Below are 55,038 nucleotides of genomic sequence, written 5' to 3' on the forward strand. Positions count from 1 at the left end.
CGGGGACCGGGCGGGGCAGGGGCCAGTGGTGCTGGAGGGGGGTGCAGCAGGACGGGAGTTTGTTCATGCAGGCTATTGTGCCAGCCGATCAAGCGGCATGGGAGCTTGATCTACCAGGGAGCCTTGCAGCCCACCGCCGACAAGCCGACGATGGGCCGCGCAGCGGCCCCAATGCCTCGTCAGTCGAACAGTTTTTTGAAAAACGCCTGCATGTCCGCCCAGGAGCTCTCGTCCGCCGCCTTGTTGTAGGCAATGTCCGGCCCGCCATGTTCCCCATGGCTTAGCCGGTCGGCATCCGGGTTGGTGAAGCCATGCTTGGCCCCGGGGATGCTGACGAACTCGAAGCTCGCCCCGGCGGCGTCCATCTCCTTCTTGAACGCCTTCACCTGCTGCTCGGTGATCATGCTGTCGGCCGCGCCATGCTCCACCAGGATCCTGGCCTTGACACTGCCAGGCGCGGCCGGGGCCTGGGTGGCCAGCGCGCCATGGAAGCTCACCACCCCGGCCAGCGGCACGCCACGGCGGGCAGCGTCGAGCACCACCTTGCCGCCGAAGCAGTAGCCGATGGCGGCCAGCTTGGCCTCGTCGGTATAGGGCTGCAGCTTGAGCAACTCGAGGCCGGCATCGAAGCGCCGGGTCGCGGCCTTGGGATCCTTCATCGCAGCGGCCATGAAGGCCTGGGCATTCTCGGGATGCTCGGTGTTCTTGCCATCGCCGTACATGTCGATGGCCAGGGCGCTGTAGCCAAGGGCGGCAAGGTCCCGGGCACGGCGCTTGGCATAGTCGTTCAGCCCCCACCATTCATGCACCACGACGACGCCGGGGCGCTTGCCTTCGACGGCGTCGTCGTAGGCGTAATAGCCCACCAGGCGCTGGCCGTCGGCATCCTGGTAGGGGATTTCACGGGTCTGCACCGCCGCCTGGGCGAGGGCGGTGGCGCACATCAGGGCCAGGGCAAGCAAGGAACGCATGGTCGGTACTCCTTCACAGGGTGCGATTCGTTCAGCCAGGGTTCAGCCAGGGTTCAGCGGCGGTTCAGGGCACCTTCCCTACTCTAGCCCCCAGACACAGACAACGCATCCAACTGGAGTAGCCAACCCATGAAAACACTCAACACCCTGATGGTCGCCATGGCCGTTTGCGCCGCCAGCCTCACCGCCCAGGCTGCCGATGACACCTTCGCCAGCCTGACCTACGGCCAGACCAGCGACAAGGTACGCAAGTCCGGCCTGCTGCAACGCAACGCCGGCCACCTGAACAGCGACGGCATCATCGGCAAGGACGACACCTGGGGCGTGCGCCTGGGCAAGGTGAACGACCAGGGCCGCTATTACCTGACCTACGACAACGTCTCGGGCGAGCACAGCGGCCTCAAGCTGCGCCAGGAGAACCTGCTCGGCAGCTACGATGTGTTCCTGCCGGTGGGCGACACCACCCAGCTGTTCGGCGGTGGCAGCCTGGGCGTGACCAAGCTGTCCCAGGAGTCTTCCGGCTACAGTCGCGACACCGACATGGGCTATGCCGTGGGCCTGCAGGCCGGTGTGTTGCAGCAGGTCACCGACAACGCTTCGGTGGAGCTGGGTTATCGTTACCTGCGTAGCAATGCCAGCACCGAGCTGGTGGAACACGGCGGTCCGAAGGTCGGCACCCTGCGCCTGACCAGCAGCGCCCAGACCTACCTGTCGGCCAACTACCGGTTCTGACCCTCGCTGGTATGCTGTAGCGGCCCCACGGTGCTTGGTCATTTGGGGCCGCTTCGCGTCCCAGGATGACGAAGCCGCGATACGGAAGGCTTCAGGCAGCGACGCCGGCGTCGTAATTTAAGGAGAGTGGCATGAAATTGCTGGTGGTCGAGGACGAGGCGCTGCTGCGCCATCACCTGTACACGCGCCTGAGCGAGAGCGGGCATGTGGTCCAGGCGGTCGCCGAGGCCGAAGAAGCGCTTTACCAGGCCGATCAGTACCACCACGACCTGGCGGTAGTCGACCTGGGCCTGCCGGGCATGAGCGGGCTGGACCTGATCCGCCAGCTGCGCAGCCAGGGCAAGAGCTTTCCCATCCTGATCCTCACTGCACGTGGCAACTGGCAGGACAAGGTCGAAGGCCTGGCCGCCGGTGCCGACGACTACGTGGTCAAGCCCTTCCAGTTCGAGGAGCTGGAAGCCCGCCTCAATGCCCTGTTGCGCCGTTCCAGCGGCTTCACCCAGCCGACCATCGCCGCCGGCCCGCTGGTGCTGGATCTCAACCGCAAGCAGGCGACCCTGGACGACCAGCCGCTGGCGCTGACCGCCTACGAATACCGCATCCTCGAGTACCTCATGCGCCATCACCAGCAGGTGGTGGCCAAGGAGCGCCTGATGGAGCAGCTCTATCCGGACGACGAGGAGCGCGACCCCAATGTCATCGAAGTGCTGGTCGGCCGCCTGCGCCGCAAGCTGGAGGGCGACCGTGGCTTCAAGCCGATCGACACGGTGCGCGGCCTGGGCTACCTGTTCACCGAGCGCTGCCGATGATCCGTTCCCTGCGCCTGCGGCTGATGCTGGCCGCCGCGCTGCTGGCCCTGCTGTTCATGCTGGCGCTGTTGCCGGCCTTGCAGAAGGCCTTCAGCCTGGCCCTGCAAGAGTCGATCGAGCAACGCCTGGCCTCGGACGTGACCACCCTGATCTCGGCGGCGCGCATCGAGCATGGTCGCTTGCACATGCCGACGCTGTTGCCGGACGAACGCTACAACCTGCCCTATACCGGCCTCCTGGGCTACATCTTCGACCGCGAGGGCCGGCTGGTCTGGCGCTCGCGGGCCACGTCCGACCAGAACATCAACTACCGCCCACGCTACGACGGGCGTGGCAACGAGTTCGCTCGCATCCGCCAGGACGACGGCGAGGAGTTCTTCATCTATGACGTCGAGGTCCAGTTGCTCGGTGGCAAGAGCGCGGCCTTCAGCATCGTCGCCCTGCAGCCGGTGCGCGAGTACCAGCACACCCTCGACGGCCTGCGCGAGAAGCTCTACCTGGGCTTCGGTGCGGCGTTGCTGGCGCTGATGGTGTTGCTCTGGGCCGGGCTGACCTGGGGCCTGCGTTCGCTGCGGCAACTGAGCGTGGAGCTGGACGAGGTGGAGGCGGGCGTGCGCGATGGCCTGAGCCGCGAACACCCGCGCGAACTGCTGCGCCTGACCGGTTCGCTCAACCGCCTGTTGCACAGCGAGCGCGAGCAGCGCCAGCGCTATCGTGATTCCCTGGATGACCTGGCGCACAGCCTGAAAACCCCGCTGGCCGTGTTGCAGGGCGTAGGCGAGAGCATGGGCCAGGGCAGCGGCGAGCGCGAGCAGGCGCGGGTGCTGCAAAGCCAGATCGAGCGCATGAGCCAGCAGATCGACTACCAGTTGCAGCGCGCCAGCCTGCGCAAGAGTGGGCTGGTGCGCCACCGGGTGATCCTGCGGCCGCTGCTCGAGACCTTGTGCAGCACGCTGGACAAGGTCTACCGCGACAAGCGCGTGAGCGTCGAGCTCGACATTGCGCAGCAGGCGTGGGTGCCGATGGAGCAGGGGGCCTTGCTGGAGTTGCTCGGCAACCTGCTGGAGAACGCCTACCGCCTGAGCCTCGGCCGGGTGCGCGTGGGCCTGGAGACACCACCGGGGCGGTTGGTGCTGTGCATCGAGGACGACGGCCCTGGCGTGCCACCCGACCAGCGTGAACGCATCCTCCAGCGTGGCGAGCGCCTCGATCGCCAGCACCCGGGGCAGGGCATCGGCCTGGCGGTGGTCAAGGACATCATCGACAGCTACGACGCCGAGCTGAGCCTGGACGATTCCCCGCTGGGTGGGGCGGCCTTTCGCATCGTCTTCCATCTCGATTGAGCGCAGGCTCGGTCCAATACCCGTCCGCATTGGGGCTGCGAAGCGGCCCCAGCATTCTCCAAATCCAACACTGCAAGTGCGCGAATGACGCGGTAAAAGCCCACCGCCAACCGGGCGGATTCCCGCCAACCCTACCTGTTCGATTCCCGCCGGCGGGCGGAAATCCGCCAACCTCCTCCTGCGCGACTGCCCTGTCATTGGGCAGCAAAGCCCCGAAAACACGGGGCCTGCACCCATGCTGGGCATTTTGGCACCACCCTTGCTATCGACCCTGCAGACCTGCCCAGGCAGCTCGAACACAACGACAAATCCCTCCAGGTGCAGGAGGGTTCGCGCTTTAGGTGCCCCGACACCCTGGGAAGGGTGGAGCCGGCACACTTGAGGAAAATTAGCCATGACGACACGTCAGCCGCTGTACAAATCCCTGTATATCCAGGTGTTGGTCGCCATCACCATCGGTATCCTGCTCGGCCACTACGCCCCGGAAACCGGCGTCGCTCTCAAACCCCTGGGTGACGGATTCGTCAAACTGATCAAGATGGTCATCGCCCCGATCATCTTCTGCACCGTGGTCAGCGGCATCGCTGGCATGCAGAGCATGAAGTCGGTCGGCAAGACCGGCGGCTACGCGCTGCTGTACTTCGAGATCGTCTCCACCATCGCCCTGATCATCGGTCTGGTGGTCGTCAACGTGGTCAAGCCGGGCGCCGGCATGCACGTCGACGTCAGCACCCTGAACGCCAGCAGCGTCGCCGCCTATGCCGCCGCCGGCGCGCAGCAGAGCACCGTCGGCTTCCTGCTCAACATCATCCCCAACACCGTGGTGGGTGCCTTCGCCAATGGCGACATCCTGCAGGTGCTGATGTTCTCCGTGCTGTTCGGCTTCGCCCTGCACCGCCTGGGTAGCTACGGCAAGCCGGTGCTCGACCTGATCGACCGCTTCGCCCACGTCATGTTCAACATCATCAACATGATCATGAAGCTGGCCCCGATCGGTGCCTTCGGCGCCATGGCCTTCACCATCGGCCAGTACGGCGTCGGCTCGCTGGTGCAGCTGAGCTACCTGATGATCTGCTTCTACCTCACCTGCCTGCTGTTCATCCTGGTGGTCCTGGGCTCCATCTGCCGTGCCCACGGTTTCAGCGTGCTGAAGCTGATCCGCTACATCCGTGAAGAGCTGATGATCGTCCTGGGTACCTCCTCCTCGGAGTCGGCCCTGCCGCGCATGCTGGCCAAGATGGAACGCCTGGGCGCGAAGAAGTCCGTGGTCGGCCTGGTGATCCCCACCGGCTATTCGTTCAACCTGGACGGCACCTCGATCTACCTGACCATGGCCGCGGTGTTCATCGCCCAGGCCACCGACACCACCATGGACATCACCCACCAGATCACCCTGCTGCTGGTGCTGCTGATCGCCTCCAAGGGGGCGGCGGGGGTCACCGGTTCGGGCTTCATCGTCCTGGCCGCCACCCTGTCCGCCGTCGGCCACCTGCCGGTTGCCGGCCTGGCGCTGATCCTGGGTATCGACCGCTTCATGTCCGAGGCCCGTGCCCTGACCAACCTGATCGGTAACGCCGTCGCCACCGTGGTCGTGGCCAAGTGGGTCAACGAGCTGGATACCGACCAGTTGCAGGCCGAGCTGGCGTCTGGCGGTTCGCCGCTGGTCGACCCTCGTCCGGTCGACGACCTGGGCGTGGCCGAAGGTCCGGCCCGCTGATCCTTGCTTGAATGGAACAGGCGACCCTTGGGGCAATGCCTGTCAGTTAAGCGGCGTTCTGTCATTTTTGGGGCTGCCTTGCAGCCCATCGCCGGCAAGCCGGCTTCCCACTGGGTTCGAGTCGACCGTAAATGATGTGGCTTGCTCAGGACCGTGTGGGAGCCGGCTTGCCGGCGATGGGGCGCGAAGCGGCCCCGAATGGCAGCAAGAACCGCCATTGAGGCAAGCCCGCTCGCCGGCTACTCGAGGCGAGTCTCCCCGCTGTACACCAATATCTGCCGACACCGCCGGCACAGGTAGCGCCGCCCCTGGCGCACCAGCTTGTGCCGCTGCGCGGTGAACGGAAAGTCGCTCTCCGGGCATGGGCAGCGATAGATGTAGCGCATCGTCGTGCGCCGCTCCACGGCATAGTTGTGGCAGCGATGCGGCGGCAACTCGTACACCCCGCGCATGATCAACTGCCATTCCTCGCCATGGGGCTGGATGCTGTCGCCGAACAGCTGGTGCGCCACCAGGTGGGCGACCTCATGGGCCACGGTCTGGCGCAGGAAGTCTTCCTGGTTCTCGCGATACAGCTGCAGGTTGAAGCGCAGCAGGTTCTCGTGCAGGTGGGCGACGCCGGCCTTCTGGCCGCGCAGCTTGAAGCTGACTTCCGGGCGCGGGAAGGGGCGTTTGAAGAAGGCTTCGGCTTGCTGGTAGCAGGTTTCGACGCGTTGTCTGAGCAGTTCGGGCATGGCAGGCGGGTTCTCCTGGCCGGGCATTATGCCGCAAGCGCCAGGCGCCTGCCGAGCCATCGGTCTGCGCACGGCCAGAGGCCGCCTTGCGGCGGCCCCTGGTGATGCCCCAGTGTTGGAATCGATCTAGTTGGTATAGACAGGCCCTACGCCCAGGCCCCAGATGATCACGGTGGCGGCCATGATCGCCACCAGCACCACCAGGCCTACCGCCAGCACCGAACTGGAGAACAGGAAGCCCTCGTCGGTGGGGATGTTCATGAAGGTCGGCAGGCCGACATACAGCAGGTAGACCGTGTAGCAGATCGCCGCCGTGCCCACCAGCATGCCTAGCCACAGGTGCGGGTAGAGCGCCGCCAGACCACCGATGAACAGTGGGGTGGCGGTATAGGTGGCGAAGGCGATGCATTGCGCCATGGAAGGGTTGGCATCGTAGGTGCGCGCCATCCAGTGGATGAAGGCGCCCATCACCGCGACGCCGGCGAGCATCGCCAGGTAGGACATGATGCTCATCCATAGCGCACTTTCCATGGTCAGCATCACCGCCGGCCTGTCGCCGATGACCCAGCCGACCTGGGTCGTGCCGATGAACGCCGATACCGCCGGGATCGCCGCCAATATCAACGTGTGGGTCAGGTACATGTGGCTGATGCTTTCTTCCTCGCCACGAATCTCCCGCCACTCCTGATCAGGATGGGTAAACAGCCCCAGAACGTGATGGATCATGCCGGTCACTCCTATCGTCGTTGCCAAACGCCCCCCAAGTGGAGCGCTTGTGGCCCGAGGCCAGGACACCGATGCAAGCGGTCTTGTGGCCTTATGTCGCAGTATAGGAAGCCGTTACCCGCATAAAACCGGCTTTTTAGAGCAAATTGCGCTGTCAGGCGGACTCTTGATTCTTTATCGGAATGGCCTACGCCAACGCTCGGTTTGTGCGTAAAATAGCCGGCTTTTGTCACACCTCGCGGATCCAAGCGCTATGGGCACCCTCTCGGTCAACCAGAACAAACTGCAAAAACGCCTGCGGCGTCTCGCCGGCGAAGCCATCACCGACTACAACATGATCGAGGATGGCGACAAGGTCATGGTCTGCCTGTCCGGCGGCAAGGACAGCTACACCATGCTCGATGTTCTGTTGCACCTGCAGAAGGTGGCGCCGATCCGCTTCGAGATCGTCGCGGTGAACATGGACCAGAAGCAGCCGGGCTTCCCCGAAGAGGTGCTGCCGGCCTACCTCAAGACCCTGGGCATCGAGTACCACATCGTCGAGAAAGACACCTACTCGGTGGTCAAGGAGCTGATTCCCGAGGGCAAGACCACCTGCTCGCTGTGCTCGCGCCTGCGCCGTGGCACCCTGTACACCTTCGCCGACGAGATCGGCGCGACCAAGATGGCCCTGGGGCACCACCGCGACGATATCGTCGAGACCTTCTTCCTCAACATGTTCTTCAACGGCTCGCTCAAGGGCATGCCGCCCAAGCTGCGTGCCGACGACGGCCGCAACGTGGTGATCCGCCCGCTGGCCTACTGCAGCGAGAAGGACATCCAGGCCTACTCGGACATGAAGCAGTTCCCGATCATCCCCTGCAACCTGTGCGGTTCCCAGGAGAACCTGCAGCGCCAGGTGGTCAAGGAGATGCTGCTGGAGTGGGAGCGCAAGCACCCGGGGCGTACCGAGAACATCTTCCGGGCCCTGCAGAACGTGGCGCCGTCGCAACTGGCCGACCGCAACCTGTTCGACTTCGCCGGCCTGAAAATCGACGAGAGCGCCACGCCGCGCTTTCTCGACGTGCTGAATATCTGACCCATGCGCGACTATCGGTGGCTGCATGAATACTGCCTGAACCGCTTCGGCTCGGCGGCGGCCCTGGAGGCCTTCCTGCCGCAGCCCAGGACGCCGGCCCAGTTACGCGACATCAGCGACGATCGCTACCTGTCGACCTTGGCCCTGCGGGTGTTCCGCGCCGGGCTCAAGCACAGCCTGGTGGACGCCAAGTGGCCAGCGTTCGAGCAGGTGTTCTTCGGCTTCGACCCGCACAAGGTGGTGCTGATGGGCGCCGAGCACCTGGAGCGGTTGATGCAGGACGAGCGCATCATCCGCCATTTGGGCAAGCTCAAGAGCGTGCCGCGCAACGCGCAGATGATCCTCGACGTGCAGAAGGCGCACGGCAGCTTCGGCGCGTTCATCGCCGACTGGCCGGTGACCGATATCGTCGGGTTGTGGAAGTTCCTGGCCAAGCATGGCAACCAGTTGGGCGGGTTGTCGGCGCCACGCTTCCTGCGCATGGTCGGCAAGGACACCTTCATCCCCACCGATGACATGAGCGCCGCCTTGATCGCCCAGGGCGTGATCGACAAGCAGCCCACCAGCCAGCGCGACCTGGCGCTGGTGCAGCAGGCGTTCAACCAGTGGCACGAGGAGAGCGGGCGGCCGCTGTGCCAGCTGTCGGTGATGCTGGCGCATACCGTCAACCATTGAGCCTGCGGCGCCCCCTTCGCGGGCACGCCCGCGAAGGGTTCAACACCCTTCCCCAGCCAGCCTCCGCTCATGCTGGAACTTCCAGCGCACATAAAGAAGCCCGCTGACGAACAACCCCAGGCTCACCAGCACCTCGATCCAGCCGAACACCGCCCGCGCCGGGTCGAACGCCGCCAGCACGCCCTTGATGAAATAAATGTTCACCACGAAGCAGGTCCAGGCGTGCGCCCGGGCACTGCCCAGCAGCATGCCCGGCAGCAGCAGGAGCAGGGGCACCAGTTCGATGGCCAGGATCACCTCGACCCGTGCCCCATGCAGGTTGGCGAAGAACAGGTTGTTCACCACCAGCAGGGCGATCAGGCCGAGAAAGAACGCCAGCCCCAGTGCCCGCGCCAGGCGCAGGCGAGGCTCAAGCCAGGCCAGTGGGGGCAGGGGCTTCTTAGCCACGCTGGCTCTCCAGGGCCTTGGCGGTATTCCCCAGGCGTTGGCCGAGCGCACGGCACAGGGCGATCTCGTGGTTGTCCAGTTCGCGCTTGCCATCGGCACCGGCATGGTGGCTGGGCCCATAGGGCGTACCACCACCACGGGTCTCGAGCAGCGCCGATTCGCTGTATGGCAGGCCCATCACCAGCATGCCGTGGTGGATCAGCGGCAGCATCATCGACAACAGGGTGGTTTCCTGGCCGCCATGCAGGCTGGCGGTGGAGGTGAACACGCCGGCCGGCTTGCCGACCAGTTCGCCACCCAGCCACAGGCTGCTGGTGCCATCGAGGAAGTATTTGAGCGGCGCCGCCATGTTGCCGAAGCGGGTCGGGCTGCCCAGGGCCAGGCCTGCGCAGTGGCGCAGGTCGTCGAGGGTGGCGTAGAGCGCACCGCTGGCGGGAATGTCCGGCGCCACCGCCTCGCACTCGGTGGAGATCGCCGGCACGGTGCGCAGGCGCGCTTCCAGGCCGGTCATCTCGACACCACGGGCGATGTGCCGGGCCATCTCGCTGGTCGAGCCGTGGCGGCTGTAGTACAGGACCAGGATGTACGGATCGCTCACGGCAGGATCTCCAGTACCTTCTCCGGAGGACGACCGACCACCGCCTTGTCGCCGGCGACCAGAATCGGCCGCTCGATCAGTTTCGGGTGCTGGACCATGGCCTCGATCAGTTGCGCATCGGTCAGTTCCGGGTTGGCCAGGCCGAGGGCCTTGTACTCGTCCTCGCCGGTGCGCAGCAGCTGGCGTGGGGCGATGCCCAGCTTGCCGAGCAGGGCTTCGAGGGTGGTGGCGTCCGGCGGGGTTTCCAGGTAGCGCACGATGGTCGGGGCTAGGCCGCGCGCTTCGAGCAGTTCCAGGGCGCCGCGGGATTTCGAGCAGCGCGGGTTATGATACAGGGTCAGGTCGGTCATGACGGGTCGCATCCAACGGGGTGTGGCGGCTATTCTAACCGCAGCGACTGACGCATAGGCTTTAAAACTTCGAGAAGGATTGACCCATGGCAAGGCGTTTGGCAGCTGTACTGGCCATCACCGCGAGCCTGTTGCTCGGCGGTTGCGGTGCAGACTACGGCGTGGACCAGCACGGCAACACGGTAAAGGCCGAGCAGCTCGACGGACAGTGGCTGGTGCTCAACTATTGGGCCGAGTGGTGCGGCCCGTGCCGTACCGAGATTCCCGAACTCAACGCCGCGGCCCGGCAGTGGGAAGGCCAGGGCATCAAGGTGGTCGGGGTGAACTTCGATGGCCTGCAGGGCCAGGACCTCAAGCAGGCCGCCGAGACGCTGGGCATCGCCTTCACCGTGCTGGCCCAGGACCCGGCCGAGCGCTACGACCTGCCACGCAGCGAGGCGCTGCCGGTGACCTACATCATCGACGACAAGGGCAAGGTGCGTGAGCAACTGATGGGCGAGCAGACGCTCGAAGGGCTGCAGGCGAAGATCAAGGCGCTTAGGGGGTAAGCGGCAAGCTGCAAGCCGTCACCCTTCCTCAGGCCAGAAACGCAGAGGCTTGCCCTCGGCAGGCCAGAAGCGTACCTGTTCGATCGGCGAGACATCCCAGCGTTGCACCGTCTCCAAGGCTTCCAGGAAGCGTCGCTCCTGGTCCATCAGCGCCGGCGCGCAGAGCTTGCGGGTCTTGCCCACCTTGCCGAAGCTCAGGCGTTCGCCCTCCAGCGTGTAGGACGCGAACCAATGGTTGCAGCCGGCATTGCCGTAGGCACGGCCATCGCTGGCGAGGGTCAGGGTCAGGCGGCTGTAGTCGATCAGCGGGCGCTCGCCGATCCATTCCAGCACGTAGCTGCGCTCCTGCTGCAGCTTCGAGGGCTCGGCGGCGCAGCCGAGCAGGCCGCAGGCCAGCAGCGCGGCGGTCAACAGGTGTTTCACCGGGCGCTCTCCTGGCATTGCGGGCACAGGTGCTGCTCGCCACGGCTGGCCCAGCCCAGCTCGGCGATACGTGCACTGGCCGCCGGCTGGCGGGCCTTGTTACCGAGCTTGGCATCCACGGCGAACTCGAAGTCCAGCACAGCATCGCAGCTGTCGCACTTGACCTGCCAGTTGAGGATCTCCAGCTCGTTGAACACCGGGCCACTGGCCACGGCGACCCATTGGCCAGGGGGGGTGATCAGGTGGCGTACGCTTTCCACGGCCAGGCGCATGGACAGGCCCTTGCTGCCCTTGAGGGTGACCAACAGGGCATCGTCTTTCTGGATCGAGCCACCGTTGCCGGTCACCTGGTAGCGGCCCGGCGCCAGCGCGCGGCACTCGATCAGGGTGTGTTGCGGGTTGAATAGGGTGTAGCGGAAATCGTGTTCGACCATGGGTCCTCCAGAATTGCCGCGTATCCTAGCATTAACCTTCCACGGTGTTGCGCGGATCGCCCGCCGCCCAGCGGACGACATTGTCGAGCGTGGTCGCGGCGATCGCGTCCAGCGCCTCGCGGGTGAGGAATGCCTGGTGTGCGGTGACGATCACGTTGGGGAAGGTCAGCAGCCGCGCCAGCACGTCATCTTGCAGCGGCAGGTCGGAACGGTCCTCGAAGAACAGTTGGGCCTCCTCTTCATAGACATCCAGCCCCAGGTAGCCCAACTGGCCGCTCTTGAGCGCGTCGATCAGTGCCGGGGTGTCGACCAGCGCGCCCCGCCCGGTGTTGATCAGCATGGCGCCGGGCTGCAGCCAGGACAGGCTTTGGGCGTTGATCAGGTGGCGGGTCTGCTCGGTCAGCGGGCAGTGCAGGCTGATGATCTTCGCCTCGCGCAGCAGCTCGGGCAACGCCAGGTAACGCGCCCCGAGGGCCAATAGCTCGGGGTTGGGGTGGGGGTCGTAGGCCAGCAGCCGGCAGCCGAAGCCCGCCATGATGCGGGCGAAGGCTGCGCCGATCTGGCCGGTGCCGATCACCCCGACAGTCTTGCCGTGCAGGTCGAAGCCGGTCAGCCCGTGCAGGGTGAAGTCGCCTTCGCGGGTGCGGTTGTAGGCCCGGTGCAGGCGGCGATTGAGGGCCAGGATCAAGGCCACGGCATGTTCGGCCACGGCATGTGGCGAATAGGCCGGTACTCGCACCACCGCCAGATCCAGGCGCCGGGCGGCTGCCAGGTCGACATGGTTGTAGCCGGCCGAGCGCAGGGCGACCAGGCGGATGCCGCCGGCGGCCAGGCGCTCGAGGACCGGTGCATCCAGTTCGTCGTTGATGAAGGCGCAGACCACCTCGAAGCCGGCGGCCAGGGCGGCGGTGTCGAGGGTCAGGCGCGCGGCCTGGAAATGCAGCTCCAGGCCGCTGTCGGTGGCGGCCCGGAGGAAGCTTTCCTGGTCGTAGTGCTGACTGCTGAACAACAGGATGCGCATGGCGTCTCTTCCTTGTTGGTGGTGTCGGCAGTCTAGCCAGCCTGCCGGGGCAGGTGTTGATCTGGGGCGGGCAAATGGATGGATTGCCTTGTGTCGCGAACAGGCTGCGAAGCGGCCTCAATGGCGCAGTCAGGCGCTCAAGCGCGCCTGTGCAGCCAACCGGGTGATGGCCCTGTCCAGCTCGTCCAGGGCCTGCTGCACCTGGGGGCTGTCCTGCTTGAGCAGGGTCTCGCTGCGTTGGCAGGCCGCGCGCAGCTGCGGTACACCGCAATAGCGCGAGGCACCGTTGAGGCGATGCACCCGCTCGATCATCGCCGTGCGATCACCGGCTTCGCGGGCGGCACGGATGGCTTCGCGATCGCTCTCCAGCGACGCCAGCAGCATGGCCAGCATGTCGGCGGCCAGGTCCGGTTTACCGGCAGCCAGGCGCAGGCCCTCCTCGGGGTCGAGCACCTTCAGCTCGCTGCTGTCAGGCAGGCGCTCAGGGCTGCGTTCCGCTTGCGGCGCAGCCAGGCTGAAGCCGGTCCATTTCATCACCACCTGGGCCAGTTGGCGCTCGCTGATCGGCTTGGTCAGGTAGTCGTCCATGCCACTGTGCAGCAGGGCACGCTTCTCGTTGGCCATGGCATGGGCCGTCAGCGCGACGATGGGCAGTGCCGGGCCGCTCTGGCTGCTTTCCCACTGGCGGATCTGCTCGGTGCAGGCACGGCCGTCCATGCCGGGCATCTGCACGTCCATCAGCACCAGGTCGAAGGGTTCGTCCTGTACCGCCTGGACCGCCGCATAGCCGTTGTCGAGCGCCAGCACCTCGGCGCCCAGGCCTTCGAGCAGGGTCTGCACCAGCAGCAGGTTGGCCGGGTTGTCGTCGACGCACAGGATCTTCGGCACCCGCTGGCCGGCGGCGCCACGGGGCTCGCTGGCCACCCGGCGCGGCTGCAGCAGTTCCAGCAGCAGGCGGCGCAGCTTGCGCGTGCAGGTCGGCTTGGACAGCAACTGGCCGTGGGCATTGGGCAGGTAGGGGTGGTAGAGCGCCTGCTCGGTGGTCGGGCACAGCACCACGCACCGGCAGCCGAAACGCTCCAGTTGCGGGTGGTAGCGGCCGAGCTGCTCGGGCGAGAGGTTACCCAGGTTGGCGCCGAGCACGGCGAACTCGAACGGCTGGCCGGCCTGGCTGGCCGCTTGCACGCCCTGCAGCAGTTGCTCGAAGGAGGCGAACAGGCTGACGCTCAGGCCGCAGTCCTCCAACTGGTGCTCCAGGGCCTGGCGGGCCAGCTCATGGCCATCGACGATCGCGACGCGGCGGCCGAGCAGCGCCTGCAACGGCGCTTCCTGGGGATCGTCATGGGCCTTGGGCAGGCTGAGGCTGATCCAGAACTGCGAGCCCTCGCCAGGGGTGCTGTCGACGCCGATCTCGCCACCCATCTGCTCGATCAGGCGCTTGGAAATCACCAGGCCCAGGCCAGTGCCGCCGGGCTGGCGCGACAGCGAGTTGTCGGCCTGGCTGAAGGCCTGGAACAAGGTGCGCACATCCTGGGGCGAGAGGCCGATGCCGGTGTCCTGGACACTGATGCGCAGTTGCACGCTGTCTTCCTGCTCGTCCTCGAGCATGGCGCGCACGACGATGGTGCCTTCGCGGGTGAACTTGATGGCGTTGCTCACCAGGTTGGTGAGGATCTGCTTGAGCCGCAGCGGGTCGCCGACCAGCGACAGCGGCGTGTCGCGATAGACCAGGCTGAGCAGCTCCAACTGCTTGGCGTGGGCGGCCGGGGCGAGGATGGTCAAGGTGTCCTGGATCAGGTCGCGCAGGTTGAAAGGGATGCTGTCGAGCACCAGCTTGCCGGCCTCGATCTTGGAGAAGTCGAGGATCTCGTTGATGATCCCCAGCAGGTTGTCGGCGGATTTCTCGATGGTGCCCAGGTAGTCGAGCTGGCGTGGCGTCAGCTCGCTCTTTTGCAACAGGTGGGTGAAGCCGAGGATACCGTTGAGCGGGGTGCGGATCTCGTGGCTCATGTTGGCCAGGAACTCGGACTTGATCCGGCTGGCCTCCAGGGCCTCCTTGCGCGCCATGTCCAGCTCGATGTTCTGGATCTCGATGGTTTCCAGGTTCTGGCGCACGTCCTCGGTGGCCTGGTCGATGCTGTGCTGCAGCTCCTCGTGGGCGTTGTGCAGGGTCTGGGCCATGCGGTTGATGCCCGCGGCCAGCTCGTCCAGCTCGTGGCTGCCCATGGTTGGCAGGCGTTCTTCCAGGTTGCCGTCCTTGAGCTGGTTGACCGCATGCTTGATGCGTGCGATCGGGTCGTTGATCGTGCGGCTCATGCGCAGGGCGAGCAGGGCGGTGAGGGCCAGGCAGGCGAGGATCAGCAGCAGGCTGGTGAACAGGTTGCGGTAGGCGCGCAGCAGGGTGCCGTCATGGGACAGCTCGATCTCGACCCAGCCGAGCAGGCGCTCGGCCTCGGCGGGGACCGCATGGGTGGCCAGGTCGCGGTGATGGCCGAATACCGGCATCAGGTAGCGGGTGGCATCGTTGCCAGTGCGGTGCAGCAACTGGGTGCCGGTGCCACCGCTGGGCGGTGGGTTGAGCATGCTCGGGCCGGCATGGGCCAGGTCGGTACGGTCGGGGCGCAGGAACGCCACGGCGCGCACGTCGGCCTGTTCCAGGGCCTGGGCGGCGATGCGCCCGAGCTGGTCCTGGGTCTGCTTGGCGAGGGCCGGGGCGGCCAGCGGTGCCAGTTGCTCGGCGATCATCTTGCCGCGCTGGAGCAACTGGGTACGCAATTCGTTCTGTTGCAACCAGGTGAAATAGCTGCCCAGCACCAGCGCCATCAGGCTGGCCGGCAGCAGGGCCAGCAACAGGACCCGGCTTCTGATTCCCAAGCGATCTAGCACACTCGTCTCCTGTCATGTGCTTGCATGCCGTCGGTGTACGGACGGACCCAGGCGGAACGTTACCCCGGCTGCCAGGCCAATGCACTCATTTGTATCTGTTTCATACGGTCCTTGCCGGGAAGACAGGGGCTGCACCGCCAGCATAAAAGCGCAACCGGTCGCGAGCCGGTTGCGTTGGCAAGACAGCTTGCTCAATAATTGCGCAATTGAGAATCAATGTCAGAAGCCAATGAATCCCGTAGCCATTCAAACATCCAGCATTCTCGCCATCGAGGACGACCCCGTGCTCGGCGCCTACCTGCGCGAGGAACTGCAACGTGGCGGCTTCCAGGTGACCTGGTGCCGCAACGGCCTGGAGGGTCTGGAAACCGCCGGTCGCCAGGCATTCGACGTGGTCCTGCTGGATATCCTGCTGCCCGGCCTCAATGGCCTCGATGCCCTGGCCCAGTTGCGCCGGCGCAGCAGCACGCCGGTGATCCTGATGTCGGCGCTGGGCGCGGAGGCCGATCGCATCACGGGTTTTCAGCGCGGTGCCGACGACTACTTGCCCAAGCCCTTCAGCATGACCGAACTGCAGGTGCGCATCGAAGCGATCCTGCGGCGCGTGGCCCTCGAGCGACGCCACCAGCCATCGCGTGAGTCGGCGCCTGGGCAGCTGCGCTTCGACGAGGACGCCTGCGACGTGTGCCTGGATGGCCGATGGGCGGGGCTTACACCCAGTGAATACCGCTTGCTGGACACCCTCAACCGCAGCCAGGACGAAGTGCTGAGCAAACCCTTTCTCTACCAGCAGGTGCTGCAGCGCGGCTATTCCCGCCACGACCGCAGCCTCGACATGCATGTCAGCCAGATCCGCCGCAAGCTCAAGGTGATCGGCTACCAGGAGCGGCAGTTGCGCACGGTCTGGGGCAAGGGCTATGTCCTCAGTGCCGGCGAGGTGGACTGACCGTGCTCGACCGTCATTCGTTGTTCTGGAAGCTGGCGATCCTGCTGGTGGGGTTCTGCCTGCTGATGATCGGCCTGAGCTACACCTGGGGCCGGCACATGGAAACCCAGAACGCCTTCCTGGCCGAGTCGGCCCGGCAGCACTTGCGCGGCTATGCGGTGGAGGCCGAGCGGGCCTGGCGCGAAGGCGGCCGGGCCGGGGTCGATCGCTGGCTGGCCGACATGCGCCAGCGCGAGTCCGGCTGGGTCGGGGTGTTCGATGCCGAGCTGCAGCCGCTGGGCAGCGCCACGCTGACCCCCGAACACATCCAGCACCTGACCCGCCTGCGGGGCGTCGACTGGCCCATGAGCCGGCGCAGCATCGGCCAGCCCTGGCTGCGCCTGCCGTTCCCCGATGCACCGGAGCAGGGCATGCTGGTGATCGAGCTGCCGGAGCGTTTCAACCCTGGCCAGTACCGGCTGTTCTGGCAGGTCCTCACCAACGGCGTGATCCCGGGGCTGTTCACCCTGCTGCTGTGCGTCGGCCTGTACCGGATGCTGATCGTGCCGCTGAACCAGTTGCGCGAGCAGGCCAATGCCTGGCGCGCCGACCAGCTGTCGGCGCGCCTGGACGCGCGAACCATCGGCCGGCATGACGAGCTGGGCGAACTGGCCCGTGCCTTCGACCAGATGGCCGAGCGCCTGCAGGGCACCGTGGCCCTGCAGCAACAGTTGTTGCGCGACCTGTCCCACGAGATGCGCACCCCCCTCAGCCGCCTGCGCGTGGCCTGCGACGGCGAGACCGACCTGCAACGCCTGCGCGAACGCCTGACCCGCGAGGTGGACTGCATGCAGCAACTGGTCGAGGACACCCTGCAACTGGCCTGGCAGGATGCCGAGCGCGCGCCGATGAACCTCGAGCCGATCCAGTTCCAGGCGCTGTGGGACATGCTCGCCGAGGACGCCTGCTACGAGAGCGGCTGGTCGCCGGCCCGGCTGCGCTGCGAGGTGCCCGCCGACTGCTGGGTGCAAGGCAACCTCAACCTCCTCGCCCAAGCCCTGGAGAACATGCTTCGCAACGCCATCCGTCATTCGCCCGCGCAGGGTGTGGTGCGCCTGGGCGGGCAGCGCGAGGGCAACCATTGGCGGATCTGGCTGGAAGACCAGGGCGGCGGGGTGGCCGAGCAGGACCTGGAACGGATCTTCGCGCCGTTCTCGCGACTGGACGGCTCCCGCCCCGGCGATGGTGGTTTCGGCCTCGGCCTGAGCATCGCCCGCAGTGCCATCCAGCGCCAGGGCGGCACGCTCTGGGCAGAAAACGGCAAGCAGGGCCTGCGCCTGTACATGCGCCTGCCGGTGCATGTGCAGGCCCCCTCGCGGGACAAGCCCAGCCCGACAGGCGCCGCGCTGAACCAGGCGCCTGTGGTGGGCGTCTAGATGGCCGGTTCGCACGTGCTTTATAGCTTGTAGCTATAGCGACCACAGATTGCGTGATATGGCCGGGAAAGGTTTGCCGGTATGATAGGCGCCCCTGCCGTCCGGATTGTGAAATACGCCCATGACCTTGCAGTACCCAACCATCGCCGATTGCGTCGGCAATACGCCCCTGGTTCGCCTGCAGCGCATTGCCGGTGAAACCAGCAATACCCTCCTGCTCAAGCTCGAAGGCAACAATCCCGCCGGGTCGGTCAAGGACCGCCCTGCGCTGTCGATGATCGCCCGCGCCGAACTGCGTGGCCAGATCAAGCCCGGCGACACCCTGATCGAGGCCACCTCCGGCAACACCGGTATCGCCTTGGCCATGGCAGCGGCGATCAAGGGCTACAAGATGATCCTGATCATGCCGGACAACTCCACCGCCGAACGCAAGGCGGCGATGACCGCCTATGGCGCCGAGCTGATCCTGGTCAGCAAGGAGGAGGGCATGGAAGGTGCCCGCGACCTGGCCGAGAAGCTGCAGGCCGAGGGTCGGGGCCTGGTTCTCGACCAGTTCGCCAACGGCGACAACCCGATCGCCCACTACACCAGCACAGGTCCGGAGATCTGGCAGCAGACCCAGGGCAGCATCACCCACTTCATCAGCTCCATGGGCACCACCGGCACCATCATGGGCTGCTCCCAGTACCTCAAGGAGCAGAACCCAGCGGTGCAGATCGTCGGCCTGCAGCCGATGGAAGGCTCGGCCATCCCCGGCATCCGCCGCTGGCCCGAGGAATACCTGCCGAAGATCTTCGACGCCAGCCGGGTCGACCGTGTGGTCGACATGTCCCAGGAGGAAGCCGAGCAGACCACCCGCCGCCTTGCCCGCGAAGAGGGCATTTTCTGTGGCGTGTCTTCCGGTGGTGCGGTCGCGGCCATGCTGCGCCTGTCCCGGGAGGTCGAGAACGCGGTGATGGTGGCGATCATCTGCGATCGCGGCGACCGTTACCTGTCCACCGGCCTGTTCGACGCGAACTGATGTCCAGGAAGAAAAGCAGCGGCGGCCTGCGCTTCCAGCCGGCCGGCGGCAACCGTGCGGCCCAGGTGCCGGTGGGCAAGAAGCAGCACCTGCAGATCGAGCGCCTGGCCGGCGATGGCCGTGGCATCGCCTTCCATGACGGGCGCACCTGGTTCGTCAGCGGTGCCCTGGCGGGCGAGACGGTCGAGGCGCGGGTGCTCGGTGCCCGCGGCAAGGTGGTCGAGGCACGCCTGGAGCGGGTCCTGCAGGCCAGCCCCGAGCGCCGCGAAGCGCCGTGCCGCCACTATGCGCGCTGCGGAGGCTGCAACCTGCAGCACCTGCCCCATGAAGGCCAACTGGCGCTCAAGCAGCGCCTGCTGGCCGAGCAACTGCAACGGGTCGCCGGCGTGCAGCCCGAGGCGTGGGCGGCTCCCTTGAGCGGGCCGGAGTTCGGCTACCGGCGGCGGGCGCGGGTCGCCGTGCGCTGGGACGCGAAGGCCCGCCAACTGGCGGTGGGGTTCCGTGCCGAGGCCAGCCAGGACATCGTCGCCATCGACGAGTGCGCGGTGCTGGTACAACCCTTGCAGTCGATCCTGCGCCACCTGCCGACCGTGCTGCGCAGCCTGGGCAAGCCCCAGGCGCTGGGCCACGTCGAATTGTTCAGTGGTACCGCTGAGGCGGTGCTGGTGCGTCATGTGGCGCCGCTGCCGGCGGACGATCTGGCGCGCCTGCAGGCCTTCTGCAAGCAGGCCGGTGCCCAGCTATGGCTGCAGGGCGAGGGCGAGCCGGCACCGGTCGAGCCCGGGCAGACGCTGGGGTTTGCCCTCGAGCCCTGGGGGCTGGAGCTGGCCTGGCGGCCAGGCGACTTCGTCCAGGTCAACGCCCAGGTCAACACGGCGATGATCGAGCAGGCGTTGGCCTGGCTGGCGCCGCACGCCGAGGAGCGGGTGCTGGACTTGTTCTGCGGCCTGGGCAACTTCGCCCTGCCGCTGGCCCGCCAGGCCCGCGAGGTGGTGGCGGTGGAGGGTGTGCAGGCCATGGTGGACCGGGCGGCGGCCAATGCCCGGGACAACGACGTGCATAACGCCCGGTTTTTTCAGGCCGATTTATCGCAGCCTTTGGCGGGCGCCGGATGGGCCGCCGAAGGCTTTTCTGCGGTACTCTTGGATCCACCGCGCGACGGTGCCTTCGAGGTGGTGCAAGGCATCGCCCGCCTCAAGGCCAGGCGGCTGGTCTATGTGTCATGCAACCCGGCCACGCTGGCGCGAGACGCCCAGGTGCTGGTCGGCCAAGGGTACCGGTTAACAAGGGCCGGGATTCTCGACATGTTTCCTCAGACGGCGCATGTCGAGGCCATGGCGTTATTCGAAGCGGGCTAGCCAGGCTGGCCCCTTGGTGCGGTTCCCAGGGAATGGGGGGCTGCACGGTGATTGCCAGCGCACCCGCGTGGTGCGCTGTATGGAAAGGTAGAAAAAAGATGGTACAGGTGAGAGTGCACCAGCCGGTCAATACCGACGGCAGTATCAATCTCGAAGCATGGCTGGATCATGTGGTGAGCGTCGATTCGGCGCTGGATCGCGAGGCGCTCAAGGAGGCCTGCGAATTCGCCCATGAGGTGGAGAAAAAGGGCAACCCGGCCAAGCATTCCTGGGCCGATGGCACTTCCAGCTTCCAGGCGGGGCTGGAGATCGCCGAAATCCTTGCCGACCTCAAGCTCGACCAGGACTCCCTGGTGGCGGCGGTGGTCTACCGCTCGGTGCGCGAGGGCAAGGTGACCCTGGCCGAGGTCGGGCAGCGCTTTGGTCCGGTGGTGTCCAAGCTGATCGACGGCGTGTTGCGCATGGCTGCCATCAGCGCCAGCCTCAGCCCGCGCCAGTCGCTGGTGCTCGGCTCCCAAGCGCAGGTCGAGAACCTGCGCAAGATGCTCGTGGCCATGGTCGATGACGTGCGCGTGGCGCTGATCAAGCTGGCCGAGCGTACCTGCGCCATTCGTGCGGTCAAGGCCGCCGACGACGAGAAACGCCTGCGCGTGGCGCGCGAGGTGTTCGACATCTATGCGCCACTGGCGCACCGCCTGGGCATCGGTCATATCAAGTGGGAGCTGGAGGACCTGTCCTTCCGCTACCTCGAGCCCGACCAGTACAAGCAGATCGCCAAGCTCCTGCACGAGCGTCGGCTGGACCGCGAGCGTTTCATCAGCGACGTGATGAACCAGTTGCAGAACGAACTGCTGGCCACCGGGGTCAAGGCCGACATCAGTGGCCGGGCGAAGCATATCTATTCCATCTGGCGCAAGATGCAGCGCAAGGGCCTGGAGTTCAGCCAGATCTACGACGTGCGCGCCGTGCGCGTGCTGGTCCCGGAAATCCGCGACTGCTATACCGCGCTGGGTATCGTGCATACCCTGTGGCGGCACATTCCCAAGGAGTTCGACGACTACATCGCCAACCCCAAGGAGAACGGCTACCGCTCCCTGCACACGGCGGTGATCGGCCCAGAGGGCAAGGTGCTGGAGGTGCAGATCCGCACCCACGGCATGCACGAGGAAGCCGAGCTGGGCGTCTGCGCCCACTGGCGCTACAAGGGCACCGACGTCAAGTCCAGCTCCAACCACTATGAAGAGAAGATTTCCTGGCTGCGCCAGGTGCTGGAGTGGCACGAGGAGCTGGGCGACATCGGCGGCCTGGCCGAGCAACTGCGCGTCGACATCGAGCCGGACCGGGTCTATGTGTTCACCCCCGACGGTCACGCCATCGACCTGCCCAAGGGTGCCACGCCGCTGGACTTCGCCTACCGCGTGCACACCGAGATCGGCCACAACTGCCGCGGCGCCAAGATCAACGGGCGCATCGTGCCGCTCAACTACAGCCTGCAGACCGGTGAGCAGGTGGAGATCATCACCAGCAAGCACGGCAGCCCCAGCCGCGACTGGCTGAACTCCAACCTGGGCTACGTCACCACTTCGCGGGCGCGGGCCAAGATCGTCCACTGGTTCAAGCTGCAGGCGCGCGACCAGAACGTCGCCGCCGGCAAGACCCTGCTCGAGCGCGAGCTGAGCCGCCTGGGCCTGCCCCAGGTGGACTTCGAGCGCCTGGCGGAAAAGGCCAACGTCAAGACCGCCGAGGACATGTTCGCCGCCCTCGGTGCCGGCGACCTGCGCCTGGCGCACATGGTCAACGCCGCCCAGCAACTGCTCGAGCCGGAGCGCAACGAGCAGATCGAGCTGGTCCCGCGCAAGGCCAGCAGCGCCAAGTCCGGCAAGCGTGGCGACATCCAGATCCAGGGGGTCGGCAACCTGCTCACGCAGATGGCCGGCTGCTGCCAGCCGCTGCCGGGCGATGCCATCGTCGGCTACATCACCCAGGGCCGCGGCGTGACCATCCACCGCCAGGACTGCGCCTCGGTGCTGCAACTGGCCGGCAAGGAGCCGGAGCGGATGATCCAGGTCAACTGGGGCCCGGTGCCGGTGCAGACCTACCCGGTCGACATCGTCATCCGCGCCTACGACCGCCCGGGCCTGCTGCGCGACGTGTCGCAGGTGCTGCTCAACGAGAAGATCAACGTGCTGGCGGTCAATACCCGCTCGAACAAGGACGACAACACCGCGCTGATGTCGCTGACCATCGAGATTCCTGGCCTGAACGCCCTGGGGCGCCTGCTGGGCAGGATCTCGCAGTTGCCGAACATCATCGAGACGCGGCGTAATCGTACCCCTTGAAACACTGCAATGGGGCCGCTGTGCGGCCCATCGCCGGCACGCCGGCTCCCACGGGCACCGGGCATGGCAGCCTCTTCGTGGGGGCTGGCTTGCCAGCGATCGGGGGCATGGCCCCCGCGAGGAAGAGACGCCTATGACCTACACCCTCGACGACCTGCTGCACCTCATGGCCCGCCTGCGCGACCCGCAGCACGGTTGCCCCTGGGACCTGCAGCAGGACTACGCCAGTATCGTCCCGCACACCCTCGAGGAGGCCTACGAGGTCGCCGACACCATCGAGCGCGGTGATTTCGAGCACCTGCAGGGCGAGCTGGGCGACCTGTTGTTCCAGGTGGTCTACTACAGCCAGCTGGCCCGGGAGGAGGGGCGCTTCGAGTTCGCCGGCGTGGTCGATGCCATCACCCGCAAGCTGATCCGCCGCCATCCCCATGTTTTCCCCACCGGCGACCTCTACGCACCGCTGGATACCCCGCGCCTGAGCGAGGCCCAGGTCAAGTCGCGTTGGGAAGCGATCAAGGCCGAGGAGCGCGCGGAAAAGAGCGAGCCCGAGCAACTGTCGCTGCTCGACGATGTACCGGCGACGCTGCCGGCCTTGTCGCGGGCGGCCAAGCTGCAAAAGCGCGCGGCCACGGTCGGTTTCGACTGGCCCGAGGCGCTGCCGGTGCTGGACAAGGTCCGCGAGGAGCTGGACGAAGTGTTGCAGGCCATGGCCGATGGCGATGCCGAGGCCCTGGAGGACGAAGTCGGCGACCTGTTGTTCGCCACCGTCAACCTGGCCCGCCACCTCAAGCACGACCCGGAAAATGCCCTGCGCCGCGCCAACCGCAAGTTCGAGCGGCGCTTCCGTTTCATCGAGCAGGCATTGCGCGAGCAGGGCCTGTCCATCCAAGATCGTACCCTCGACGAGTTGGACGCCCTCTGGGGCGAAGCCAAGCGTCAGGAAAAGAACCTGCCCAGCTGCGGCTGAGCTGTTGCATAAGTGAGTGAACACCCATGAGCCTTTCCCTTCGCGATCAATTGCTCAAGGCCGGTCTGGTCAACCAGAAGCAGGTCAAGCAGGCTAACAAAGCCGAGAAGAAACAGAAGCGCCTGGAACACAAGGGCCAGGTCGAAGTCGACGATACCCAGCAGCGCCTGGCCAAGGAGGCCATGGCCGAGAAGGCCAGGAAGGACCAGGAGCTGAACCGCCAGCTCCAGGAGAAGGCCGAGCAGAAGGCCCGTGCCGCGCAGGTCAAGCAGTTGATCGAGGCGACCCGCCTGCCCAAGCTCAATACCGAGGACTACTACAACTTCGTCGATGACAAGAAGGTCAAGCGTATTGCCGTCAATGCCTTGATGCGCAGCAAGCTCAGCAATGGCGCCCTGGCGATCGTCGCTCATGGCGGTGGCTACGAAGTGATCCCACGCGAGGCCGCGGTGAAGATCCAGGAGCGCGATCCCAAGCGCGTGCTGCTGCTCAACACCCATGTCGAGGAGGCGGACGAGGACGATCCCTACGCGGCCTACAAGATCCCTGACGATCTCATGTGGTAAGCCACGAAAAACAGCCTTGGCTCAATGCCGGTCAGTTAAGATTTTCAGTTGTCATTTGGGGCGCGAAGCGGCCCCAAATATGACAAAGCGCCGCTTAACTGACAGGCATTGCGCCTTGGCGCGTTTTTTCCTGGGAACGTCCGGTCATTGCGCAGCGCGCTGGCTTTCCAGGCATTCGAGCTCGGTGCGGTACTGCTGGGCTTCTTGCTCGGTGTGGAACATGCCCACCAGTTCACCCTGCTGATGCACGTCCCAGATCCGCAGGCCGCAGGCCTGGCTTTCGTGGGACATTTTCGATTCGTCGCGTTCGGTTACTTGGACTGTCATCGGTAAACTCCACTTTCGGTTGACTGCGGCAACGTGTCGCAGGACTTCTTTATAGAGTTTGTTAGCAGGCTAAGTAAATAAATCGGCCATGAAACATGTTTCATGAAGCCTGGCTTCAAGAGAATGCGCGGCCTTCGACACCTTGCTCGGCATCAGGCCCACCACAAAACAGCTTGCAGCGTGCCGTTCGAAGCAAAAAAGAAACCCCGCATAGTGGCGGGGTTTCGGTTGGTGCAGGCAGCGGAGCGGGTGTCAGTTGCCCTTCACCGACTTGCCGTCGACCGTGCCGTCCTGCAGCACGATCACGTACTCCTTGCCATCGGTCTCGACCTGGCGCAGTTGTACCAGCAGGTAGTCCCAGTCCTTGGCGAACCACAGCTCGGTGATGCGTTTGCTCTGGCTCGGGTCGCGCACGCGCTCGACCTTGACCGCGTCGACCTGGCCGGCCTTGGTGGCCACTTTCTCGGTGCCGAGCACGCGGAAGTCGTAGGTGTCGATCTCGTCACCGTCGACCACCTGGTAGGTCATGCTCTTCTTGCCGGCGGCCACGTCATGCTGCAGGGCCAGCTGGTAGGACGACTTGTCCAGCACGCCGCGGTTGAGCGGCAGGTTGATCGCGTCGCCACGATCGCTGCCGGTGACCTTCTTGCTGGTCCAGTCGAAGTCCAGGTCGACCTTCTTCGCCTTGCCCAGGCCGCCACGTTCGAAGTGGTACTTCTGCGGCAGCAGGGTGTCGTTGTCCAGGCGCAGGGTGCTTTGCTCGGTCAGGCTGGCGATCATCATGGATGCCTTGAAGTTCAGGCTCCAGGTACCGTTGGCATTCTTTTCCAGGCTGCGCTCGGCGGTGCCGCTCATGGGCAGCTGTTTCCAGTCGGCGGTGTAGCTGGCCGAGAAAGGCTTCAGATCAGCTGCCTGGAGAGGCAGGGCGAGCACGGCGAGAGCCAAGAGCAGGGCGCGACGCATAAGTTCTCCTAGGGTCGAATCAAGTGGCCGCTGGCCGCCAGCGGCTGGCCATCCAGTAATGCACCCTGTGCGCCCAGACGCAAGCGTCCTTCGGCGAACCAGCGCACCGCCAGCGGGTAGATCTGGTGTTCCTGGCGGTGAACCCGCTCAGCCAGGGCCTGCGGCGTGTCATCCGGCGCCACCGGAACCACTGCCTGTACGACCAGAGGGCCGCCGTCGAGTTCCTCGGTGACGAAGTGCACGCTGCAACCGTGTTCGCTATCGCCGGCCTCCAGTGCCCGCTGGTGGGTATGCAGGCCCTTGTACTTGGGCAGCAACGACGGGTGGATGTTGAGCAGGCGGCCCTGGTAGTGACGGACGAAGCCACCCGTGAGGATGCGCATGAAACCGGCCAGTACCACCAGGTCCGGCTCGAAGCCGTCGATCAACGCCATCAGTGCCGCGTCGAAGGCCTCGCGGCCCTCGAAGCCGGTGTGCTCCAGCACGGCGGTGGCGATACCGGCCGCCTGGGCGCGCTGCAGGCCATAGGCGTCGGCACGGTTGGAGATCACGCCACGGATGCGCACCGGGCTGTCTTCGCCGCGGCTGCTGTCGATCAGCGCTTGCAGGTTGCTGCCGGAGCCCGACAGCAATACCACTACGTTGCAGGTCTCGCTCGGCATCAGTGCGCCTTGAGGTTGTGCAGCTCGACCTGGGCAGCGCCGGCCGGGGCCTCGGCGATGCGGCCGATGACCCATGGCTGTTCACCGGCTTCGCGCAGCACCTGCAGGGCGCTGTCGACCTGGTCCTGGGCCACGCAGATGACCATGCCGACGCCGCAGTTCAGTACGCGGTGCATCTCGTGCTCGTCGACGTTGCCTTTTTCCTGCAGGAAGTCGAACACCGCCGGGCGCTGCCAGCTGGCCACGTCGATGATCGCCTGGGCGTTGTCGGGCAGTACGCGCGGAATGTTGTCCAGCAGGCCGCCGCCGGTGATGTGGGCCATGGCCTTGACCGCGCCGGTGTCCTTGATCAGCTTGAGCAGGGGCTTGACGTAGATGCGGGTCGGCGCCATCAGCAGGTCGGCCAGTGGCTTGCCGTCGAGCTGGGTGTTGTCGATGTCGGTAGCGGACACTTCGAGGATCTTGCGGATCAGCGAGTAGCCGTTGGAGTGCGGGCCGGAGGAGGGCAGGGCGATCAGGGCGTCGCCGGTGGCCACCTTGGAGCCGTCGATGATCTCGGACTTTTCCACCACGCCGACGCAGAAGCCGGCCAGGTCGTAGTCCTCGCCTTCGTACATGCCCGGCATCTCGGCGGTTTCGCCGCCCACCAGGGAGCAGCCGGCCAGCTCGCAACCGGCGCCGATGCCGGTGACCACGGTGGCGGCGACATCGACGTTGAGCTTGCCGGTGGCGTAGTAGTCGAGGAAGAACAGCGGCTCGGCGCCGCAGACGATCAGGTCGTTGACGCACATGGCGACCAGGTCCTGGCCGATGCTGTCGTGCTTGTTCAGGTTCAGCGCCAGGCGCAGCTTGGTGCCGACGCCGTCGGTGCCGGAGACCAGAACCGGCTGCTTGTAGCCGGCCGGGATCTCGCAGAGGGCGCCGAAGCCGCCCAGGCCACCCATGACTTCAGGGCGCGCGGTGCGCTTGGCCACGCCCTTGATGCGTTCGACCAGTGCTTCGCCGGCGTCGATGTCTACACCGGCGTCCTTGTAGCTCAGGGAGGGTTGCTTGCTCATTGATCCAGGCCTTTAGGAGGGAGGGATTCGGAAAAACGACCAGGGCGGCCAAGGCCGGCTCGGGGAGCGGCGGCTGCCTGTACGTCACTGGTCTGCGAAGGCGCGCGATTTTATCAGGGTTGCTGTGCAGCGGCCATCCTCAGGCCGACGGGCAGGCCGGGAAATTGGCAAAAACTGGCCGTGGGTGGTTGGCGTGGTCGCTTCTGTATAAGCTGCAAGCTGCAAGAAAAAGCGGGGCGTGCATCGATCTGCCTTTTCTTGCAGCTTTGTAGCTTGCAGCTCACCTGGACAGGAATCCGCCATGCGTTTTATCAATCACCTGGCTGTGGCTTGCCTGGCTCTGGCCGGCACCGTCGCCCAGGCCGAAACCGTTTCCGGGCTCTATCAGGTCCGCGAACCCATCGAGGGGCAGGGCAGCGAAGCGCGCGCCCAGGCCACCGGCAAGGCCCTGGAAACCCTCGTGTTGCGCCTGACCGGCGACCCCAAGGCGGCGCAGAGCCCGGCGCTGGCCGGCCTGCGCAAGGACCCACGGCAGATCATCAACCAGGTCGGCACCGAGGCCGGCCCGCCCGAATCCGTGCTGGTCGAATTCGACCCCGGCAGCACCGAGCGCGCCCTGCGCCAGGCCGGTCTGGCGCTGTGGGGCAGCAACCGGCCGTCGATCCTCGGCTGGTGGCTGAACGACAGCGTCGAAGGCAGCAACCTGGTCGGCGATGGCCAGTCCAGTGCCGGCCCCCTGCGCCGTGCCGCCCAGCATCGCGGCCTACCGCTGCGCCTGCCGTTGGCCGACTTGCAGGAGCAACTGGTGGCCAATGCCAAGCAACTGGAAGGCAATGACCCGGCGCCGCTGCGCGAAGCCTCCGAGCGCTATGGCGCCGATGCCCTGCTGGCGGTGCATGCCCAGGAGACCGACGGCAAGTGGCAGGGCACCTGGCAACTGTGGCTGGGCGAGCAGCGTGAGCGGGGCAAGGCCGAGGGCCCCGACCAGGCGGCCCTGGCCGATGCCGTGATGCTGGCGGTGAGCAGCCGCCTGGCACCGCGCTACGCCACCCGCCCGGGCGCCAGCGGCGAGCTGCAGGTACAGGTACAGGGCATGAACCTGCAACGCTACGCCGAACTCGGCCGCGTGCTCGAACCCTACGGCCCGCGCCTGCGACAGGCCGAGGGCGACACCCTGACCTACAGTGTCACCGGCAATCGCGAGCAACTGCGCGCGCAACTGGGCCTGGCCAAACTGCAGGAACTGCCGGCCGATGCGGTGCCCCCGGCACCCGCCACCTCCGAAGACCCGGCGGCGCAGCAGCCAGGCGCGGCCCAGGCGGCCGCGCCCAAGCCGTTCGATGGCCTGCGGTTTCGCTGGTAGGGAGCGCCGCTCATGACCGATCTACGCCGTTGGGCCTGGCTGGGCGTGGCCCTGCTGGTCGCCGTGCTGTTGTACTGCCTGCACAACATCCTTTCGCCCTTCCTGGTGGGTATTCTCCTGGCCTACCTGGCCGACCCGCTGGTCGACCGCCTGGAGCGCCTGGGCCTGTCGCGGACCTGGGGCGTGGTCGTGGTGTTCAGCTTGTTCACCCTGATCTTCCTGGCCCTGCTGCTGGTGCTGATCCCCATGCTGGCCAAGCAGCTGGTGCGCCTGTACGAGCTGGCGCCGCAGATGCTCGACTGGCTGCAGCACGTGGCCCTGCCCTGGGTGCAGAGCCGCCTGGGCCTGGCCGATGGCTTCTGGAAGTTCGACAAGATCAAGGCCGCCATCGGCGCGCACATGGGCCAGACCACCGACATCGTCGGCATGCTGCTGTCCCAGGCCACCGCCTCGAGCCTGGCGTTGATCGCCTGGCTGGCCAACCTGGTGCTCATCCCGGTGGTGGGCTTCTACCTGCTGCGCGACTGGGACCTGATGATGGCCAAGCTGCGCAGCCTCCTGCCACGCCAGCGTGAGGCGCAGGTGGTGGGGCTGGCCGGCGAATGCCATGAGGTGCTGGGGGCGTTCGTCCGTGGCCAGTTGCTGGTGATGGTCGCCCTCGGCCTGATCTATGCCGGCGGCCTGATGCTGGTGGGGCTGGAACTGGGCCTGCTGATCGGCCTGCTGGCAGGGCTGGCGGCCATCGTGCCGTACATGGGCTTCATCATCGGCATCGGCGCGGCGTTGGTCGCCGGGTTGTTCCAGTTCGGCGGCGAGCTGTACCCCATGCTCGGCATCATCGCGGTGTTCATGGTCGGCCAGGCCCTCGAAGGCATGGTGCTGACGCCGCTGCTGGTGGGCGATCGCATCGGCCTGCACCCGGTGGCGGTGATCTTCGCCATCCTTGCCGGCGGTGAGCTGTTCGGCTTCACCGGGGTGCTGCTGGCCTTGCCGGTGGCGGCGGTGATCATGGTGCTGCTGCGGCATGTGCACGACCTGTACAAGGAATCGGACATGTATGCCGGGGATATCGATCCGCCGTTGTGAACGCAGCGGCGTAGCCCTGGGGAAGCAGGTGCAAGTCATTGATTTTGCTTGCTCTCCAAGCTGCGCCGATTGTGCCGCCCGCGTTGCGGGTATAGACTTTGCACACTGTTCACCAAAGGCCCCCTGTGGTCCTCGCGACCGCCCGCCAGCATGAAACCGATCCAGTTGCCCCTGGGTGTGCGCCTGCGCGATGACGCCACCTTCATCAACTATTATCCGGGCGCCAATGCCGCGGCATTGGGCTACGTCGAGCGGCTTTGCGAGGCCGACGCCGGCTGGACCGAGAGCCTCATCTACCTGTGGGGCAAACAGGGCGTTGGCCGTACCCACCTGCTCCAGGCCGCCACCCACCGCTTCCAGCAACTGGGCGAGCCGGCTGTCTACCTGCCCCTGGCGCAACTGCTCGACCGTGGCGTGGAACTGCTCGACTACCTGGAGCAGTACGAGCTGGTGTGCATCGACGACTTGCACGTGATCGCTGGCAAGGCCGACTGGGAAGAGGCCATGTTCCACCTGTTCAACCGCTTGCGCGACAGCGGTCGACGCCTGCTGCTGGCGGCGTCCAGTTCGCCACGCGAGCTGCCGATCAAGCTGCCGGACCTCAAGTCGCGCCTGACCCTGGCACTGATCTTCCAGATGCGTGGCCTGTCCGACGAAGACAAGCTGCGGGCCTTGCAACTGCGGGCCTCGCGCCGTGGCCTGCACCTGACCGACGAGGTCGGCCATTTCATCCTGACCCGGGGCACGCGCAGCATGAGCGCGCTGTTCGATCTGCTCGAGCGCCTGGACCAGGCTTCGCTGCAAGCGCAGCGCAAGCTGACCATCCCCTTCCTCAAGGAAACCCTGGGCTGGTGAGCCCTCGAAAGTAGCGGGCCAGAGCCTCGAAACGGAAAAGTCACATTTTTTTCGATAAAATTTGCAAATGGCCATGATAGAGGGCATAGTTTCCCCCTTCTAAAGGACTACAGACACGGTCGTGCCCATGCTCAAGCGCTTCGCACCCCTCGTGCCACTTGCACTCGTGAGCCTGCTTTTCGGCTGCGCCACCCAAGGCCCGGTTACCCAACCGCAGGATCAACAGCCCGTCACCGCCCAGTCCGCGGCCATGGCCAAGCCTTCCGCCTCTTCCGTTTTCGCCGAGGAGCCGCTGGCCACCGAGGAAGACCTGGACACTTTTTCCAGCAACGGCAAGCCCTACGAACTGCCGGCCCTGGCCGACAGCATCCTGGAGCGTGGCATGTCGCTGATCGGCACCCGTTATCGCTTCGGCGGTACTTCGGAGAAGTCCGGCTTCGATTGCAGCGGTTTCATCGGCTATCTGTTCCGCGAGGAGGCCGGCCTCAACCTGCCGCGCTCGACCCGCGAGATGATCAACGTCGATGCCCCCAAGGTTGCCCGCAACAAGCTCAAGCCTGGCGACCTGCTGTTCTTCAGCACCAATGGTCGTGGCCGGGTCAGCCATGCCGGCATCTACCTGGGTGACAACCAGTTCATCCACTCCAGCAGCCGCCGCAGCGGTGGCGTGCGCATCGACAACCTCGGTGACCGCTACTGGAGCAAGACCTTCCTCGAGGCCAAGCGCGCCTTGGCCATGGCGCCGACCACGATCTCGCGCAACTGATATCAAAATGCTGTACCCTGCCACGGCGGCGATGCTGAAAAAGCTCGCCGCCGTGCGCATTTACGAAAAGCGTCTAATCTGAATTCTCAACTCTTTTGACTTCGGCTACGGCCGAACGGTCTCGACAGGAAGTTCTGGCCATGGCGATGATGGCGCGCTTCGCACTCCTTTCCCTGGCGGCACTGCTCGCCGCCTGTTCCAGCCGAGCCCCGGCACCTGCGCCGGTGGCCAAGGCCCCCGTTACCTTCAACGCGCAGGCGGCGTCCTCGCCGGTGGCCGACGACGTGCTGTTCCGGGCTATCGGCCTGGTGGGCACGCCCTATCGCTGGGGCGGCAACACGCCGGACGCCGGGTTCGACTGCAGTGGGCTGATCGGCTACGTGTACCGGGATGCGGCGGGGATCAGCCTGCCGCGCTCGACCCGCGAGATGATCGTCATGCGGGCGCCGAACGTGGATATCGGTTCGCTGCAGTCCGGGGACCTGGTGTTCTTCGCCACCAACGGTGGGTCGCAGGTCAGCCATGCGGGGATCTACGTAGGGGAGGGGCGGTTCGTGCATGCACCTTCCACGGGCGGGACAGTGCGCTTGGATTACCTGTCCAACAGCTACTGGGCCCGGGCCTACCTGCAGGCCAAGCGGGTGCTGCCGCCGGGGCACCTGGCGCGCAATCCCTGAGTCCGATGCCCGCCTGCGAAACGGCATCGGGGCTACCTTGCAGCCCCACAGGTTCACCGTTGCCTCAAGATCAGTGGTGAACCTGTGAGGGCGGGCTTGTCGGGGCACGAACCGCCGTGAATGGGCCGGCACAGGCCAGCCCAAGCCCCTCACTGCTCCTTGCTCACCCGCCAGATCACGTTCCCGACATCATCGGCCACCAGCAACCCGCCCCGCTGGTCATTGACCACGCCCACCGGCCGCCCCATGGCCTTGCCCTTGCCATCGAGAAACCCCGTCAACAGGTCGATCGGCTTCCCGGCGGGTTTCCCCTCGGTGCTGAACGGCACGAAGATCACCTTGTAGCCACTGTGCGGCTTGCGGTTCCACGACCCATGCTGGCCCACGAACGCCCCCTGCTCGAACGGCGCCGGCAGCACACCCGGCTGGGCGAAGGTCAGCCCGAGGGATGCGGTATGCGGCCCCACCGCGTAGTCCGGCACGATGGCCTGGGCGACCTTTTGCCGATCCTGCGGCTCGACCCGCCGGTCCACATGCTGGCCGTAGTAACTGAACGGCCAGCCATAGAAGCCCCCGTCCTTGACTGAGGTGATGTAGTCCGGCACCAGGTCGCTACCGATCTCGTCGCGCTCGTTGACCGCTGTCCACAACGCACCGCTGTGTGGTTCCCAGGCCAGGCCGTTGGGGTTGCGCAGGCCGGAGGCGAAGATCCGGTGCTGGCCGCTGGCCGGGTCCACCTCCCAGATCGCCGCACGGCCTTCTTCCTGGTCCAGGCCGTTTTCGCCGACATTGCTGTTGGAGCCCACCGTGACATAGAGCTTCTTGCCATCGGGGCTGGCGATCACGTTCTTGGTCCAGTGGTGGTTGAGCCGGCCGCCGGGCAGGTCGACCACTTTCTTGCCTTCAGCGCGAATCTGCATGGCCCCCGGCTCGTAGTGGAAGCGCAACAGGCGGTCGGTATCGGCCACGTAGAAGTCCTTGCCCACCAGGGCCATGCCGAAGGGTGAGTTGAGCCCTTCGATGAAGGTGGTGCGAATTTCCGCGACGCCATCACGGTCAGCGTCGCGCAGCAGGGTGATGCGGTTGGCGCTGGGTACGCCGGCGCCGGCCCGTTTCATCACCTGGCCCATGACCCAGCCACGGATTCCCTTGCCGTCGTCGGGCTTGGCCGGGGCGTTGGTCTCGGCCACCAGCACGTCGCCGTTGGGCAGCACGTAGAGCCAGCGGGGATGATCGAGGTGCTCGGCGAAGGCCACCACCTGGGTGCCGGTCGCCGACGTGGGCTTGGCGCCCTCCGGCCAGCCGATCGCCGGGGCGATGTTGACGGTCGGGATCAAGGTCTTGTTCGGCTCGGGCAGTTGCGGGGACGGTCCCGATCCGTCGCTGACGTCCAGGCGCGCGGATTCTCCGCAGCCGCCGAGGCTGACGGCCAGGGCCAGCAGTAGCGCGATATGCATCCTGTCCATGCTCGGGTCCTCGTGGGGGCTCATGTGGAATCAGAGCGACGGGCCACCGTCGAGGTTCAACTTGTCGGTAGGGCGCATTCGGCTAGCTGGGCCCCGCTCAGGCCTGCTTGAGCAGCAGCGCCACGCCGGGAAAGTACTGCGCCGCTTCATTGTGCAACTTGCGATAGGCGTAGGGAAAATACCAGGCGATGGCGCAAGCGCTGTGCTTCTGCAGGTCGTCGACCAGGTCCTGCAACTCCTCGGGGCTGGCATGCTGGCCGGCTTTCCACGGGCTGACGAACAGGGCGCCGACCTTGAGTTGGCTGGGATAGGCGATCTGCCGGGCGAGGGCGGCGGTTTCCTGCACAGCCGTGCTCAGGTCCAGGCGGGCGATGCGCGGCCAGCGCTGGCTGGCGCGCAGGTGGACGCTGTCTTCCGAGGTGCTGATGGACAGGTCGCAGCGGCCCTCGCGCTCGCCCTCGTCACGTTGCTTCTTGCTCATGGACTGTTCCAGCGCCACCAGTTCGGCCTGCCAGGCCGCGGCCGCGAGCAGGCCGGTGTTGGCCGCGGCGCCATGCCAGTACGGGGCTTCGTTGTCGCCATGGACCTGGTTGAAGCGGTCGATGCATTCCGGCCAGCGCTCCAGCGCCGGGCGCAGGAACTCCAGGCGCGGGTTATTGATGATCAGGCCTTGCATGCTGCGCTCTCCTGTCGTTGTGATCGCGTTCAGCGAAAATTGATGGCTATGTGATATCACTGCTTTCAGTTTGTTACAAGCGGCCGGATCGGCCATTGATCCAGGCCAGATCGGCCTCGTTTCATTGACGCTCCGGGTGCAACCCTCTAACCTTCGCGGCGTGTTTCAGGTGCTCTGCCAGCCGAGGCTGGGCAGGGTGAAACTGGGAAGCCGGTGGGCGCCAGCAAGGCGCGATTCCGGCGCTGCCCCCGCAACGGTAGGTGAGTCGAGGACCGCGCAGGGCCACTGGATGCAGGCATCCGGGAAGGCGCGCGGCCCATGGGCCCAGGCCCTGCTCACGAGCCCGGAGACCGGCCTGTCACTGCCAACGGCATCACGGAGGGTGATGCGCGGTGCACCGTGGCGTCCGCCATGGCCCCTGCGCGTTCTCCGTCTGCCCGCCTATCGACCTGTCGTCGCCCATCCGTGCCGACAGCCTGCGGAGAACCCTGATGAGCGAATCCTCCGAACGCGACGAACGCCACCTGGCGCGCATGCAGCGCAAGAAGGCGATCATCGACGAACGCATCGCCAACGCGCCCAACGAATGCGGCTTGCTGCTGGTGCTCACCGGCAACGGCAAGGGCAAGAGCAGCTCGGCCTTCGGCATGCTTGCCCGGGCCCTGGGCCACGGCCTGCAATGCGGCGTCGTGCAGTTCATCAAGGGCCGCAACAGCACCGGCGAAGAGCTGTTCTTCCGGCGCTTCCCCGAGCAGGTGCGCTACCACGTGATGGGCGAGGGCTTCACCTGGGAGACTCAGGATCGCCAGCGCGACATCGCCGCCGCCGAGGCGGCCTGGGCGGTTTCGCGCCAACTGCTGCAGGACCCGGGCGTGCAGTTCGTGGTGCTCGACGAGCTGAACATCGCCCTCAAGCACGGCTACCTCGACCTCGACCAGGTGCTCTCGGACATCCAGGCCCGTCCGCCGATGCAGCACGTCATCGTCACGGGCCGTGCCGCCAAGCCGCAGATGATCGAGCTGGCCGATACCGTCACCGAGATGGGCATGGTCAAGCACGCCTTCCAGGCCGGCATCCGCGCGCAGAAGGGCGTGGAACTATGAGCCGACCCCGGCATTGTCCGGCGGTGCTGATCGCAGCACCGGCGTCCGGCCAGGGCAAGACCACGGTCACCGCCGCCCTGGCGCGCCTGCACCGCAACCTCGGGCGCAAGGTGAGGGTGTTCAAGTGCGGGCCGGATTTTCTCGACCCGATGATCCTCGAACGGGCCAGCGGTGCACCGGTGTACCAGCTCGACCTGTGGATGATCGGCGCGCAGGAAAGCCGCCGCCTGCTCTGGGAAGCGGCGGGCACGGCCGACCTGATTCTTATCGAGGGGGTCATGGGGCTGTTCGACGGCACACCGTCGAGCGCCGACCTGGCGCGTCACTTCGGTGTACCCGTGCTGGCGGTGATCGATGGCACAGCCATGGCCCAGACCTTCGGCGCCCTGGCCTTGGGCCTGGCACGCTACCAGCCGGACCTGCCGTTCGCCGGGGTGCTGGCCAACCGCGTCGGCAGCCTGCGCCATGCGCAACTGCTCGAGGGCAGCCTGACCGAGGGCCTGCGCTGGTACGGCGGGCTCTCCCGCGAGCGTGGCATCGAGCTGCCCAGCCGCCACCTGGGGCTGGTCCAGGCCAACGAGCTGAACGACCTGGACCTGCGCCTGGACGCCGCGGCCGAGGCCCTGGGCGCCAGTTGCGACGCCACGCTGCCGCCAGCGGTGGCCTTTGCCGAACCCGACCCTATCGCCCCCAGGCCGTCGCTGGCCGGTGTGCGCATCGGCGTGGCCCGTGACGAAGCCTTCGCCTTCACCTATGGCGCCAACCTCGATCTGTTGCGCGAGCTGGGCGCCGAACTGCGCTTCTTCTCGCCCTTGCACGACCGGGAACTGCCCACGGTAGACAGCCTTTACCTGCCAGGGGGCTACCCTGAGCTGCATCACCAGGCCCTGGCGGCCAATGCCCCTCTGCTCGAAGCGATCCGCGCCCATCACGCCCAGGGCAAGCCGCTGCTGGCCGAGTGCGGTGGCATGCTCTACCTGCTCGAGGCCTTGACCGACGTGGCCGGTGAGCGCGCCACGCTGCTCGGCCTGCTGCCGGGCGAAGCGGTGATGCAAAAGCGCCTGGCGGCCCTGGCGCTGCAGGCTGTGGAACTTCCGGAAGGGACCCTGCGCGGGCATACTTATCATCACTCCCTGACCAGCACCCCGCTCGAACCGATCGCCCGCGGCCAAAGCCCCAACGGCGGTCGTGGCAACGAGGCGGTCTATCGCCAGGGACGACTGACGGCGTCGTACATCCACTTCTATTTCCCCTCCAACCCTGACGCGGCGGCGGCGCTGCTGCGGCCATGAGCGAACACGCCTTCAGCGACGCCGAGCGCGCCGCGGTCTACCGGGCCATCGGCGAGCGCCGCGACATGCGCCATTTCATCGGTGGTGAGGTAGCGCCAGCGCTGCTGGCCCGCCTGCTGGCCGCCGCGCACCAGGCGCCGAGCGTCGGCCTGATGCAGCCCTGGCGCTTCATTCGCATCAGCCGACGCGAGCTGCGTAGGCAGATCCAGGCGCTGGTGGAGCAGGAGCGCGTGCGCACCGCCGAAGCCTTGGGCGAGCGCTCCGACGCTTTCATGAAACTCAAGGTCGAAGGCATCCACGACTGCGCCGAAGTGCTGGTGGCGGCGCTGATGGACAACCGCGAGGCGCACATCTTCGGCCGCCGCACCCTGCCGGAAATGGACCTGGCCTCCCTGGCCTGCGCGATCCAGAACCTCTGGCTGGCGGCGCGCGCCGAGGGCCTGGGCATGGGCTGGGTGTCGCTGTTCGAACCGCAGGCCCTGGCCCAACTGCTGGGCATGCCCGCTGGCGCCAAGCCGGTGGCGGTGCTGTGCCTGGGGCCTGTGGCGCAGTTCTATGCCGGGCCGATGCTGGTGCTGGAGAACTGGGCCGAGGAGAAGCCCTTGGGCGAGATGCTGTACGAGAACCAATGGGGAGAACGGCCATGAGCGTGGCCCTGCTGACCGTGGCCGGCGTGGCCCTCGATGCCTTGCTGGGCGAACCCCGGCGGCGCCATCCGCTGGTGGCCTTCGGCAACCTGGCGTCGCGCCTGGAGCAACGCCTCAACGCCGGCGGGCGCGGCTGGCGCAGCCACGGCGTGAGCGCCTGGTGCCTGGCGGTGGTCCCGCTGACCCTGCTGGCGCTGATCCTGTCCTGGCTGCCCTATGTCGGCTGGCTGGTGGACGTGCTGGCGCTGTACTGCGCCCTGGGCCTGCGCAGCCTCGGCGAGCATGTGCTGCCGGTGGCCGAGGCCCTGCGGCGTGGCGACCTGGACGCGGCCCGGCAGCGGGTGGGCTACCTGGTCAGCCGCGAAACCCGTGAACTGGACGAGCCCGCCGTGGCCCGGGCGGCCACAGAGTCGGTGCTGGAGAACGGTAGCGACGCGGTGTTCGCCGCGCTGTTCTGGTTCGTCGTCGCCGGTGCCCCTGGCGTGGTGCTGTATCGCCTGAGCAATACCCTCGATGCCATGTGGGGCTACCGTAACCAACGCTTCGAGCGCTTCGGCTGGGCTGCGGCACGCATCGACGATGTACTCAACTACCTGCCCGCCAGGTTGGTGGCGCTGACCTACGCCCTGCTCGGCAAAACCCGCCTGGCCCTGGCCTGCTGGCGCCAGCAGGGGCCCCAGTGGGACAGCCCCAACGCCGGCCCGGTGATGGCCGCTGGCGCCGGTGCCCTGGGCGTGGAGCTGGGCGGCCCGGCGGTGTACCACGGCGAGCTGCATGTGCGTGCGCGCCTGGGCGAAGGGCCGGTGGCCGACGCCCAGGCCATCGAGCGCGGCTGGAGCCTGGTGCAGCGCGGTGTGTGGCTGTGGTTGCTGGTGATCTGCCTGGGAGCCTATCTGAATGCTTGAACATGGTGGCCGGCTGCTGCGTGCGGTGCGGCAGTACGGTATCCCCCGGGAGCAGTGGCTCGACCTGTCCAGCGGCATCGCCCCGTGGCCCTATGCGATTCCAGCGATCCCATTGGAGGCCTGGGCACGCCTGCCCGAGACCGAGGACGGCCTGGAGCAGGCGGCGCGCACCTACTATGGCGCCAGCGCGCTGTTGCCGGTGGCCGGTTCCCAGGCGGCGATCCAGGCCTTGCCCTACCTGCGCCCGGCAGGCCGGGTCGGTGTGCTTGCGCCGTGCTATGCCGAGCACCCGCATGCCTGGCGGCGGGCAGGGCACGCACTGGTCGAGTTGGATGACGCCCAGGTCGAAGACTGCCTCGACAGCCTCGACGTGCTGGTGCTGGTCAATCCCAACAATCCCACTGGGCGGCGACTGCCCCGCGAACGCCTGCTCGGTTGGCACGCCCGCCTGGCGCGGCGCGGTGGCTGGCTGCTGGTCGACGAGGCCTTCATGGACAACACCCCCGCCGACAGCCTGGTCGATTGTGCCGCGCGCCCTGGGTTGATCGTGCTGCGTTCGTTCGGCAAGTTCTTCGGCCTGGCAGGCGTGCGCCTGGGTTTCGTGATGGCCGAGCCACCCTTGCTGCAGCGCCTGGCCGAAGCGCTTGGCCCCTGGAGCATCAGCGGCCCGACCCGGGTGCTGGGGCAGGCCTGTTTCAGCGAGCGATCGGCGCACCCGGCGCAAATTGCCCGCTGCGCCCAGGCCAGCCAGCGCCTGGCCGCCTTGCTCGAGGCGGCTGGCCTGCCTGCGGCGGGTGGCTGCGACCTGTTCCAATACGTGCGTACACCGCACGCCGCCCACCTCCATGACTTTCTCGCCCGACGCGGCATCCTCGTGCGCCTGTTCGAGCAGCCGCCGGCGGTGCGCCTGGGGCTGCCCGCCAGTGCCGCACACGAGCAACGCCTGCGCCAGGCGCTGGCGGACTACCAGAAGGAATCGGCATGACCACGCTCATGGTGCAAGGCACCACCTCCGATGCCGGCAAGAGCACGCTGGTCACCGCACTGTGCCGCTGGCTGCTGCGCCAGGGCATCGGCGTGGTGCCGTTCAAGCCGCAGAACATGGCGCTCAACAGCGCGGTGACCGCCGACGGTGGCGAGATCGGCCGCGCCCAGGCGGTGCAGGCCCAGGCCTGCCGGCTGGCGCCGCATACCGATATGAACCCGGTGTTGCTCAAGCCCAACAGCGACACCGGCGCCCAGGTGATCGTCCACGGCCGTGCCGTCACCAGCATGAACGCCGTCGCCTACCATGACTACAAGGCCATCGCTATGCAGGCCGTGCTGGCTTCGCACCAGCGTCTGCGCGCAGCCTACCCGGTGGTGATGGTCGAAGGCGCGGGCTCGCCGGCGGAGATCAACCTGCGGGCCGGCGACATCGCCAACATGGGCTTTGCCGAAGCGGTGGACTGCCCGGTGATTCTGGTGGCCGACATCAATCGCGGCGGGGTCTTCGCCCACCTGGTCGGTACCCTCGAGCTGCTGTCGCCGAGCGAGCAGGCGCGGGTCAAGGGGTTCGTCATCAATCGCTTCCGTGGCGACATCGCCCTGTTGCAGCCGGGCCTGGACTGGCTGGAGCAGCGCACCGGCAAGCCGGTGCTGGGCGTGTTGCCCTACGTCAGCGACCTGCACCTGGAGGCCGAGGACGGCATCGACGTGCGCCAGGCCGCCAAGGGCGAGCGGGTGCTCAAGATGATCGTCCCGGTGCTGCCGCGCATCAGCAACCATACCGACTTCGACCCGCTGCGCCTGCACCCCCAGGTGGACCTGCAGTTCATCGGCCCGGGCCAGCCTGTCCCACCCGCCGACCTGATCATCCTGCCCGGCTCCAAGAGCGTGCGCGGCGATCTGGCGCAACTGCGCGAGCGTGGCTGGGACACCGCCATCGCTCGCCACCTGCGCTATGGCGGCAAGCTCATCGGGATCTGCGGCGGCCTGCAGATGCTCGGCCACGCCGTGCATGACCCGCTGGGCCTGGAAGGGGCGGCGGGCTCCAGCCCGGGGCTTGGCCTGCTCGACTACGTCACCGTGCTCGAGGCCGACAAACAATTGCGCAACGTCTGCGGCACCTTGGGCCTGGAGCAGGCGCCTGTCGCGGGCTACGAAATCCATGCTGGCGTCACCCGTGGCCCGGCCCTGGAACACCCGGCCGTGCAACTGGCCGATGGCCGTTGCGACGGTGCCGTCAGCGCCGACGGGCAGATCCTCGCCACCTACCTGCATGGCCTGTTCGAAGGCAGCCAGTCGTGCGCCGCGCTGCTGCGCTGGGCGGGCCTGGAAGATGCCGAGGCCATCGACTACGAAGCCTTGCGCGAACGTGACATCGAGCGCCTGGCCGACCTGGTGGACAAGCACCTGGATACCGCGCGCCTGCGCCAGCTTTGTGGAGTCGCCTGACATGCGCAACCTGATCCTCGGCGGCGCCCGCTCCGGCAAGAGCCGCCTGGCCGAGCAACTGGCCACTGCCTGCGGCCTGCCGGTGACCTACATCGCCACCAGCGAGCCGCTGGATGGCGAGATGAACGAACGTGTCCGCCTGCATCGCCAGCGCCGTCCTGCGCAATGGGGGCTGATCGAGGAACCCCTGGCCCTGGCCGCCGTGCTGCGGGCCGAGGCCGCCGAAGGGCGCTGCCTGCTGGTGGACTGCCTGACCTTGTGGTTGACCAACCTGCTGATGCTCGACGATGAACGACGCCTGGCCCAGGAGCGTGACGCGCTGCTCGACAGCCTGGGGACGCTGCCCGGAACGCTCATCCTGGTCAGCAACGAAACCGGTCTGGGCGTGGTGCCCATGGGCGAGCTGACGCGCCGTTACGTCGACCAGGCCGGCTGGTTGCACCAGGCCGTGGCCGAACGCTGCGAGCGCGTAGTGCTGACCGTGGCCGGCCTTCCCCTCATGCTCAAAGGACCCGCTCTATGAACCAGCCCTGGTGGCGCGATGCCTGCCAACCCTTCGACACCGCCGCCATGGAGCAGGCCCGTGTGCGCCAACGGCAACTGACCAAGCCTGCCGGCTCGCTCGGCCAACTGGAGGACCTGGCGGTGCACCTGGCCGGTTTGCAAGGGCGCGAGCGGCCGACCCTGGAGCGGGTCGCCATCACTGTCTTCGCGGGCGACCATGGCGTGGTGGAGGAGGGGATCTCCGCCTACCCGCAGGCCGTGACCGGGCAGATGCTGCGCAACTTCGTCGGTGGCGGCGCGGCGATCAGCGTGCTGGCGCGGCAACTGGAGGCACGCCTGGAAGTGGTCGACCTGGGCACCATCGAGCCCGACCTGGAACTGCCAGGCGTGCACCACCTGCGCTTGGGCAGCGGCACGGCGAACTTCGCCCGTCGCCCGGCGATGACCGAGGTACAGCTAGGTGCCGCTTTGCAGGCCGGCCGCGACAGCGTGCGACGTGCCAGCGAGCAGGGCGTGCAGTTGTTCATCGGTGGCGAGATGGGCATCGGCAACACCACGGCCGCCGCCGCCCTGGCCAGCGTCTTGCTGGGGTGCCCGGCACGCGCGCTCAGTGGCCCGGGGACCGGCCTGGACAGCGCCGGCGTGCGCCACAAGGCCGATGTGATCGAGCGCGCCCTGGCATCGCACGGGCTGCGCGCGGACGATCCACTGCAGGCCCTGGCCTGTGTCGGTGGTTTCGAGATCGCGGCCCTGGCCGGTGCCTACCTGGCCTGTGCCCAGCAGGGCGTGGCGGTGCTGGTGGATGGCTTCATCTGCAGCGTTGCTGCCCTGGTGGCGGCGCGCCTGAATCCCCAGAGCCGCCCCTGGCTGCTGTTCGCCCACCAGGGGGCCGAACCCGGTCACCAGGCCGTGCTGGAGGCTCTCGAGGCACAGCCGCTGCTGGCCCTTGGCTTGCGCCTGGGCGAGGGCAGCGGTGCGGCGCTGGCGGTGCCATTGTTGCGCCTGGCCTGTGCCCTGCACGGGCAGATGGCGACGTTCGCCGAGGCGGCGGTGGCGGACCGTCCGGCATGATCCTCGACATGTTGCGTCACGGCGAGACCGAACGGGGCGGGGGCTTGCGCGGCAGCCTCGACGACCTCCTGACCGAGCAGGGCTGGGCGCAGATGCGCGAGGCCGTGGCCCAGGCCGGCCCGTGGGATGCGCTGGTCAGTTCGCCGCTGCGCCGCTGCGCGCAGTTCGCCGACGAGCTGGGGGCACGGCTGGGCTTGCCGGTGCAACTGGAGGCCGGTGTGCGCGAGTTGCATTTCGGTGACTGGGAAGGGCGCAGCGCGGTGCAGATCATGCAGGACCAGGCCGATGCCTTGGGGCGCTTCTGGGCCGATCCTTATGCCTTCACGCCGCCTCGGGGCGAGCCGGTGAGCGCTTTTGCCGAGCGGGTCCTGGCTGCCCTCGATGGCCTGGGGCGGCAGCATGCCGGCAAGCGGGTGTTGCTGGTCACCCATGGTGGCGTGATGCGCCTGCTGCTGGCCCAGGCCCGTGGTCTGCCGCGCGAGCAACTGCTGCAGGTGGAGGTTGGGCACGGTGCTTTGGTGCGTCTGGCCCTGGGCAGCGACGGCCGGCTACAGGAGCGCTGCTGAGATGTCGCCGTTCTGGATTGCCCTGCAGTTTCTCAGCAGCCTGCCGGTACGCCTGCCGGGCATGCCGGCACCTCGGGAGGTGGGGCGGTCGCTGTTGTACTACCCGCTGGTAGGCCTGTCGTTCGGCTTGTTGCTGTGGTTGGCCAGTCATCTGTTGCAGGGCACGGCGGCGCCGCTGCACGCGGCCTTGCTGCTGGTGTTGTGGGTCGTGCTCAGTGGTGCCCTGCACCTGGATGGCCTGGCCGACAGTGCCGACGCCTGGCTGGGCGGTTTCGGCGATCGCGAGCGTACCTTGCGGATCATGAAGGATCCGCGCAGCGGCCCGATCGCCGTGGTGACCCTGGTGCTGGTGTTGCTATTGAAGTTCTGTGCCCTGTGGGTGCTGGTGGAAAGAGGCGCGGGAGTCATGCTGGTGCTTGCGCCGGTGGTGGGGCGAGCTGCCTTGCTGGGGTTGTTCATGACCACGCCCTATGTGCGTCCGGGCGGTCTGGGGCAGGCTCTTGCCGAACACCTGCCCAGGCGTGGGGCGGGATGGGTGCTGTTGGCCAGTGCCGGGTTTTGCGTGGTCGTTGGCGGGTGGCGCGGGCTGGCCATGCTGCTGCTTGCAGCGCTGGTGTTCGCCTGGTTGCGTCATGTGATGTGCCGGCGCCTGGGCGGTACCACCGGCGATACGGCGGGGGCGATGCTGGAGATACTGGAACTGGCGGTGGTGCTGGGGGTGGCACTGTTGCCGGTCGGTTAAGGCTTTGGCTGCCATCTGGGGCGCGAAGCGGCCCCAATGGGCCGGTCCAGACACCCGGCGACCTGAAGGCAACCTCTTGCTGTAATGTCTGGCAACCCTTTGGTAACTGCTTCCCTGTGCAACCGGGCGTATCCTCGGCCGCCACTGCAACCGGCCAGGGAGGCCTCCCATGCGTCACTGGATACTCGCCAGCCTGCTCGCGCTGGCTACCCTGCCAGCCACGGCAGCCGATCTGATCGGCTTCTGGAACAGCCCTCGCCATGGCGGCAACAGCTTCAACCGCCTGCCCCCTGACCAAGCCTATTTCGAAGCCCTGCGCGGCTACGGCGCTACCTGGGTGCGGCTGTCCTACGACAAGTGGCGGCCCGAGAAACGCGATTTCCTGCTGGGCAACGCCGATGCCTACCAGGGCCTCGCGGCAGCCGACCTGGCCCAGCTCAGGGCTGTCCTGGACCGCGCCCACGCCGCAGGCCTCAAGGTCGTGATCGCGCCCCTCTCGCTGCCCGGCATGCGCTGGGCGCAAAACAACGAAGGCCAGTTCGACGATCGCCTCTGGCAGGACAAAGGCTATTGGACCCAAGCCGCCAACTTCTGGCGTGACCTGGCCCAGGCACTCGGCGACCACCCGGCCATCGCCGCCTACAACCTGGTCAACGAGCCGGCACCGGAAAAGCAGGGCGGCCTGCCCGAGCATGCCGATCCGCTGCGCATGAAGCAGTGGTACCAGCAGGTGCAGGGAGGCGCGCGCGACCTGCCTGCCCTCTATCGGCAACTGATCGCAGCGATCCGCGAAGTCGATGCCACTACCCCGATCATGGTCGACGCCGGCTGGTACGCCGCGGCCGATGCGTTCAGCTATTGGCCGGCCCCCCTGGCGGACGAGCGCGTGCTGTACAGCCTGCACATGTACGAACCCTACTCGGCCACCAGTGCGCCGAACATGGCCCGCCAAGCGCCCATCGCCTACCCAGGGCCCGCGCCCTTTGCGGGGCGCTCCGAGCCATGGGGGGCGAGGCGGGTGGCGCAGTACCTGCAGCAGCCGCTCGACTGGATGGCCATGATGAAACTGCCACGTTCGCGCCTGGTGGTTGGCGAGTTCGGTTGCATGCGCCGCCTGCCTGGTTGTCGGCAGTACCTGGAGGATGTACTCAGCGTGCTGGACCGTCAGCAGGTGCACTGGGCCTTCTACAGTTTCCGCGAAGACAGCTGGGATGGCATGGACTACGAACTGGGTTCGGCCAAGGTGCCCTGGCGCTATTGGCAGGCGATCGAACAGGGCGCGCCGGATCCGCTGCCGCGCAAGGCCACGGCTGAATTCGAGCCGATCCGTAGCCGCTTGGCCCGCTGATCGAGATGTGAAATGTCTTGCAACATTCAATGTGCGGGTATATACACGCATTCATGTTGACCAGCGAATGCCTCTGTACCCACCTGCGTCGTGCCGCCCGCGGGGTGAGCCGGCACTATGACGAAGCCCTTGTCGGTTTCGGCATCAATGTCGCCCAGTTTTCCCTGCTTCGCCACCTGCAGCGGCTCGACCGCCCCAGCATCACGTCCCTGGCCGAAGCCATGGGGCTGGATCGCAGCACCCTGGGCCGCAACCTGCGGGTGCTGGAAGCCGAAGGTCTGGTGGCCCTGGCCGAGGGGGACGACCAGCGCAATCGCCTGGTGCTGTTGACCGAGGCGGGCAAGGCGCGGCTGCAGGCGGCCCATCCGGCCTGGGAGCGGGCCCAGCGGCAACTGGTCGAGCGGTTGGGGGAAGGGCAACGGGACGCACTGGTGCGGTTGCTGGAGCGCCTGGCCTGATTCACACACCAGAAGCGGGCAGCTACCCGCCTCAACCTTGCGATGCGCAGGAGAACGGCAATGACTTCGGTATGGCGAACCAGCGGATGGATTCTACTGGGGGCGGCGTTGATCCTGGCGCTGTCGCTGGGCGTGCGGCACGGTTTTGGCCTGTTCCTGGCGCCAATGAGCGCCGATTTCGGTTGGGGGCGCGAGGTGTTCGCCTTCGCCATCGCCCTGCAGAACCTGATCTGGGGGCTGGCCCAGCCTTTCGCCGGTGCCCTGGCGGACCGCCTGGGCGCGGCGCGGGTGGTGATCATCGGCGGCATCCTCTATGCCGCGGGCCTGATGCTGATGGGCATGGCCGACTCGGCCTGGTCGCTGTCGCTGAGCGCCGGCTTGTTGATCGGCATCGGGCTTTCGGGAACGTCCTTCTCGGTGATCCTCGGCGTGGTGGGGCGTGCCGTACCGGCGGAAAAGCGCAGCGTGGCCATGGGTATCGCCAGCGCGGCCGGCTCCTTCGGTCAGTTCGCCATGCTGCCCGGCACCCTGGGGCTGATCCAGTGGCTGGGCTGGTCGGCGGCATTGCTGGTACTGGGCCTGCTGGTGGCCCTGATCATCCCGCTGGTAGGGATGTTGCGGGATCGCCCGCTGCCCAGCCTCGGCGCCGAGCAGACCCTCGGCCAGGCCTTGCGCGAGGCCTGCTCGCACAGCGGTTTCTGGCTGCTGGCCCTGGGCTTCTTCGTCTGTGGTTTCCAGGTGGTATTCATCGGGGTGCACCTGCCGGCCTACCTGGTGGATCAGCACCTGCCGGCCAGTACCGGCACCACCGTGCTGGCGCTGGTCGGGCTGTTCAATATCGTCGGTACCTACACCGCAGGCTGGCTGGGTGGGCGCATGTCCAAGCCGCGCCTGCTCAGCGCGCTGTACCTGCTGCGTGCTCTGGTGATCGTGCTGTTCCTGTGGGCGCCGGTGACCGAGGTCAGTGCCTACCTGTTCGGCATCGCCATGGGGCTGTTGTGGCTGTCCACGGTACCGTTGACCAATGGCACCGTGGCCACGGTGTTCGGCGTGCGCAACTTGTCCATGCTCGGCGGCATCGTCTTCCTGTTCCACCAGTTGGGCGCTTTCCTGGGGGGATGGCTGGGCGGCGTGGTGTATGACCAGTCCGGCAGCTACGAGCTGGTCTGGCAGATCTCGATCCTGCTCAGCCTGCTGGCGGCCGCGCTCAACTGGCCGGTGCGCGAGCGGCCCGTCGCGCGCTTGCAGGTGCAGGCCGCATGAACCGCTACCTGGCCCGCATCCTCCTGGTGGCGGGTGCGGCAGTGCTCCTGGCGCTGGTGTGGTGGGGCTGGCAACTGGGCGGGTTGCGGTTGATGCAGCTGGGCATGAGCGTTTGTTAGGCGCTACCCTGCAAGTTCAAGGATCGCCTTGCAGGAGAACAACGATGATGCGTGTACGCTGGCTGACGATACCCGCGCTGGCCCTGGCCACCTTTTCTTCCAGTTGGGCAGCGGATTGCCCGGCACTGCTGCAGGGCAGCCTGCCCGAGTTGCGTGGCAAGGAGCAGGTCGACCTGTGCCAGCGTTTCGCAGGCAAGCCGCTGGTGGTGGTGAATACCGCCAGTTATTGCGGCTTCGCCCCGCAGTTCGAAGGGTTGGAGGCGGTCTACAAGGAATACCACGAGCAGGGCCTGGAAATGCTCGGCGTGCCGTCGAACGACTTCAAGCAGGAGGACGCCGACAGCGAGAAGACCGCCAAGGTCTGCTATGCCAACTACGGTGTGACCTTCACCATGACCAAGGCCCAGGCGGTGCGTGGCAAGGATGCGGTGCCGCTGTTCGGTGAGTTGGCGCGCCAGAGCAGTGCGCCGAAGTGGAATTTCTACAAGTACGTGGTAGATCGCCGCGGCAAGGTGATCGCCAATTTCTCCAGCCTGACCAAACCTGACGACCCGGCGTTCAGGACGGCTATCGAAAAGGCGATCGCTTCCCAACCCTGAGTGCCCGGCCTGGCGAGCGTCGCTGCCTTTCTCGGGCTGGGTCGAAGCGGTGCTAATACCTGGGGCCGCTTCGCGCCCCATCGCTGGCAAGCTCCCACAGTGGGGCCCATGCAGAGGACTCTGTGGGGATCACCCAGCCCTTCGGGCTGCGCTGTCGCGTAGAGAACATGCGGTTGACGCAGGCCCCTGTGGGAGCGGGCTTGCCTGCGAAGGGCCGCAGAGCGGCCCCATGGCCTGAAGAAGCCTACGTCTCTTGCAAGGCCCCGGCGACTCAGAAGCGGTAGGTGAGGGACGCGCCGATACCGTGGGCGCTGTTCTCGTACTTGGCTTGGTAGGAGCCCTTGGTCGCGCTGACCTGGTTGACCTTGGTGTCTTCCTCCCACAGGTAGGAGTACGCCACGTCGATGGTCATGTCGTCGGTCGGGCTCCAGCCGGCGCCGAGGCTCAGCACCTTGCGATCGCCAGTCGGGATGCGCGGCGAACGGTCGTGGTTGTTGGTCGGCGACTGGTCCACGGTGAAGCCGGCACGCAGGATCCACTCCTTGTTCACCTTGTAGGACGCGCCGATGGCGTGTGCCCAGGTGTCATGCCAGTTTTGCTCCTCGCTGATGGTCTGGAACGGCGAACCGACCAGTGCCGGCGGCACATCGTTCTGCACGGTGATGTCTTCCAGGCGGCTCCAGCGGGTCCAGGTGCTGCCCGCGTAGAGGGTCCACTGGTCGTCCAGCTCGTGGGTGATCGACAGGTCGACGGACTCCGGCGTCTTGATCTTCAGGCTTGCGTCGAACTTGCTGCCGTCGTAGGGGCCGATCAGCGGGGTGCTGACGCGGGTCTTGCCCTCGAGCTTGTAGTCGACCATGGAGTGGTAGGTCAGGCCGACGCGGGTGCGGTCGGTGGCCTGGACCAGGATGCCGATGTTGTAGCCGACTGCGGTATCGTCGCCCTTGATCTTCACTTCGCCATCGTTGCTGCCCGGGGTGAACGGGTTGATCAGGCTGGAGCCCAGCTCGCCCTTGATGCGGTTGAAGGTCGGGCCGAAACCGATCGAGACCTTGTCGTTGAAGGCATAGCTGACGGTTGGCTGGAAGGTGATGACCTCGACGTGGCTCTTTTTGCCCCAGTAGCGGGCGGCGTCGTCGCTGCCGTAGTCGGTGACCAGGCCGAACGGTACGTAGACGCCGAAACCGACGCTCCAGTGCTCATCGATTGGCTTGACGTAGTAGCCCATGGGTACGCCGACGGTCGGGACCATGTCGCCGTCGGTCTCTCCCCCCAGGTTGCTGCCTGGGCCCGAGATGTCGGACTTGGCGATGACGGCGGCGCCGCCCACGGTGATTTGCTCGCGCTTGAGGCGCGACATGCCGGCAGGGTTGCCAAAGACGGTGCTGGCATCTTCGGCAGAGGAAGAACGACCCGCGAAACCTGTACCCATGCCGCTGACGCTTTGCTCGTTGAGGGCGAAACCACTGGCGAGCAACTGGCTGGAAGCGAGGGCAACGGCAACGCCGAGGGAGGTTTTGAGCATTGCTTTTTTCATTATTGTGAAACTCCTTGGGATCTCCGGGGCGAAAAGCTACCAACAAATCACGCGCTGCGCCATAGGCTCGATCGCAGGAGTTAGAGCGGTTTTGTAGGACAATCCGACCAAAATTCCGTTTTTTCCGGTTTTAGCGTAGGACGTTTCTCAAGATGCCTGCGACATCATCGGCTCGACGCACAGATGCCAGGCTTGGGTGAAGTCGCGCAGGCGCCCCGGGGGGTGAAAGACCTGCCGCCAGATACGCGCCAACCCCAACAGGTCGTCGGCGGCGGGCAAGGGCGTGGCCTGTTCTTCGATGAGCATCCAGGCGATGGCGGTGGAGTAGCGCAGGTTGACCGCCAACTCCAGGTGCGGCCCGCGCAGGAAGGCGTGCTGGCTGGCCAGGCCACGGACCAGGCTGGCCAGGTCAGGGTCGCGGGCGAGGAAATCGTCCCACAGCGCCTGGTGACGCGTTTCGCCGATCCGGTAGAGACCATGCCCGCGCCGGTCGTGCAACGCCGAGCCGAGCGCCGATTGGCTGGCGGCGACGCCCAACAGCAGGGCCTCGGCGCTTTCGCAATGGCGGTCCAGGTAGACCAGGGTCGGCCGGATCACATACTGACACAACTCTTTCGCTGCGATACCCATGATGCCCTCGAACGATAAAGGCCGACGGGCACTGGAGCTTGGCAGCTGGTGGATTGATCAGGCCCGCCGGAAGCGGCTCGCACCGCTCGAGTTGAAGTGTAGTGTGATAATCATGGTGTAAAGGGCTGTTTTTAAATCGATTGCTGCCTGTCGTCCGGTGCTATATGCCCTACGGCAATTACGCCAAGAACGATCAGGCAGCGCAGTGGCGGGGATCGATCGCCTGAATGGGCGGGCATTCGCCGCTCATGCGGCCAGCGACTGGCGGGTTCGCTCGATCACTGCCTGCAGCGGTTCGCCGCGGCCGTATTGCTCTGGGTACAGGCGCTCGGTGTGGCACGCGACGCCATGTTCGTCGACCAGGGTGAAGCTGAAGCTGCCCTTGCGTGGGGCGACGATCAGGCACTTCAGTGGGGCGAAGGCCTGGGAAAGGGTGCCGATGGCAGCCTGGATCTGATGGTGCGTATTCATATTGTTGGATGTTCCTGCTTTAAACACGGGTTTCGATCCGTGCATCTTAGAAACGTTCCAGTGACGTCATTATTAAGGGACGCAGAACCTGACTGGAACAGGGCAGCCAGGGAGGCGCAATAAAAAGTGGGCGCTGGGCTGACTGGTAGGTACGTCAAAAGGCGGGCAAGCACACCAGGGCCAAGGTTCGTTGCCTCTGGGTGAAGATCCCGATCAATCTGTGCGTGATTCGTGCTAGGGCAGGTAGGGCTGCCGAGTGAACCATCGAATGGGCCGGTCCGTTTTCAGCATCGCCCGGAGGATCGAGCCGATGACTGAAGGGCGCTTGTGGCCAGAATTGACTTTCAGCTGGGTACTAACAGGGCGGCACCATACAGGAAGCACGCAGCAGGTGCAAGCCTTTGTTCGTTTCGCCAGGCGAGCCGAACAGTATGGCCTTTCTTGCTCAGTCTGTGAAGTAGGGCAAACGGATCATACGCGGCGGGATGATGCCATTTCGTGCATTCAAATGGAGGGATTCGGTGCACTTGTACACACTTGGTGCACGACTTGTAACGGCCCCGCAACATGTCTCGGCGGGCTCGCCAATGCCTTGACTGCACGCTTAAGTCAATGAAAAAAAACACTAATTTTTACTGGTGAAAAAATCGTCAGTTTGACTGAAACCCCCGTTTCATCGGGGTTTGAGGACTTGTCGAGGGGGTTGTCCACCGAGTTATCCACAGGATCTGTGGATTGTCCCGAGCGCTTGCTCTAGGACGGGCGTGCCAGCTCTTTTTCGAACTGTCCGACAATCGTCAACCCGGGATGATGGCAGGGACCACCCAATCGAAAACGTCAAGAAAAGATCATCGAATTTTTTTTTTCGCCTGCGTGGCGATCGATCAGGCCATCGGCGAAAAAATGGAGTAGAGTGGCGCGCCTCTCGAGTTGCCTTCGCTGTTTGGTCATGAAGTTTCGCGGTAAATACCTCGCAAGCCCCGCTGCAACCCCGTCGGTGCCATCCCCCAAGCGTTTTTCCCTGAAAGTGGCCCTCTGGCTGCTCGATAGCCCGCGCCTGGGCGACAAGCCCAGCGTCAAGCACCTGGCCGGTCGTCTGCTCAAGCAGCCGGCGCGCCAGGGCGTGGTGGTCGCCCAGAGCCGCCTGGGGCAGATGCTCTGCCGGGACTGCGGTAACGCCCGTGACCGCCGCATCGGCCATGAGCTGCTGCGCCAGGCCGCACGGGCCGGCGACCGGCGGGCGCAGGTGGAGTATGCCCGCCTGTGCCAGCACAGTGAGCCGGAGCAGGCCCGCTACTGGCTGGAGTTGGCGGCAGGGCAGGGGTCGCAGGAGGCGCGGCGGTTGCTTGGGCAGTTGCGCTCGAGTTGATACCTGGGGCGGCACGACCACCCCGGGCCTCACCTGTTAAGCTGCGCGCAGCATTGTCGAACATCGATCGGAGTAGCTATGGCAGTGGATCTTGCCAGTATCCTGCTGGGCATCGTGGCAGCAGCGGTTCCATGCCTGGCCTGGGCGTTGCAGGTGCAGCGACGGCTGTCGGCCCGGCAATCGGAACTGGCCCTGGTGCAAGAGCGTCTCACCGGTGCGCAACTGGCCCAGGAAGGCCTGCAGGCCCAGCTGGAGGCCTGCCGCGACGAGATCAGCGACCTGAGCGAGGCCAACGTGGCCAAGCAGACCACCCTGGCCGCCCAGGCCCGGGAACTGGAACTGCTGCAGATCGAGCGTGACAACGCCCGCGACGCCGCCCATGCCTGGCAACTGGAACGTGTCGGCCGCGAGACCGAGCTGCGGCGCCTGGAGGCCCAGGTCGCGCGCCTGGAGGCCGAGTTGGGTGAGCAGCAGGAAAGCCACCAGCAACGCCTGGAAGACCTGCAGGAAGCCCGCGACACCTTGCGCGCGCAGTTCGCCGAGATGGCCACGAAGATCTTCGATGAGCGCGAGCAGCGTTTCGCCCAGACCAGCCAGCAGCACCTGGGGCAGTTGCTCGACCCGCTCAAGGAGCGCATCCAGGCCTTCGAGAAGCGCGTGGAGGAGAGCTACCAGCAGGAGGCCCGCGAGCGTTTTTCCCTGGCCAAGGAGCTCGAGCGCCTGCAGCAGCTCAACCTGCGCCTGTCCAACGAAGCCACCAACCTGACCCAGGCGCTCAAGGGCCAGAAGACCCAGGGCAACTGGGGCGAGCTGATCCTCGAACGGGTGCTGGAGCATGCCGGCCTGGAAAAGGGCCGCGAATACCTGACCCAGGTCAGCCTCAAGAGCGCCGAGGGCGAGCGCTACCAGCCCGATGTACTGATCATGCTGCCCGGCGACAAGCAGGTGGTGGTCGATGCCAAGGTCAGCCTCACCGCCTACCAGCAATTCGTCGGCGACGACGACGCCGAGCGCGCCCAGGCTGCGCTGAAGCAGCACGTGCAGTCCCTGCGCAGCCACGTCAAAGGGCTCTCCAGCAAGGACTACAACCGCCTGGAGGGCTTGCACAGCCTGGATTTCGTCCTGCTCTTCGTGCCCATCGAGGCGGCCTTCTCGGCGGCCCTGCAGGCCGAGCCCAACCTGTTCCAGGAGGCCTTCGACCGGCAGATCGTGATCGTCAGCCCCACCACCCTGCTGGCCACCCTGCGGGTGATCGACAGCCTGTGGAAGCAGGAGCGCCAGGGCCAGAACGCCCGGGAGATCGCCGAGCGTGCCGGGTGGCTGTACGACAAGTTCGTGTTGTTCATCCAGGACCTGGACGAGCTGGGCAGCCGCCTGCAGCAGGTGGACAAGGCCTATGCCGCGGCGCGCAACAAACTCTGCGAAGGGCGTGGCAACCTGGTCAGCCGCAGCGAGCAGCTCAAGCTGCTCGGCGCCCGGGCCAGCAAGAGCCTGCCGGCCGACTTGCTCGAACGCGCGCTGTCCGACGACGCGGTGCCTGACGAGGCGCTCACTGAACCAGGCTCAGATGCCGATTGAGCAGGGCGCGCAGGGCCGCTGGCTTGACCGGCTTGGCCAGGTAGTCGAGGCCGGCGGCATGGACCATGGCGATGGTCTCGTTGCGTCCGTCGGCGCTGATCACCACGCCCGGTACCGGTTCGCCCAGGCGGGTGCGTAGCCAGGCCATCAGCTCGGTCCCCGTCTCGCCATCGTCCAGGTGGTAGTCCACCAGCGCCAGGTGCGGGCGCATGCCCTTGGCCAGCAGGGCTTCGCATTCGGCGCGGCTGCGCGCGGTCCACACCTGGCAACCCCAGCGGCTGAGCAGGCTGTTCATGCCGACCAGGATGCTGTCTTCGTTGTCGACGCACAGCACCTGCAGCCCGGCCAGCGGTTGGCCAGCCTGTGGCTCCGGTGGCGCGCTGGGCGCCGCGACGGCGGCCTTGGCGATCGGCACGCCGACCCGGAACACGCTGCCCTTGCCTGGCCAGGAGCGCACCTGAAGCGGATGGCCGAGCACCCGGCACAAGCCGTCGGCGATCGCCAGGCCCAGGCCCAGGCCTTTTTCGGCGCGCGTCTGGTGGCTGTCCAGGCGCTTGAACTCCTGGAAGATCACCTGCAGCTTGTCGTCGGCGATGCCTGGGCCTCGGTCCCAGACTTCCAGCCACAGGCGCCCGCCCTGGCGGCGCACGCCAAGCAGCAGTGGGCTCTTGCCATAGCGCAGGGCGTTGGTCAGGAAGTTCTGCAGCACCCGCCGCAACAGTTTCATGTCGCTGTCGACCCGCAGGCGACTGCCGCGCAGGCGGAACTCCAGGCCCTTTTCCGCAGCCAGCAGCTTGAACTCGGCGCCGAGGGTGTCGAACAGCTCGTTGAGGGCGAAGGGCTTGATGTCGGGGGTGATCCTGCCGTTTTCCAGGCGCGAGATGTCCAGCAGGTCGCTGATCAGTTCCTCGGCCGAGCGCAGCGAGCTGTCCATGTGCTGCACCAACTGCCGGGCTTCCTCGGACATGCCCTCGGCCTGCTGCGACAGGGCGGCGGAGAACAGCCGCGCGGCATTGAGCGGTTGCATCAGGTCGTGGCTGACCGCGGCCAGGAAGCGGGTCTTGGACTGGCTGACCGCCTCGGCATGGCTCTTGGCCTCGGACAGCGCCTGGTTGAGCTGGGACAGCTCATGGGTGCGCTCGGCGACCCGCTGCTCCAGGCCCTCGTTGGCGTCCTTGAGCGCCTGCTCGGCCTCGCGGAACGGGGTGATGTCGGTGAAGCTCATGACGAAGCCGCCGCCAGGCATGGGGTTGCCGATCAGCTCGATCACCCGGCCGTTGGGGAACAGCCGCTCGGAGGTATGGGCACGGCCCTGGCGCATCCAGTGCAGGCGCCGGGCCACATGGACCTGGGCCTCGCCGGGGCCGCACAGGCCACGTTCGGCGTTGTAGCGGATGATGTCGGCAATTGGCCGGCCCACGCTGATCAGCCCGTCGGGGTAGTTGAACAGCTCCAGGTAGCGCCGGTTCCAGGCCACCAGGTGCAGGTTCTGGTCCACCACGCTGATGCCCTGGTTGATGTTCTCGATCGCCCCCTGCAGCAGGGCGCGGTTGAACTGCAGCACCTCGCTGGCCTCGTCGGCGATGCGCACCACGTCCTCGAGCTGCATGTCGCGGCCTTCGATGGCGGCCTTGACCACCGCACGGGTCGAGGAGGTGCCGAGCACGCCGGCCAGCAGGCGCTCGGTGTGTTCGATCCAGTCGCCGTCGGCGTTCTGGTTGGGGTTGAAGCCCTTGCCCTGGCGGTAGGCGAAGCGGATGAAGCTCTGCCGCGCGCGTTCCTCGCCGACGAAGCGTGCCGCCAGCTTGAGCAGGTCGTCGATCTGCACCGCCAGCAGCGACCGGCTGTTGGGGCGGGTGGTCTGCTGGCCGATGAAGCGCCCGGCCTGCCAGTGTTCCGAGACCCGGGTGCGGGAGAAGATCGAGACCCAGGCGAACAGCACGAAGTTGCCCGCCAGCGACAGCACCACGCCCTGGGTCAGCGGGGTGATCGGCAGGTTCAACGGGTTGCCGTGCAGCCAGGCAAGGCCAGGGAACAATTGCAGCGACCAGCCCAGGCTGTGCGCGGCGATCGGCAGCACCAGGGTGTAGAACCACAGGAAGATCCCGGCCGCCAGGCCCGCGAACACGCCGCGCCGGTTGGCCTGTTTCCAGTACAGTGCGCCGAGCATGGCCGGGGTCAGCTGGGTCACTGCGGCGAAGGCGATCTGGCCGATGGTCGCCAGGCTCGCGGTGGAACCGAGCAGGCGGTAGCTGACGTAGGCGAGCAGAAGGATGACCACGATGGTCACTCGGCGGACCGAGAGCATCCAGTGGCGGAACGCCTCGAACGGCCGTTCGGCGTTCTTGCGGCGCAGCAGCCAGGGCAGCAGCATGTCGTTGGACACCATGGTCGACA

General features: G+C 66.4%; 56 protein-coding genes and 1 riboswitch (1 of these 57 only partly in view). Of the genes, 36 read left to right on the forward strand and 20 right to left on the reverse strand.

The window, feature by feature from the left end; genetic code table 11:
* Positions 1–179: 179 nt before the first annotated feature.
* Positions 180–971, reverse strand: a complete 792-nt coding sequence (locus tag WCE05_RS03065) for a dienelactone hydrolase family protein (protein ID WP_225788337.1) — start codon at positions 969–971, stop codon at positions 180–182.
* A 129-nt stretch (positions 972–1,100) separates the two neighbouring features.
* On the opposite strand from WCE05_RS03065, the gene WCE05_RS03070 reads away from it, so the two are divergent.
* From WCE05_RS03070 to WCE05_RS03085, 4 genes are all read left to right on the forward strand, one after another.
* Positions 1,101–1,703, forward strand: a complete 603-nt coding sequence (locus WCE05_RS03070; protein WP_225788336.1) for an outer membrane protein — start codon at positions 1,101–1,103, stop codon at positions 1,701–1,703.
* Between the two features lie 131 nt (positions 1,704–1,834).
* On the forward strand, positions 1,835–2,512 hold the full coding sequence (locus tag WCE05_RS03075) for a response regulator (protein WP_225788335.1): 678 nt from the start codon (positions 1,835–1,837) through the stop codon (positions 2,510–2,512).
* Positions 2,509–3,855 carry an ATP-binding protein gene (locus WCE05_RS03080; RefSeq protein ID WP_368815429.1) on the forward strand — a complete coding sequence of 449 codons (1,347 nt, stop codon included), beginning with the start codon at positions 2,509–2,511 and terminating at the stop codon, positions 3,853–3,855. The genes WCE05_RS03075 and WCE05_RS03080 overlap by 4 nt, the downstream gene beginning before the upstream one ends.
* Before the next feature lie 394 nt (positions 3,856–4,249).
* Complete coding sequence (locus tag WCE05_RS03085) at positions 4,250–5,572, forward strand: dicarboxylate/amino acid:cation symporter (RefSeq protein WP_225788333.1); 1,323 nt, start codon at positions 4,250–4,252, stop codon at positions 5,570–5,572.
* A gap of 239 nt (positions 5,573–5,811) precedes the next feature.
* Here WCE05_RS03085 and WCE05_RS03090 read toward each other — a convergent pair whose 3' ends face one another.
* Together WCE05_RS03090 and WCE05_RS03095 are read right to left on the reverse strand one after the other, a co-directional pair.
* Positions 5,812–6,306, reverse strand: coding sequence for a SprT family zinc-dependent metalloprotease (locus tag WCE05_RS03090; protein WP_225788332.1), 495 nt, complete (start codon positions 6,304–6,306; stop codon positions 5,812–5,814).
* Positions 6,307–6,432: 126 nt separating this feature from the next.
* Positions 6,433–7,032 carry a Yip1 family protein gene (locus WCE05_RS03095; RefSeq protein ID WP_225788331.1) on the reverse strand — a complete coding sequence of 200 codons (600 nt, stop codon included), beginning with the start codon at positions 7,030–7,032 and terminating at the stop codon, positions 6,433–6,435.
* Between the two features lie 253 nt (positions 7,033–7,285).
* Between WCE05_RS03095 and ttcA the strand changes: the two genes are divergently transcribed.
* Both ttcA and WCE05_RS03105 read left to right on the forward strand, forming a co-directional pair.
* Complete coding sequence (gene ttcA / locus WCE05_RS03100) at positions 7,286–8,110, forward strand: tRNA 2-thiocytidine(32) synthetase TtcA (RefSeq protein ID WP_225788330.1); 825 nt, start codon at positions 7,286–7,288, stop codon at positions 8,108–8,110.
* A 3-nt stretch (positions 8,111–8,113) separates the two neighbouring features.
* On the forward strand, positions 8,114–8,785 hold the full coding sequence (locus WCE05_RS03105; RefSeq protein ID WP_225788329.1) for a DNA-3-methyladenine glycosylase I: 672 nt from the start codon (positions 8,114–8,116) through the stop codon (positions 8,783–8,785).
* 39 nt (positions 8,786–8,824) lie between these two features.
* On the opposite strand, the gene WCE05_RS03110 is transcribed toward WCE05_RS03105, so the two are convergent.
* Genes WCE05_RS03110 through arsC form a run of 3 tightly spaced genes read right to left on the reverse strand, consistent with a single transcriptional unit; the run spans position 8,825 to position 10,180 of the window.
* Positions 8,825–9,232, reverse strand: a complete 408-nt coding sequence (locus tag WCE05_RS03110; protein WP_368815430.1) for a DUF2069 domain-containing protein — start codon at positions 9,230–9,232, stop codon at positions 8,825–8,827.
* The gene (gene wrbA, locus WCE05_RS03115) at positions 9,225–9,830 is read right to left on the reverse strand and encodes an NAD(P)H:quinone oxidoreductase (RefSeq protein ID WP_253091477.1); all 606 of its coding nucleotides are present in this window, start codon (positions 9,828–9,830) and stop codon (positions 9,225–9,227) included. The genes WCE05_RS03110 and wrbA overlap by 8 nt, the downstream gene beginning before the upstream one ends.
* A complete protein-coding gene (gene arsC / locus WCE05_RS03120) occupies positions 9,827–10,180 on the reverse strand; it encodes an arsenate reductase (glutaredoxin) (RefSeq protein WP_253081559.1) in 354 nt (117 codons plus the stop codon). Before arsC ends, wrbA begins: the two co-directional genes overlap by 4 nt.
* Positions 10,181–10,266: 86 nt before the next feature.
* Between arsC and WCE05_RS03125 the strand changes: the two genes are divergently transcribed.
* Positions 10,267–10,728 (forward strand): TlpA disulfide reductase family protein, encoded by a 462-nt coding sequence (locus tag WCE05_RS03125; protein WP_225788325.1) that lies wholly within the window; start codon positions 10,267–10,269, stop codon positions 10,726–10,728.
* Between the two features lie 18 nt (positions 10,729–10,746).
* Here WCE05_RS03125 and WCE05_RS03130 read toward each other — a convergent pair whose 3' ends face one another.
* The 4 genes from WCE05_RS03130 to WCE05_RS03145 all read right to left on the reverse strand — a co-directional run bounded on the left by WCE05_RS03130 (position 10,747) and on the right by WCE05_RS03145 (position 15,492).
* Positions 10,747–11,151 (reverse strand): META domain-containing protein, encoded by a 405-nt coding sequence (locus WCE05_RS03130; RefSeq protein ID WP_253081560.1) that lies wholly within the window; start codon positions 11,149–11,151, stop codon positions 10,747–10,749.
* Positions 11,148–11,585: a hypothetical protein gene (locus tag WCE05_RS03135; protein ID WP_253091476.1), complete on the reverse strand. Its 438-nt coding sequence runs from the start codon at positions 11,583–11,585 to the stop codon at positions 11,148–11,150. The genes WCE05_RS03130 and WCE05_RS03135 overlap by 4 nt, the downstream gene beginning before the upstream one ends.
* A gap of 31 nt (positions 11,586–11,616) precedes the next feature.
* Positions 11,617–12,606, reverse strand: a complete 990-nt coding sequence (locus WCE05_RS03140; RefSeq protein ID WP_368815431.1) for a 2-hydroxyacid dehydrogenase — start codon at positions 12,604–12,606, stop codon at positions 11,617–11,619.
* 129 nt (positions 12,607–12,735) lie between these two features.
* Positions 12,736–15,492: a response regulator gene (locus WCE05_RS03145; protein WP_368815432.1), complete on the reverse strand. Its 2,757-nt coding sequence runs from the start codon at positions 15,490–15,492 to the stop codon at positions 12,736–12,738.
* A 229-nt stretch (positions 15,493–15,721) separates the two neighbouring features.
* Between WCE05_RS03145 and WCE05_RS03150 the strand changes: the two genes are divergently transcribed.
* From WCE05_RS03150 to WCE05_RS03180, 7 genes are all read left to right on the forward strand, one after another.
* Positions 15,722–16,438 (forward strand): response regulator transcription factor, encoded by a 717-nt coding sequence (locus WCE05_RS03150; protein WP_225788320.1) that lies wholly within the window; start codon positions 15,722–15,724, stop codon positions 16,436–16,438.
* A 2-nt stretch (positions 16,439–16,440) separates the two neighbouring features.
* Positions 16,441–17,853 carry a histidine kinase sensor domain-containing protein gene (locus WCE05_RS03155; RefSeq protein WP_368815433.1) on the forward strand — a complete coding sequence of 471 codons (1,413 nt, stop codon included), beginning with the start codon at positions 16,441–16,443 and terminating at the stop codon, positions 17,851–17,853.
* A 121-nt stretch (positions 17,854–17,974) separates the two neighbouring features.
* Positions 17,975–18,874: a cysteine synthase CysM gene (cysM, locus tag WCE05_RS03160; protein ID WP_225788318.1), complete on the forward strand. Its 900-nt coding sequence runs from the start codon at positions 17,975–17,977 to the stop codon at positions 18,872–18,874.
* The gene (rlmD, locus tag WCE05_RS03165) at positions 18,874–20,232 is read left to right on the forward strand and encodes a 23S rRNA (uracil(1939)-C(5))-methyltransferase RlmD (RefSeq protein WP_368815434.1); all 1,359 of its coding nucleotides are present in this window, start codon (positions 18,874–18,876) and stop codon (positions 20,230–20,232) included. The genes cysM and rlmD overlap by 1 nt, the downstream gene beginning before the upstream one ends.
* Positions 20,233–20,330: 98 nt before the next feature.
* A complete protein-coding gene (gene relA / locus WCE05_RS03170; protein ID WP_225788316.1) occupies positions 20,331–22,571 on the forward strand; it encodes a GTP diphosphokinase in 2,241 nt (746 codons plus the stop codon).
* Positions 22,572–22,704: 133 nt separating this feature from the next.
* Positions 22,705–23,538 carry a nucleoside triphosphate pyrophosphohydrolase gene (gene mazG / locus WCE05_RS03175; RefSeq protein ID WP_225788315.1) on the forward strand — a complete coding sequence of 278 codons (834 nt, stop codon included), beginning with the start codon at positions 22,705–22,707 and terminating at the stop codon, positions 23,536–23,538.
* A 26-nt stretch (positions 23,539–23,564) separates the two neighbouring features.
* Entirely contained in the window at positions 23,565–24,104 is a 540-nt protein-coding gene (locus WCE05_RS03180) for a DUF2058 domain-containing protein (protein WP_225788314.1), read from the forward strand.
* Positions 24,105–24,248: 144 nt separating this feature from the next.
* Here the strand turns inward: WCE05_RS03180 and WCE05_RS03185 are convergent, their stop codons facing one another.
* The 4 genes from WCE05_RS03185 to purM all read right to left on the reverse strand — a co-directional run bounded on the left by WCE05_RS03185 (position 24,249) and on the right by purM (position 27,114).
* Positions 24,249–24,431 (reverse strand): hypothetical protein, encoded by a 183-nt coding sequence (locus WCE05_RS03185; RefSeq protein WP_253081561.1) that lies wholly within the window; start codon positions 24,429–24,431, stop codon positions 24,249–24,251.
* 252 nt (positions 24,432–24,683) lie between these two features.
* Positions 24,684–25,394, reverse strand: a complete 711-nt coding sequence (locus WCE05_RS03190; RefSeq protein WP_225788312.1) for a DUF3108 domain-containing protein — start codon at positions 25,392–25,394, stop codon at positions 24,684–24,686.
* Between the two features lie 8 nt (positions 25,395–25,402).
* Complete coding sequence (gene purN, locus WCE05_RS03195; protein WP_225788311.1) at positions 25,403–26,056, reverse strand: phosphoribosylglycinamide formyltransferase; 654 nt, start codon at positions 26,054–26,056, stop codon at positions 25,403–25,405.
* Positions 26,056–27,114, reverse strand: a complete 1,059-nt coding sequence (gene purM / locus WCE05_RS03200; RefSeq protein WP_225788310.1) for a phosphoribosylformylglycinamidine cyclo-ligase — start codon at positions 27,112–27,114, stop codon at positions 26,056–26,058. Before purM ends, purN begins: the two co-directional genes overlap by 1 nt.
* 301 nt (positions 27,115–27,415) lie before the next feature.
* Between purM and WCE05_RS03205 the strand changes: the two genes are divergently transcribed.
* The 5 genes from WCE05_RS03205 (at position 27,416) to WCE05_RS03225 (ending at position 31,861) form a co-directional block, all read left to right on the forward strand.
* Positions 27,416–28,477 carry a DUF2066 domain-containing protein gene (locus WCE05_RS03205; RefSeq protein WP_225788309.1) on the forward strand — a complete coding sequence of 354 codons (1,062 nt, stop codon included), beginning with the start codon at positions 27,416–27,418 and terminating at the stop codon, positions 28,475–28,477.
* Positions 28,478–28,489: 12 nt separating this feature from the next.
* Entirely contained in the window at positions 28,490–29,563 is a 1,074-nt protein-coding gene (locus tag WCE05_RS03210; RefSeq protein ID WP_225788308.1) for an AI-2E family transporter, read from the forward strand.
* Between the two features lie 150 nt (positions 29,564–29,713).
* Positions 29,714–30,418 carry a DnaA regulatory inactivator Hda gene (gene hda, locus WCE05_RS03215; protein WP_225788307.1) on the forward strand — a complete coding sequence of 235 codons (705 nt, stop codon included), beginning with the start codon at positions 29,714–29,716 and terminating at the stop codon, positions 30,416–30,418.
* A 127-nt stretch (positions 30,419–30,545) separates the two neighbouring features.
* A complete protein-coding gene (locus WCE05_RS03220) occupies positions 30,546–31,184 on the forward strand; it encodes a C40 family peptidase (protein WP_225788306.1) in 639 nt (212 codons plus the stop codon).
* Between the two features lie 140 nt (positions 31,185–31,324).
* Positions 31,325–31,861: a C40 family peptidase gene (locus WCE05_RS03225; protein ID WP_225788305.1), complete on the forward strand. Its 537-nt coding sequence runs from the start codon at positions 31,325–31,327 to the stop codon at positions 31,859–31,861.
* 149 nt (positions 31,862–32,010) lie between these two features.
* Here the strand turns inward: WCE05_RS03225 and WCE05_RS03230 are convergent, their stop codons facing one another.
* Together WCE05_RS03230 and WCE05_RS03235 are read right to left on the reverse strand one after the other, a co-directional pair.
* Positions 32,011–33,327, reverse strand: coding sequence for a sorbosone dehydrogenase family protein (locus WCE05_RS03230; protein ID WP_368815435.1), 1,317 nt, complete (start codon positions 33,325–33,327; stop codon positions 32,011–32,013).
* Between the two features lie 97 nt (positions 33,328–33,424).
* On the reverse strand, positions 33,425–34,003 hold the full coding sequence (locus tag WCE05_RS03235) for a hypothetical protein (protein ID WP_253081115.1): 579 nt from the start codon (positions 34,001–34,003) through the stop codon (positions 33,425–33,427).
* Between the two features lie 150 nt (positions 34,004–34,153).
* A riboswitch (cobalamin riboswitch) is annotated at positions 34,154–34,377 on the forward strand.
* A gap of 117 nt (positions 34,378–34,494) precedes the next feature.
* On the opposite strand from WCE05_RS03235, the gene cobO reads away from it, so the two are divergent.
* The 15 genes from cobO (at position 34,495) to WCE05_RS03310 (ending at position 47,056) form a co-directional block, all read left to right on the forward strand.
* The gene (gene cobO, locus WCE05_RS03240; protein WP_368815436.1) at positions 34,495–35,106 is read left to right on the forward strand and encodes a cob(I)yrinic acid a,c-diamide adenosyltransferase; all 612 of its coding nucleotides are present in this window, start codon (positions 34,495–34,497) and stop codon (positions 35,104–35,106) included.
* Positions 35,103–36,398, forward strand: a complete 1,296-nt coding sequence (locus tag WCE05_RS03245; RefSeq protein WP_225788301.1) for a cobyrinate a,c-diamide synthase — start codon at positions 35,103–35,105, stop codon at positions 36,396–36,398. Before cobO ends, WCE05_RS03245 begins: the two co-directional genes overlap by 4 nt.
* A complete protein-coding gene (gene bluB / locus WCE05_RS03250; protein ID WP_225788300.1) occupies positions 36,395–37,045 on the forward strand; it encodes a 5,6-dimethylbenzimidazole synthase in 651 nt (216 codons plus the stop codon). Before WCE05_RS03245 ends, bluB begins: the two co-directional genes overlap by 4 nt.
* Complete coding sequence (gene cbiB / locus WCE05_RS03255; protein WP_368815437.1) at positions 37,042–37,950, forward strand: adenosylcobinamide-phosphate synthase CbiB; 909 nt, start codon at positions 37,042–37,044, stop codon at positions 37,948–37,950. The genes bluB and cbiB overlap by 4 nt, the downstream gene beginning before the upstream one ends.
* Positions 37,943–38,935 (forward strand): threonine-phosphate decarboxylase CobD, encoded by a 993-nt coding sequence (cobD, locus tag WCE05_RS03260; RefSeq protein WP_368815438.1) that lies wholly within the window; start codon positions 37,943–37,945, stop codon positions 38,933–38,935. Before cbiB ends, cobD begins: the two co-directional genes overlap by 8 nt.
* A complete protein-coding gene (locus tag WCE05_RS03265; RefSeq protein WP_368815439.1) occupies positions 38,932–40,386 on the forward strand; it encodes a cobyric acid synthase in 1,455 nt (484 codons plus the stop codon). The genes cobD and WCE05_RS03265 overlap by 4 nt, the downstream gene beginning before the upstream one ends.
* Before the next feature lies 1 nt (position 40,387).
* Positions 40,388–40,909, forward strand: coding sequence for a bifunctional adenosylcobinamide kinase/adenosylcobinamide-phosphate guanylyltransferase (cobU, locus tag WCE05_RS03270; protein ID WP_225788296.1), 522 nt, complete (start codon positions 40,388–40,390; stop codon positions 40,907–40,909).
* Positions 40,906–41,961, forward strand: a complete 1,056-nt coding sequence (gene cobT / locus WCE05_RS03275) for a nicotinate-nucleotide--dimethylbenzimidazole phosphoribosyltransferase (protein WP_368815440.1) — start codon at positions 40,906–40,908, stop codon at positions 41,959–41,961. The genes cobU and cobT overlap by 4 nt, the downstream gene beginning before the upstream one ends.
* Positions 41,958–42,527, forward strand: coding sequence for an alpha-ribazole phosphatase family protein (gene cobC, locus WCE05_RS03280; RefSeq protein ID WP_368815441.1), 570 nt, complete (start codon positions 41,958–41,960; stop codon positions 42,525–42,527). Before cobT ends, cobC begins: the two co-directional genes overlap by 4 nt.
* A 1-nt stretch (position 42,528) precedes the next feature.
* The gene (locus WCE05_RS03285) at positions 42,529–43,269 is read left to right on the forward strand and encodes an adenosylcobinamide-GDP ribazoletransferase (RefSeq protein WP_225788293.1); all 741 of its coding nucleotides are present in this window, start codon (positions 42,529–42,531) and stop codon (positions 43,267–43,269) included.
* A gap of 169 nt (positions 43,270–43,438) precedes the next feature.
* Positions 43,439–44,617, forward strand: a complete 1,179-nt coding sequence (locus WCE05_RS03290; protein ID WP_253081108.1) for a glycoside hydrolase family 5 protein — start codon at positions 43,439–43,441, stop codon at positions 44,615–44,617.
* 53 nt (positions 44,618–44,670) lie between these two features.
* Complete coding sequence (locus tag WCE05_RS03295; RefSeq protein ID WP_225788291.1) at positions 44,671–45,075, forward strand: MarR family winged helix-turn-helix transcriptional regulator; 405 nt, start codon at positions 44,671–44,673, stop codon at positions 45,073–45,075.
* 60 nt (positions 45,076–45,135) lie between these two features.
* Positions 45,136–46,338, forward strand: a complete 1,203-nt coding sequence (locus WCE05_RS03300; RefSeq protein WP_225788290.1) for an MFS transporter — start codon at positions 45,136–45,138, stop codon at positions 46,336–46,338.
* Positions 46,335–46,457, forward strand: a complete 123-nt coding sequence (locus WCE05_RS03305; protein WP_262923706.1) for a hypothetical protein — start codon at positions 46,335–46,337, stop codon at positions 46,455–46,457. The genes WCE05_RS03300 and WCE05_RS03305 overlap by 4 nt, the downstream gene beginning before the upstream one ends.
* 47 nt (positions 46,458–46,504) lie before the next feature.
* Positions 46,505–47,056 carry a glutathione peroxidase gene (locus WCE05_RS03310; protein WP_225788357.1) on the forward strand — a complete coding sequence of 184 codons (552 nt, stop codon included), beginning with the start codon at positions 46,505–46,507 and terminating at the stop codon, positions 47,054–47,056.
* Positions 47,057–47,327: 271 nt separating this feature from the next.
* Here the strand turns inward: WCE05_RS03310 and WCE05_RS03315 are convergent, their stop codons facing one another.
* The 3 genes from WCE05_RS03315 to WCE05_RS03325 all read right to left on the reverse strand — a co-directional run bounded on the left by WCE05_RS03315 (position 47,328) and on the right by WCE05_RS03325 (position 49,694).
* The gene (locus tag WCE05_RS03315; protein ID WP_225788289.1) at positions 47,328–48,593 is read right to left on the reverse strand and encodes an OmpP1/FadL family transporter; all 1,266 of its coding nucleotides are present in this window, start codon (positions 48,591–48,593) and stop codon (positions 47,328–47,330) included.
* 147 nt (positions 48,594–48,740) lie between these two features.
* Positions 48,741–49,223: a hypothetical protein gene (locus tag WCE05_RS03320; RefSeq protein ID WP_225788288.1), complete on the reverse strand. Its 483-nt coding sequence runs from the start codon at positions 49,221–49,223 to the stop codon at positions 48,741–48,743.
* 246 nt (positions 49,224–49,469) lie between these two features.
* A complete protein-coding gene (locus WCE05_RS03325; RefSeq protein WP_225788287.1) occupies positions 49,470–49,694 on the reverse strand; it encodes a hypothetical protein in 225 nt (74 codons plus the stop codon).
* A gap of 949 nt (positions 49,695–50,643) precedes the next feature.
* On the opposite strand from WCE05_RS03325, the gene WCE05_RS03330 reads away from it, so the two are divergent.
* On the forward strand, positions 50,644–51,063 hold the full coding sequence (locus tag WCE05_RS03330; protein ID WP_225788286.1) for a tetratricopeptide repeat protein: 420 nt from the start codon (positions 50,644–50,646) through the stop codon (positions 51,061–51,063).
* Between the two features lie 192 nt (positions 51,064–51,255).
* Positions 51,256–52,641, forward strand: a complete 1,386-nt coding sequence (gene rmuC / locus WCE05_RS03335; protein ID WP_368815475.1) for a DNA recombination protein RmuC — start codon at positions 51,256–51,258, stop codon at positions 52,639–52,641.
* On the opposite strand, the gene WCE05_RS03340 is transcribed toward rmuC, so the two are convergent.
* Positions 52,613–55,038, reverse strand: the 3' portion of a protein-coding gene (locus WCE05_RS03340; RefSeq protein ID WP_225788285.1) for a PAS domain-containing hybrid sensor histidine kinase/response regulator. 1,051 nt of this gene lie beyond the right edge of the window; only the last 2,426 of its 3,477 coding nucleotides appear in the window; its start codon lies off the right edge, out of view; it ends in the stop codon at positions 52,613–52,615. The two genes, rmuC and WCE05_RS03340, sit on opposite strands and share 29 nt — an antisense overlap.

Source organism: Pseudomonas sp. I2 (genome assembly GCF_040984075.1).
Lineage (GTDB): Bacteria > Pseudomonadota > Gammaproteobacteria > Pseudomonadales > Pseudomonadaceae > Aquipseudomonas > Aquipseudomonas guariconensis_B.

Bases quoted from the DNA above. Each gene is read 5' to 3' on its own strand.
- WCE05_RS03065 (WP_225788337.1), bottom strand. From the start codon at position 971: ATGCGTTCCTTGCTTGCCCTGGCCCTGATGTGCGCCACCGCCCTCGCC.
- WCE05_RS03070 (WP_225788336.1), top strand. From the start codon at position 1,101: ATGAAAACACTCAACACCCTGATGGTCGCCATGGCCGTTTGCGCCGCC.
- WCE05_RS03075 (WP_225788335.1), top strand. From the start codon at position 1,835: ATGAAATTGCTGGTGGTCGAGGACGAGGCGCTGCTGCGCCATCACCTG.
- WCE05_RS03080 (WP_368815429.1), top strand. From the start codon at position 2,509: ATGATCCGTTCCCTGCGCCTGCGGCTGATGCTGGCCGCCGCGCTGCTG.
- WCE05_RS03085 (WP_225788333.1), top strand. From the start codon at position 4,250: ATGACGACACGTCAGCCGCTGTACAAATCCCTGTATATCCAGGTGTTG.
- WCE05_RS03090 (WP_225788332.1), bottom strand. From the start codon at position 6,306: ATGCCCGAACTGCTCAGACAACGCGTCGAAACCTGCTACCAGCAAGCC.
- WCE05_RS03095 (WP_225788331.1), bottom strand. From the start codon at position 7,032: ATGATCCATCACGTTCTGGGGCTGTTTACCCATCCTGATCAGGAGTGG.
- ttcA (WP_225788330.1), top strand. From the start codon at position 7,286: ATGGGCACCCTCTCGGTCAACCAGAACAAACTGCAAAAACGCCTGCGG.
- WCE05_RS03105 (WP_225788329.1), top strand. From the start codon at position 8,114: ATGCGCGACTATCGGTGGCTGCATGAATACTGCCTGAACCGCTTCGGC.
- arsC (WP_253081559.1), bottom strand. From the start codon at position 10,180: ATGACCGACCTGACCCTGTATCATAACCCGCGCTGCTCGAAATCCCGC.
- WCE05_RS03125 (WP_225788325.1), top strand. From the start codon at position 10,267: ATGGCAAGGCGTTTGGCAGCTGTACTGGCCATCACCGCGAGCCTGTTG.
- WCE05_RS03135 (WP_253091476.1), bottom strand. From the start codon at position 11,585: ATGGTCGAACACGATTTCCGCTACACCCTATTCAACCCGCAACACACC.
- WCE05_RS03140 (WP_368815431.1), bottom strand. From the start codon at position 12,606: ATGCGCATCCTGTTGTTCAGCAGTCAGCACTACGACCAGGAAAGCTTC.
- WCE05_RS03150 (WP_225788320.1), top strand. From the start codon at position 15,722: ATGAATCCCGTAGCCATTCAAACATCCAGCATTCTCGCCATCGAGGAC.
- cysM (WP_225788318.1), top strand. From the start codon at position 17,975: ATGACCTTGCAGTACCCAACCATCGCCGATTGCGTCGGCAATACGCCC.
- rlmD (WP_368815434.1), top strand. From the start codon at position 18,874: ATGTCCAGGAAGAAAAGCAGCGGCGGCCTGCGCTTCCAGCCGGCCGGC.
- relA (WP_225788316.1), top strand. From the start codon at position 20,331: ATGGTACAGGTGAGAGTGCACCAGCCGGTCAATACCGACGGCAGTATC.
- mazG (WP_225788315.1), top strand. From the start codon at position 22,705: ATGACCTACACCCTCGACGACCTGCTGCACCTCATGGCCCGCCTGCGC.
- WCE05_RS03180 (WP_225788314.1), top strand. From the start codon at position 23,565: ATGAGCCTTTCCCTTCGCGATCAATTGCTCAAGGCCGGTCTGGTCAAC.
- WCE05_RS03185 (WP_253081561.1), bottom strand. From the start codon at position 24,431: ATGACAGTCCAAGTAACCGAACGCGACGAATCGAAAATGTCCCACGAA.
- WCE05_RS03190 (WP_225788312.1), bottom strand. From the start codon at position 25,394: ATGCGTCGCGCCCTGCTCTTGGCTCTCGCCGTGCTCGCCCTGCCTCTC.
- purN (WP_225788311.1), bottom strand. From the start codon at position 26,056: ATGCCGAGCGAGACCTGCAACGTAGTGGTATTGCTGTCGGGCTCCGGC.
- purM (WP_225788310.1), bottom strand. From the start codon at position 27,114: ATGAGCAAGCAACCCTCCCTGAGCTACAAGGACGCCGGTGTAGACATC.
- WCE05_RS03205 (WP_225788309.1), top strand. From the start codon at position 27,416: ATGCGTTTTATCAATCACCTGGCTGTGGCTTGCCTGGCTCTGGCCGGC.
- WCE05_RS03210 (WP_225788308.1), top strand. From the start codon at position 28,490: ATGACCGATCTACGCCGTTGGGCCTGGCTGGGCGTGGCCCTGCTGGTC.
- hda (WP_225788307.1), top strand. From the start codon at position 29,714: ATGAAACCGATCCAGTTGCCCCTGGGTGTGCGCCTGCGCGATGACGCC.
- WCE05_RS03220 (WP_225788306.1), top strand. From the start codon at position 30,546: ATGCTCAAGCGCTTCGCACCCCTCGTGCCACTTGCACTCGTGAGCCTG.
- WCE05_RS03225 (WP_225788305.1), top strand. From the start codon at position 31,325: ATGGCGATGATGGCGCGCTTCGCACTCCTTTCCCTGGCGGCACTGCTC.
- WCE05_RS03230 (WP_368815435.1), bottom strand. From the start codon at position 33,327: ATGGACAGGATGCATATCGCGCTACTGCTGGCCCTGGCCGTCAGCCTC.
- WCE05_RS03235 (WP_253081115.1), bottom strand. From the start codon at position 34,003: ATGCAAGGCCTGATCATCAATAACCCGCGCCTGGAGTTCCTGCGCCCG.
- cobO (WP_368815436.1), top strand. From the start codon at position 34,495: ATGAGCGAATCCTCCGAACGCGACGAACGCCACCTGGCGCGCATGCAG.
- WCE05_RS03245 (WP_225788301.1), top strand. From the start codon at position 35,103: ATGAGCCGACCCCGGCATTGTCCGGCGGTGCTGATCGCAGCACCGGCG.
- bluB (WP_225788300.1), top strand. From the start codon at position 36,395: ATGAGCGAACACGCCTTCAGCGACGCCGAGCGCGCCGCGGTCTACCGG.
- cbiB (WP_368815437.1), top strand. From the start codon at position 37,042: ATGAGCGTGGCCCTGCTGACCGTGGCCGGCGTGGCCCTCGATGCCTTG.
- cobD (WP_368815438.1), top strand. From the start codon at position 37,943: ATGCTTGAACATGGTGGCCGGCTGCTGCGTGCGGTGCGGCAGTACGGT.
- WCE05_RS03265 (WP_368815439.1), top strand. From the start codon at position 38,932: ATGACCACGCTCATGGTGCAAGGCACCACCTCCGATGCCGGCAAGAGC.
- cobU (WP_225788296.1), top strand. From the start codon at position 40,388: ATGCGCAACCTGATCCTCGGCGGCGCCCGCTCCGGCAAGAGCCGCCTG.
- cobT (WP_368815440.1), top strand. From the start codon at position 40,906: ATGAACCAGCCCTGGTGGCGCGATGCCTGCCAACCCTTCGACACCGCC.
- cobC (WP_368815441.1), top strand. From the start codon at position 41,958: ATGATCCTCGACATGTTGCGTCACGGCGAGACCGAACGGGGCGGGGGC.
- WCE05_RS03285 (WP_225788293.1), top strand. From the start codon at position 42,529: ATGTCGCCGTTCTGGATTGCCCTGCAGTTTCTCAGCAGCCTGCCGGTA.
- WCE05_RS03290 (WP_253081108.1), top strand. From the start codon at position 43,439: ATGCGTCACTGGATACTCGCCAGCCTGCTCGCGCTGGCTACCCTGCCA.
- WCE05_RS03295 (WP_225788291.1), top strand. From the start codon at position 44,671: ATGTTGACCAGCGAATGCCTCTGTACCCACCTGCGTCGTGCCGCCCGC.
- WCE05_RS03300 (WP_225788290.1), top strand. From the start codon at position 45,136: ATGACTTCGGTATGGCGAACCAGCGGATGGATTCTACTGGGGGCGGCG.
- WCE05_RS03305 (WP_262923706.1), top strand. From the start codon at position 46,335: ATGAACCGCTACCTGGCCCGCATCCTCCTGGTGGCGGGTGCGGCAGTG.
- WCE05_RS03310 (WP_225788357.1), top strand. From the start codon at position 46,505: ATGCGTGTACGCTGGCTGACGATACCCGCGCTGGCCCTGGCCACCTTT.
- WCE05_RS03315 (WP_225788289.1), bottom strand. From the start codon at position 48,593: ATGAAAAAAGCAATGCTCAAAACCTCCCTCGGCGTTGCCGTTGCCCTC.
- WCE05_RS03320 (WP_225788288.1), bottom strand. From the start codon at position 49,223: ATGGGTATCGCAGCGAAAGAGTTGTGTCAGTATGTGATCCGGCCGACC.
- WCE05_RS03325 (WP_225788287.1), bottom strand. From the start codon at position 49,694: ATGAATACGCACCATCAGATCCAGGCTGCCATCGGCACCCTTTCCCAG.
- WCE05_RS03330 (WP_225788286.1), top strand. From the start codon at position 50,644: ATGAAGTTTCGCGGTAAATACCTCGCAAGCCCCGCTGCAACCCCGTCG.